Source organism: Sphingobium sp. WR1 (genome assembly GCF_059693745.1).
The window spans coordinates 1-55,103 of record NZ_JCATID010000026.1; the positions used below are offsets into that span (position 1 = coordinate 1).

Genomic DNA, 55,103 nt, shown 5'->3' on the forward strand with positions numbered 1-55,103 from the left:
ACCACCGAGATGAGGGGTTCCTTTTGGGCGCCGATCACCCCGCTAACGGGGTCCTTTTTCCACGCCGATCCACAACCACCTGCAATCGCTGAACGTGGTGGAGGCCGATGGCAGGGTCCACGTTGAGGACTATCGCTCGATCAAAGAGGAACGCCTCTGGATGGCCGGATACGGCGATTGGACGGGGCCTGGCTCCGCGACCCTGATGGGCGCTGCACGAACCGCACGCGATGTGTCCGCGCTGCTCACTTCGGCGCTGGCGGAGGCTGCCGACAGCTGAGGCACCGGCCGGCTTTTTATCGGGAATTTCCGATTCAATATTGACGATCGCAATCCAATCGGTAAATTACGATGAATGAACACCGAAGAAGCCCTCGCTCTGCTTTCAGCGCTCGCGCACCCTACGCGACTGGAGGCCTTCAGGCTGTTGATCCGGCATGAGCCCGGTGGGCTTTCCACGGGTGAATTGGTCGAGGCATCTGGGCTGAGCCAGAGCACATTTTCGACGCACCTCGCCGTCATGGTGAAGGCGGGTCTCGTCATCGCCGAAAAGCGCGGGCGACAGCAAATTCAGCGCGCCAACCTGGATTCCTTGCGCGGCGTGATGGTCTTTCTCGCCAAGGATTGCTGCCAGGGTCGAACCGAACTCTACGAGCCGCTGCTGGCTGAGCTGACCTGCATCTGACGGGACGCGAGTGAATCCCGTTCCTGTAAGTGCGCCCGCAGTGCAGCGAACCGGCCAGCGTTTGCCTGCCATGTTGAACCTTAAAAGCCCACTTGGAGTACGCCAGTGACGATCTCTGTTCGAAGCGTGACCGTCGATGACGCGGAAGCCATCGCTGCCATCTACGCCCATCACGTACTGCACGGCACGGCGACCTATGAGATCGTTCCGCCCACGGTTGCCGAGACCACCGTCAAGATTGAGACCATCACCGACCGGAATTGGCCTTTCCTCGTCGCCTGCGAGGGAACGGAAGTTGTCGGCTATGCATACGCGACGCAGTTCCGAGATCGTCCTGCCTACGCTTTTGCTTGCGAGAACAGCATCTACATCGCGCATGATCGACGGGGCTCCGGGATCGGCAAGCGACTTCTCACGGCTTTGCTTGATGCTGCGGAAACTTACGGCTTCCGGCAAATGGTCGCTGTGATCGGAGGCGGCGAACCTGCTTCCGTTGCGCTGCACGGATCCTGCGCCTTCGAACACGTCGGCCGACTGACAGGCATGGGCTGGAAGGCGGGCCGATGGCTCGACACCGTCTACATGCAGATCGCGCTTGGCGGCGGCACGGCTTCTGCGCCGACAGCGGATCGACCGGCCTAGAGCCCAAATACCTGTGCGGTCGGTCAGTGCCGCCCGGTTCTTCGACCGCGATGCCCTGCGATCGTCCCGCGAAGAAGTGGACCGCAGTCGTGCCGGGCGAGGTTCGAACAGACATTTTGCCGCCGAAATGAAGCGGCGTGCAGCCGACTTGAGAAAGGTATTCGAGAATGAGATTGCGTGAACTCGCAGCCCCCGACCATTTGCCGGCGTTGGACAAGGCGTTCGCATTCGAGCGTCCAGCCACCGGCCTCGGCTCAGACCAGCCTCCGCCCCGCATTCTGTTGCTTTATGGTTCGCTCAGGGAACGCTCGTTCTCGCGCCTCGCCGTGGAGGAGGCTGCTCGCCTGTTGCAGTTCTTCGGCGCCGAGACGCGGATCTTCGATCCCAGCGACCTGCCGCTGCCCGATCAGGTGGCCGGAGACGACCACCCGGCCGTGCATGAGCTGCGCGAGCACGCGCTCTGGTCCGAAGGCATGGTCTGGTGCAGCCCGGAGCGACACGGCCAGATCAGCGGCATCATGAAGATGCAGATCGACCACCTCCCGCTTCAGATGCGCGGGATGCGGCCGACGCAAGGACGGACACTTGCCGTCATGCAGGTGTCCGGCGGCTCGCAATCCTTCAATGCCGTCAATTCACTGCGCCTGTTGGGTCGGTGGATGCGGATGTTCACGATCCCCAACCAGTCGTCGGTAGCAATGGCGTACAAAGAGTTCGACGAAGACGGCCGGATGCGGGCGTCGAGCTATTACGATCGGATCATCGACGTCATGGAGGAGTTGGTCCGCTTCACCGTGCTGATGCGTCCGCATGCGGTGCAACTTGTCGACCGCTATTCCGAACGCAAGGAGGCGGGTGTTCCAGTCGATGCCTCCACAGACCATTCTGCGATCGCCATCGCGCCTCAAAGCTGAATCGAAGGTCCTCTTGGCCTGACTGTCAAATGGGAGTGTCGATGAAGCGGTACTCCCAACGCACCAAGTATCCGGAGGAATGGCAGGTTTCGGGGGCGGCACGGCTTGGCCCAAACGGCCGATTTGGGCGCGTACCAGACATTTCCCAATCTGTCGGCGCAATGATCAAGGCCGCATCAGCAACCCGACAGGCAATGGCAAGTTAGTTTCTTCCGCTCAGCAAAGTCATTCCGGATGCCCCCGCGACGAGTCGCGCCGCCTTCGGCGGTTGCGCTCGGGACAGTTGCAAAGTGCAGTAGCGCTTTGCAACTGTCCCGAGCGCTTCAATGGTCTCGAATCGTCTCAAACGGCGGTTAATTTTATAGCGCATAAATAAAGGGTTGTGATGAGACGAGACACCATCTGCAAACATAAGAAGAAGCACGAGCTTGGCGGCACCTCGAACCCGGCTTGTCGGATACGTTCGTTGCAGGCGTCGCGGCCCCAGCCCCATTCACGCAGCGGGTAGCGATAGGTGTAGAGGGTGCTGGAATATCCTTCGGCGTGGGCATAACGGCGGCTGTCACGCGGGCTGCTGTCGAAACCGATGAGCCGGATCACCTTCTGACCGGCAGCCCAAGCGTGCTGTGCCGGGGGCCAGGTTTTGGTCCAGGCATCCTGTGGGCTGACCTTCCAGCGGAGTGAACAGGTTCCCCGGCCGAAGGCGATCGATGGTAGAGCGCCGTTGACCAGGCAGGCTTCGAGAAGGTCAAAATAGGCCGGGGATGTGCCGAAGCGCCGCGGCCTGTTGACGACGATCTCATTTGGGATTTCGCGATCGTCCATCCAGCGACGGAACGCCGGAATGAAGGCCTGGGTCTCGGGTTTTTCTGGCATTTGCGCGATCAGCACCATGTCGATGCGTTCGCGCCGTGTGGCCATTTCGAGTACCATGGCGGTGGAGTCCACGCCGGCTCCCCAGGCGATGATGACCGGTGGACCGGCTGCGGCGGTCATTGCCATGCCTGCAATGGTGGCTCGGCAGAGCGATCCTTGATCGGTTTCCAACGAGAGAGATCGTCGCTTTCGGCTTCACACGCATGGCATGTGGTGGACTGGTAGATCGCGCTCAGCACCCATTGTTGGGTATCGCTATCCCAGGCCGCGAAGGCGTCGCGTGTCAGGTTGATGCTTCCGCAATCGCGGCAGGTGGGCTCAACCGGCTTGTTTTGCCGGTCTGCGGCCTGTTGCAGCTTCGAATAGGCGGCCTGAAACCGCGCGGCGTCTGTTGCGATGCCAACCGCTTTGAGCGCGACCGCAAAGCGGTCGCGCGCCGCATCGCAGTCGAAGATTGGCCCGGCGGCGTTGATGGTCTCATGATAGGCAAGGGCAAGCGTTTCAGGATCGCCGAGCACGATATCGGCGAGCGCCTGGAGATGGCTGATACTCATGTTGCGTCTCCGGATATGATCGGGATGTTGGAGAACGTGCCGCGTCAGGCGGCGAGATCGGCAGCGCCATCGAGGCGCAATTCATGCCGTATGCGGGTTGCCAGGGTGTCAGGATCGAGGAGCTCGTCGATCGAAGCCCAATGATTGGGGCCGCCGGTATAGTCGTTTCGGCCCTCGACACGCCGGAACATCACATCATGGCCACGACCCATCAGTCCGATGGAGAGCTGGACATAGATTTGATCGGAGTGAAGGATAATTTCACCGGCGACAGCGATGCCGCCCTGGCAGGAACGCACTTGGTGGCTTCCACGGGCAAGGCCGAGAGCAGCAGCGAGGCGTTTGATGGCCTTGCGTCCCTCCGCATGGAAGGTGGCTTTGGCATCAGCGTCGTAGGAGACTCCGCGTTTGGCCAGTGCAATCAGCATCGGGGTTTTCCCGAGGGCGGAGATGGCTTCCATACAGGCCGTGCGCAGCACGGCTTGTTCGGGCTTGCCTTCAAGGGCAAGGCAACCAATGTGGCGGGCAAGCAGAAGCACGGCGGGATCTTGATCGATCCGGTGCCGGGACTTTTCGCAATCCGCGACTGCGGCGTTGAGCATGGTGAGCGCTTCCGCGATCGTGGCAATAGAGCGGGCGGCTAGAGCCTTATGGTGACGGGCGGCGGGATCGAACATCGGGTGTCTCCTATGAATGGGAACACACCTGCTCCTCCCCCTCCCCTTGTTGTCGGCCGGGAGGCCGTCATACGCTTCGCCGTTTTTGTTGATGAAACGGATAGGGGGCGTTCATTCGAGCATGATCCGGCGCCGCTCGCTCGAATGGGCCCGTGCCAGGGTGTTTGCGTCGGCGCGCATCGGAGCATTGCCAACATAGGTATCGCAGAAACGGACGACGAAGCGGCGTTGGGCATATCCGCAGAATTCAAGCCGGATGCAGTAGCGGTGGTCTATCCGCCCATCAGTATGGCGTGGCGGACCGCTGTCGGAGATTGGCATAAGGGTGACCTCCTGGCTTAGGGTGCGGGTCCCTCCCCCCTTCCCCCTTTCCTCTGCCTCCAATCATCATGATCGCGGCATGTGCCGCGTGATGTGCAGCGGTTTGTGCCGCATTGGCGAGTGTTCATAGGTCGTCTCTGAGGGGCAAGCGGACTGTTCGCTGCATGGCGCGGGCCAGCCGTTCACCACTCATAGGAGTCCAGCCCATCGACGGCCGGTCCGTCGCAGTCGAGCAGCAGATGGTGGCAACCGCGAGTACGGGTGAAACGCATAACCGCCAGGAGATCGGCCGGCAGGCCTCCAAGTGTATCGGGGTCGGCGGAGGAAACTGGGATGAACCAGCCATAGGGTGTCTTGCCGATGGTCAGGGGGACGTCGAGCCTTCCGCGCGAATCCCAGTCGTCAAGCTTTTGCGCGGTTTCCTGGGTGATATGTCCGGTCGTGAGGACGAGACAGGTCTCGATATCGAGGGATTGGGGATCATCCTCGGCGGCGGCGGTGATCCTTACCAGTTCGACGCCGGGAATATCGTTGCGTGGATCGAAGCCAATGCGCAGACAAGCAGCAGGATCGGCATGGTCGCGTGGTCCACATAGCGCGGTGAACTTGTCGAGCAGGTCATCGGCGAGCCGGGTGGGCTCTGACGGGTCGAACACCTTGTAAGGTAGATGGTCGCTGATGAAGAGCTTGAACGTGTGATCCCAGAGGGCCTGGGGGTCATTGACGATTGTTTTGAGCGTCACTCTGTTTGTGTGAGTGATTGGGGGCTCTTTCAGCGCGTCGATCTGCCCGCGCATAAGCCAGCTTGTGCTGCCGCCGATGATATCGTCGTCGGTGATGATGTAGTAACCGCCCCCGAATTCGCTGGGCCCCAGGCGATCGCAGTCCTGTGACCACTCGAAACCGAAGGGCAGAACGCTGGGCGCGCATTTCTGGATCAGGCCGGCGATCGCATGGGGATCTGCCTGAGTTCCAGCGATCAGATAGCCGTTAACCTCCGCACTGCCGAAATACTCGCAATCGAAGGTTGGAAAATCGTGATCGCTGAACAGGTTTAGAAAGGATACGAACGGATTGGGAGGGGCCTGATCAGGCTTGTCCGATCGATCCGGCTGTGGCGGGAAAGCCGCCTTGAAGGCGTCCGACATCGCATCGTAGCGTACTGCCAAGTCGTCTTCATCGAGATCTGCAAATTCTTGCGACAGCGCGTGGCATTCGTCGAGCAATGCTTTTTCCTCACTCGTCGGCGTGAGGACGAAGGAGAGTTTGAGATAGTTGTTGGCCATGGTGCAGCCCTCCAGGGAAAATGGTAAAATCCGGTGGAATGACTGGCATTCCGGTCCCGGCTCCCATTCCTCGCCCCCTTCCCTCTCCCCCGCGGTTGCTTGTGCAGCGGAGTATCAGGTCAAGCCGACCAATGCCGGTGAGGTCGCCTGAAGCATCCAACGCTGGCCCTTCAGCCGTCGCAGGAAATCGGGTGCGGCGGGCATACGGCCCAGTATTGTCCGGACATGCTGCTCGGCAACCACACGCGTTGGGATTCCAGATGCACCATTGTCGATCGCCGGCCCGAAGCGGTGCTCGGCCTCGTATATTCCGAAAGCATGGTGACGAAATATGAGGTGGGCGGGTGTGTTCACCCATGATGCTGTTTCGAGAAACCAGCGATGGAGGGGAAGATAGTCGGTTTCCTCGCCGCCGAACCGCCGCGCGCTGGTTCGGGAGAGGTGTTCCGCATCGGGCATCGGGGTGTGAAGCCAGTCTGGCGCGTCGAAATCGTCGAGCCAATCCGCAGCGGAGGGAAGATAGCGGCAGTCCTCCTCGATATGCTGGATGCCGATCGAGCGGACCGCGATCGCAGCGCCATCAGCGTTGGTGATTGTATCGCCGAAGACGACCAATGCCTCGGCGATCCCTTCATGGTGGTGACGCAGAGCGCGGTGGGTGAAGTGACAATGTGCGGCTTTCGTGGCGTCGAACCAGGCATGGATGGGGTGGTAATCTTGCCAGCGGCCGCCGTGGATGCGCGCGGATGAGCGTGCGTGATCAAAAGGGTTCATAATAGAGTTCTCTCTGATCGGAAGTGCAGAGGGATCGCGCGAGCGCGCTGAGAATATCATCGAGCGCGGAGGTGAGTCCGGAATGTTCGCACCATTCGTCGTAAGTCTCCGGCGCACCGCGTGGAAGCAGCACGCGGTAGAGTGGCCAGGCGCCGCGGGCGTGGTCGAGGGTGAGCCTGTTACGGCGAAGATAGTATTCGTCGGCATCGGCTATGGCATCGCGATGCGCGGCGAGTTCCTTGGTAGCGACCGGGTGAAGTCCGTCGCGCAGGTCGGCGAGGAAGTCGCGCAGCACTGCGAAGGCTTGGGGGTCGGGCCTGGCATTTCCGCGGGCCTTGAACTGGCCGACGTTGATATTGAGGGAATTGCCCGGCAAGTCGGTAATCAGCAGTTCGAGGGTCGCCACATGGTTGGAGCCGGACCGCAGCGACAGGATCTGGGTGTCGCCCCGCCGGCATTGGGAATAATATCCGCCCACGCAGTGGTTGAGCGCATTGCCCTCCTCGACCAGTGCCTGCGCGCTGGTGAGCGGTATGAAGCTATGCAGCCCGCAGGGGGACTGCCAGGACAGGCATAGTGCGGGCCAGCCGGGTCGATCGGCGGTGTTCTCGTGCCGGAGCGCCGCGGCGCTGGCTGCGCGGCGGTGCCATTTTGCAATGGCCCTCTGGAACGATTGCGGTCCGCGCGGTCCGATGATCGCACTGTGCATGCTACGCAGGAACTGGCGATGGGCGGTCGTGTCGCAGAGCCTCAGTGGAACGCCCAGGGTTGTCACGAAATTGTCGAGGGCGTGGATCCGGCGAGACAGGCCCAGTGCTTCGAGACGTGCGCCGGCGAGTGGGTAGAGGAGATCCTCGCGGAGCGCCTGGAGCGTATCGCGGGTTTCGATCGAGCTATCGAGGTAGTCCGGCCGAATGAGGGGATCGCAGTTCTTCTGCTCCCAGAGACGGTGGCCCCATTCGCTGCCGTCCGGCCATTGTTCGAGGGGGATGTCATGGCGGACCAGCATGCGCACGGCGGGCATATGGTCATAGAGTGCGTTGTAAGCGGCGTCTTTGGGCGTTGCACGGTGCAAGCGGCGCAATTGCGCTTCGCTGATGCCGACAGCGGCGGCGAGCACTGGTTTGAGGGGGCGACCGGCATCGATCGCGGCGGTGATTTCAGGCTTGAGCATGCTCGTGGCGATGGCACCATAGACGGTGAGCGCCTGGCCGCGGTTGCGCAGCACGGTTTTGCGGCCTGGGGCACCCTCGAGGTCGGTGGTGAGCGCCCAGTGGATGATCCGCCCGAGCGAAAGAATCTTGTTACCAGTGCGATAGCCAAGGTCACGAAACAGGATGGCGCGCAAATGGGCCTGCATAAGTTCGACCAGCCGCTCACGCAGTTGCAGGATCGCCGTTCCGATCGTCTGCGTCATGTCCGTGATCCGGCGGTGGTCGGCGCCGGATAGAACGAGATTGGTGACGAGATCGAGATATCCGCTGTCGTTGACGGTCTGTTCGAGGCAGATCGAGAAATGGGTATTGGGATTGTAGATCGTCTCGAGGATGGCGGTGCTGAACTGGTCGATAAGCATCATCGCTTTGGGAGAGTGGGCTGGATCAGGATGGATTGAAATCGTGGGTGCGAGCGCGCCATCATGGCGGGTGAAGCGGATTTCGCAGCGGGATAGCGCGATCAGGGTCGCCGCGAGGTCGAGTGGGTCCGATCGCAGCTGCGCGGTTTGAGGAACCATGCGATGCAGGGTAGTTGCGGCGCGCGCGAGATAGCGCTCGAAGGATGGGTTGTTACGCCTCATGCCTGTGTCTCCCCGATGATGATTGCGGTCGGGCCTGAATCCGCATTTGCGGTATCGGGTTCGAGGACCAGGTCCTCGAAATCGTCATCCAGTTCGTCGTCGCCCCAGTCCCCATCCTGGCGATAGGTCATGTCGCAGTCGCAGGGGTATTCGGCGAAGGGTTCGATGGTGACGGTGCCGTAGCCGCCTTCGTTGTTGCACCAATCGCCTTCGGGAAGATCGGCGGCATATTCGCTGAGTGCGTAACAGAGCATGGCGGGTCGCCCGACCGCGTCGATCCCTACGGGAACTTCGGGAATCTCGGTCGCTTCGGTTCCATCGCGGTACCGCACGTGATCGAGGCTGGTTTCGCCCTGATCGCCGCCCCCGCTGAGCGAGTAGGATACTTCGCTGATCTGGAGGGCGCGGAGCAATGCCAGGATCTTGCTGAAGTGATTGGTGTCGGCGTTTGGATCCGCCGGCTGATCGAGTAGCTCAGGCATATGGCCCTCCCAAATGCAAAAAGCCCGCGAAAGCGCGGGCTGTGGTTGCGGTTGTCGGTGATGTGATCGTGCGGGTCAGAGGGCGGAGTTGTCGGGTGCGCCGAAGATCTGCATGATCAAATCGCACCATCCCTCTTCGCTTTGTGCGCCGCAGGTGCGCGGGATTGAAAGCGATCGGTCAGGCGGCGTCCTGAATCCACTCGTAGAGCAGGTGGTCATCGGGATCCTCGTCACGTCCGTTCGCGATGCGGATGAGCTTGCCGTCGCAGGCGAATGCGGATGCACGGGGGAAGGAGAGATAGGACCGGTCTTCGAGAATGAGGTCACCTGAGCGGACTGCTGTGACGGTGCGGATAGTCCCGAGGGCTCGGTGGCCGGCGCGAGCGGCAATCAGTTTCAGTTTGTGGCCCGGCCTGAGCTGGCGCTTGAACCGCGCGAGTGGGATGCGAGCCTCGACGGGATTCGCATGGCCGCGTCTGGCGGATAGCGCTGACCAATAGGCGGTGCCGATGCTCACGCGCAGGAAGAATGAGCAGATCATATAGTCCTGCGGGAGATTGCCATTCGCGACATTGAAGCGTTCCGCCTGGTCGCTGATCAGGGTTTCGAAGGCCCGGCGCGCGGCCTCGTCGGAAAGATCGTCGGGGGCATCGAGAAGCTCAACGCGCACACTGCGACCACCTGAGAAGCGCTCGCCGGTAACGGAGAAGTGTGTGCCCGCGATCGTCCGGGTCAGATGGAGATCGATCCTGCGGCACAGGTCGGGCAGGCTCTCGGCCGCGATGTAGAGGTCGCCGCTATAGTCGAAATTGCCCCGGTCGTCGCAGTGGGTCTGGCTCCACAAGTGAGGTTCGGCGCTGGAGGATGGCTGGGTCATCGGCAGTCCTTTCGGGAGACGAGTTGGGATGATTGGGCGTCGGTGCCGGTGGACATCACACGATCAGCCGACACTCCGCCCTTCTCCCCCCCCTCTCCTTGCGCCGGCGACGCGCCGGGTTGAGCGAGATCGCAGAGTCTGTGGTCGCATCCGTAGAAACGGGATTTCTCGAACTGCGGGTCGCCGGTCTCGTCGACCAGGTAGCCGCTGATTTCATCGGCGGGTTCAGCGTCGAGAACCTGTGGTCCACCGGGAACGAGGCGCACGGGATAGCTGGACTCCGTCATGATGCTGTCAGCGCGTTTCATCGCGTCGAAATGATCGGCCGCGGTCACGGCAAGCTTGATGCGCACGACTGCATAGACATGAACGTGGTGTGTGATGGTCACAGGCGGTTTCCTCATCGAAGGGAACGGTCGTGCCGGCGTGGCCTCACACCCGGTTGCCCGGATGTGAGGGCTTCGCCGCGTTCTGGCTGGCAACCTGCGTCAGATGCTGCGCGCGCAGGTTCGCCACATCGGTGCGCAGAGCGTCGATGTCGGCATCGAAAACCTCCCAGCTCTGCTCTTCCGGGCAATGGTCGAGCAGGTATGCGGAGAGGAGATCGTGGATCTGAACGAGAAGCCATATGCGCGCTTCGTCAGGAGGCTTGTTGCCCCCCGCCATCCTCATGCAGCCTGGCCGAGGGTTTCGGCGCTGGCTCGATGCTCTCCGACAACTTCGAGCCGCGCGCCGGTGTAGTGATTGCGGGAAAGCCAGTCTTCGGCGGCTACCATGTCCGGTGCGAGGTGGCGCAGTTCGTCTTCGCCCTGGAAGCTGGTGAGGATGCGGACCGAACCGGGCGCGGGTTCCTCGACAATCTCAAAGGTGAGCGTGCTGGTGACGGAAAAGCTCTTGTGAACGACCAGGACGATAACGCCATCGCTCCCGAAATTGCCTTCGTGCAGCGTGAAGCCGGCGGGGTGGGTGTAGGTGGGGCGTACTGCGGCATGCGTCTTACGAACGAGGCGGCCGGATCCGTTGCTGCTTTTCCACGCGGCGAGCTTCTTGCGGTGGCGTTCGGGCGGCATCGGCTGGCCATCGCTGTAACGGACAAGCGCTCCGAGCGGGGCGCGGGCATAGATCGACTGTGCGGACATAGCGTGTCTCCTTGATTGGCTTGGGTCCACTCCGCCTTCTCCCCCTCCGCTCTTCGAATTTGCGGGTCCGGGAACCGGATGGAGCGGCGTGGGATGGAGGCGGCTGGAGAGAGTGGTCTCAGGGCTGCGGGGACTCGCTCGGGCTCGGGAAGAGCGACAGCTGGATGGGGACTTGCAGCACGGGGGAGCCATCTGCCGGTGACAGGAAAGGAGGGTAGTTTTGGACTGGAGCCGTTGCTTCGCCATCCGCCGGTGCATTTGCAGCCTGCCGCCTCGCGCGCGCGGCGAGTTTTGCGTTCCAACCGCCTAGGATATGGGCGGGTGTGTACCAGAGCTCGCGTGTGGTTCCGGCAAGAGAGTCGCCGATGATGACGACTGCCGGGATATGGAGCAGCGCGAACTGGATATAGGCCATATGGACCGCGCGTGGGTCGATATCGATCGCGGTCACATGGAGGTGGCGCTGATAGTTGATTCCAGCCTCCCGCAGCGTTTCGCAGGCAGCGATCACCATGGCGCCTGCTCCGCAGGCAGGCTCGCAAAGGGTCAGAAATCCCTCCTTTGCGATTATATCCTCCGGGCAAGAGACCGCGGTCATCGCTGCCATCATCCGGCAGACGCTGTAGGGGGTGAAGAACTGGCCGCGCGCGGCGTTGGCGAGGCCGAGCTCGCCGAACACGCGGCCCAACACGTCACAGGTCCGGGCTTCCATCGCTAGGGTGACTTCGGCGAAGATGCGCGGGAAAGTGTCGATGACGTCACGATCGTATCGCCCGACAATCTCCATGTAACGCGCTTCGCGGGCTTGGTTCTGAGTGAGATCGACACTGTTGGACAAGCTGATTGCCGCGGCTTCGACGAAGTCCGAGAACAGCGTGTAGCGATCGTGGCGATACTGGCAGGCATCGAACAGCTTGCAGATCGCCTTGATGTGGCGGTCGGCGGAGCCCATTGCGAAGCTCCTTTCTATGAGTGATTGGGGGGTCCTCTGGGTGCCACAGCCGATGGACTGAAGCGGCGAGAAAGCTGCCTCAGGCGTCGGCCCGGGCTACTGGAACTCAGTAGTCTTCGGGCAACATGATGGTGAGGACGCGGGTAGTTTTTGCCGCGTCTGTGGGATCTTCGGAGCCGAATTCGAGATTCTCATCATAGTAATCGATCTTGAAAAGTATCCTGACCTCGCCGACGGTGACCGCGCCCATGTCGCGTTCCGGACTATCGCGATCGAAGCTCGCTCCGCGAACGGCCGCCATGATCGCCGCCTGTGCGAGCAGTTCGGCGACGAGGCCGCCGTCTCCGGTCAGACGGGCGAGGCAGTTTCGGGTGATGACGGTGCGTGAACCGCGGTCGAGGCCCTGCCGGCAGCGGTCGTTGAGGATGGCGATGCGCTCGGTGCGGGAACCTGCCTGAGGGGTTTGGTGCATATCTGTCTCCGGGATGGACGGGCAGACGGTGGGACTGCGATGCGCGATCCGCCTTGCCGCCCCTTCCCCTCCCCCTCCTCTCTCGACGCCCATCGGGCGAAAGGATCTCGGCGATAAAGAGCGAGAATCTATGTTTGGCAGCGGCGATCATCGGTTGGCAGGACCCCCGATGCCGCGCGAACGAGCTCAAAGCTGGCTTGTTGAGATGGGCCGCCTCCGGTCCTATCTAGGAGAAATAGGCAACGTCGCGATTTAGGCCCATGATGTTTGGGATTGAGATGCGAAAGGCGAAGTAGAGATGTCGCAAGCCGAGATCATGAATTGGACGGCACTATATGCGGCGACCGCGCTTGTTTGCATGCTGGCGCTCTTTCTATCGGGTACAATGGTGGCGGTGCAGCTATGGCGCGAGCGGTTCTGGCGCGACCTTGGATCGGTGCGTGCGGTTGTGATGTTCGTGCCGGGGACATGGTGGCGTTGGCAGAAGCTTTATCTGACCGGGACGCCCGTGATTCTTGCGATCGTCGGAGCATTTGCGTTGACTCTCGACTGGTAGTCGGGATGTTGAGGTCGCATCGGGAGGCACCATCCGACGCGGGCAGGCACACTAGCCGGTGGCAATATCCAGCACCAGCTCGTTGAGGGTGCTTTCCTTGCTGTCGTCTCCGTCCGGCAGCGCCTCATCGTCATTGTCGGCATCGAACTCACCCTTGGTCGCCGCCAGTTCGGCTTCGAGCTCGGCCAGCTCGCGCTGTTTCTCGTCGAGCAAAGCGGTTTCGGGGAAATCCTGACCAAGGCGGGCCTGGAACGAGGGGAGACGTCGTTCATTGGCTTCCAGTGTGCCCCTTACCTCGGCCAGATCGGCATCGAGATTGGCGAGCGAGGATTCCAGCCGACCCAGGGCTGTGCTTCCGCGGGTTTTCTCGCTGATCTCGAAAGCACGGTCCTGCCCGTGGTGCACCGGAGCGATCATAATCCGCAGATAGCGCCTGCCGTCGTCGCTCAGTGCAGGATGGCTGGTGACCTTGAGGTCGATCCCGCTCAGTGAACCGATGATCACACGGTCCGCACCGCTCTTGCGCAGGTCGAGGGCTTTGCGGATGATCCGCTCGCCGGCGGCCTTGCGATCGGAAACGATCTGGCCATCGCAGGCGAGGATGACCTCTTCCTCACGGGTCGGGATACGCTGGGCGATATCCTGTTCGAGCTTGACGATCCGCGCCCTGCCCTCGTCGATCGCATCGATCGTGCGCCTGATGGTCCTGCGGATATTGAACTGGTCATCGACATGGGCATCGCGCAACCGCTCGAGCCGGGCGACTTCGGCATCAAGCCCTGCTTTACGCATCAGGCGATCGTCACCGGACGCGAGGGCTTTGGCCAGGGCGAACTGGCTGACATTCGAGCCGACGTCCTCGATGCGGCGGATGGACCGGTCGCCAGACATGGCCATGGCGATGAACCGCGCCTTGCGTTCGAGCATCTGCCAGTTGGTCGCATCCATCGAACCGCTGGTGGCATAGCCATAGAGTTCGATTTCGTCATTCTGGTTGCCCTGGCGCTCAATCCGGCCTTCGCGCTGCTCGATATCCGATGGAATCCACGGCACATCGAGGTGATGCAGGGCTTTCAACCGCTGCTGCGCGTTGACGCCGGTACCCATGGTCGCTGTCGAACCCAGAACGATGCGCTTGCGACCCTGGTTGAGGTCGTTGAACAGGCGCTGCTTGGCGCTGTTCTTCTTGTAATGCTGCATGAAGGCGATCTGATCGGCGGGGATGCCCATCGCGATCAGCCGGTCGCGGATCCAGACATAGGCGGAGAAGCCGCGCGTCTCGATGGCCGCCTCGGTGCCGAGATCGGAGAAGATCATCTGCACCGCGCCGGGCAGCAGATAGGGCTTGCCGGATTCCGGGTCGGTGTAGTGGTGCTCGCTGGTCTCGCGCCAGATGCGGTAGACGTTCTCGATCAGCAGGTTGAGCTTGTTGCCCTCTTCATTGCCGATGCCGGCGTCGACGAAACGCAGGTCGATCGCCGAGTGCCGGCCATCGGTGATGACCGACAGGATGATGTCATCGCCTTTCTGCGGGCGGCCGCTGCGCGCTTCGATGGCCTTGATGCGTTTGGCGAGCACCCGCTGATAGGCTTTGAACGGCTCTCCGGATTGGGCCACGACGATCTGCCGCTTGCCGCCCCTGATGGTGGGAAGCTGGACATATTGGCGCAAGTCGTCCTTCAGCACCACATCGGCGACCGTGCGGTACATCGCCATGAGGTCGGCGACGTTGACGAATTCGCAGAAGCGGGTGACGGGCTTGTAGCTGCCGCTTGGCTGGAGTTCGAGTTCGGTGCGCGTGTCGCCGAAATTGGCCGCCCAGGCATCGAATTCGTGCAGGCCTTTGGCGTAAAGCTCGTCATGCTGCATGAAGCGCTGCAGCGTGTACATTTCGCCGAGCGTGTTGGTGATCGGCGTGCCGGAAGAGAGGATCAGTTCGCGTCCGGGGTTGATACCGGAGAGGTAGCGCGATTTGACGTAGAGATCCCAGGCGCGCTGCGATCCGGTGGGGTCGACGCCCTTGAGATCGCCGAGGTTGGTGGCGAAGGTGAGCTTGCGGAACTGCTGGGCCTCATCGACGATGATCTGGTCGATGCCGATCTCGCCGATATGGACGAGGTCATCCTTGCGCGAGCGCAGGTTTTCGAGGCGACGCTGGAGCCCCTCCTTGAGGCGCTCGACGCGCTTGCGGGAGACGCGGTCGTTGTTGTCGATATTATCGACTAGCGCCTCATAGCTGGCGAGCTGCTCTTCGATGAACTCCTTCTCGAACGTCGCCGGCGTCGGGATGAACTTGAAGGCGTCATGGGTGATGATGATCGCGTCCCAGTTGCCGGTGGCGGCGCGCGCCAGGAAGCGTTGACGCTTTTCCTTCACGAAGTTGGTGTCGTCGGCGACCAGGATCCGCGCGGTCGGGTAGAGCATCAGGAATTCGCGGGCGATCTGGGCGAGGCAATGGTTCGGCACCGAGATCATCGGTTTGTTGGCGAGACCGAGCCGGCGCTGTTCCATCACCGCAGCGCAGAGGCTGAAGGTTTTCCCGGCGCCGACCGAATGCGCGACATAGGTCGAGCCGGCCGCGACGATCCGCCAGACGACGCGCTTCTGGTGATCGCGCATCCGGATCGCGCTCGATGCGCCCGGCAGCTTCAGATGCTTGCCGTTGAAGGCGCGGGGTACGAGGTTGTTGTAGGCGTCGTTGTAGAGGCGAACGAGGCGGTCGGCGCGATCGCTCTCCTGCCAGACCCATGTCTCGAAGGTCGATTTGATGGCTGCCAGCTTTTCCTTGGCGGCCTCGGTATCGATTGTGTTGAGTTCTCGCCGTTCGGACCCGTCGGCCTCGCGGATGATGTCGTAGATCTTCGGGATATGGGAGTTGAGCGCGTCTTCGATCAGGTCGGCGGCGCTGCGGCGCGGGGTGCCCCAAGTCGATGTCGAGCTGACGTGGCCTTCGAAGGGGGTCTTGTCGACGGTCCAGCTGGCGATGTTGACGGTGTGGAAGATGCGGGTTTCGATCTCCATCGTTTCAGCGATGAAGGCCTCGATGACGTCGGTCGGAATCCAGGGTGCGCCGAGGCGCGCGGTGATCTCGCTGGGCTTGAGATCGACCGGCTGGACGTCCTCCAGCGCGGCGGCGGTGACGAGGAAGCGGGGGTCGAGATCGGCTTTTTCGCGCGCGAGGGCGAGCTTGGTGCGGACCGGGCCGGAAAGCGCCTCGTCCGCGGGAACCCAGTTGTTGAAATGCGGGGTGCTGCGGATGGGGTCGAGATAGACGTCGTCTGCAAGGTCGCTGAGTGCCTGTGCTTCGCTGGTGCCGAGCAGCTGCGCGATCAGGGTGATATCGACCCGGCCGCGTTCGTGGAGGGATAGCGCGAGCGCGTCCTGCGCGGAGTGGATTTCATGAGTAATGGGGGGCTTGACGACACGCTCGGTGAAGATCGGACCGGGGGCGCCGACGTCGTTCGCCTCGTCATAGGATTCGATCGAGGCGACCAGCCAGACGTCGGGATCGTCGAGGAAGGGCTGAAGATTGGGGCGCCGCTGATATTCTTTCTCCGCTCCCGTGTCCGGGTCGGTGCGGACCGTGGTGACGGTGCGGTTGATCGGGCCGTTCTTCTTGACGAAGGCGCGGTAGTGCGTGAGCAGCCGCTCTTGCAGGATGGCATAGGGTTCGTCGTTTAGCTGGGCGCGCAGGATGGCCCGGACGGTGTCGCGGATCGGGATGAGCGCGCGGATGTTGTTTGCGTGCTTGGCGAAGATGCCTTGATCGCCTCGCCCGGATTTGACCGCCACGGTCGTGGCGATGCCGTCGATGATCTGGTGCAGCGCGCCGCCGGAGACGAGATAGCTGCCTTCCTTGAAGTCGGCTTCTTCCGCCGCGGTGCCGATCGAGAGGTCTAGCGCGACGTCGACGCGGTCACGAAGTGAGGAGCCGCGCTCGATTGGATTGAATGAGCCCGCCTCCCCGCTCGCGATGCTGGACAGCGTCGCGCTGAGCATGGCGGGTATATCGGCGCCGGGGGCGGCGGCGCAGCCATACTCCATACCATATTGGCCGCTGCGCCATTCATGGGTGCCGAGGACATGGTCGGGATGGTCGAGGAAATACTGGTTGATCCGCAGCGGACCGCTGCCCTCGTCGCTGCCGGCTATGTCGGCAAGGTCGAGCCAGTCGCGCCGGGGGCGTGAGGCATCAGGCTGATGCTTCTGGAAGAGCAGGATATCAACGACGACGTCTGTGCCCGCCTCGTCGCGCATGGCTTTGCCGGGAAGGCGAACCGCGCCGAGGAAATCGGCCATCCCATCGATATGCTGGCGTGCCGCCGGATCGCTCTTGTCGAGCGAGTATCGCGAGGTGACGAACATGGCGATACCGCCTGCGCGCAGCTGCTCGATCGACCGGGCGATGAAGTAATCGTGGAGCGAGAGCCCCATCCGGCCGAGCGGCGTGCGGTTCTGCACGGTGACGTTCGAAAAGGGCGGATTGCCGATCGAGAGATCGAAGTCGCCTGGCAGTGACGCCTTGTCGAAGTCGATGCAGCGAATGATCTGGCCGGGATAGAGGGCGCTGGCGACGCGGGCGGTGACGGGATCGTTTTCGATGCCGACGAACAGCGTGTCGCTCGACAGATAATCGGGCCGCAGCCCCATGAACAGCCCGCTGCCGCAGCCAGGTTCGAGGATCTGGCCGCCGGTGAAGCCGAGGATGCGGGCGGCCTCCCACATGGCCCGGATGATATATTCAGGCGTATAGTGGGCATATTGGGTGGCGCGCTTGAGCGACGAAAGCTCGGCGTCGGTGGTTTCGGCGACAAGGGCTTGGCCCAATTCCTCCCAGCCCTGCCGGTATTCGTCGCCGCGGCGGGCGAAGATATTGTTGGCAAGTTCAGAGGCGCCGAAGCCGATGAATTTGGCGATGGCCTCCTGCTCGTGGGGCGATGCGCTGCGGCTTTCGCGATCGAGCACATTCAGGAGACGGATCGCCTTGATATTGTCGTGCGCACGGGCCTTCCATGACGGGGCGAGTACCCGGCCGCCAGCGAAGGAGAAGTCGACCGGCAGTGCGGCGGGCGGCTTTGCCGTGACGTCGAACAGGTCGGTGGGGACAACGCTCGGTTTGGTTGGTTCGGGCGCGGGTTTGATGGGCTGGTCGAAGTCCAGGCACAGCTGGAGCGCCAGCGCGGATGCACTGTTTCGCATGAGAGCCTCCTTTTCAGGGGATGGTGAGAAGGCGATGGGATCCAACAGGCGGTCCGAACCGCCCGATTGGCATCGCAAGGGTCGCGGTCAGGCCAGACGCCCGACCTGGCCGATCACTGGCTGGAGATCATGAGATCGAGGGCGTGTTCGAAGACATCGTCGGCCGCACCGTTGACGATGACGGCATCGGGATTGGTGGCGAGAACGGCGCGCGAAATGTTGGCGAGCGGACGCTTGCGCAGCGGATACTGGAAGATCTGGTTCTTCTCGATCGTGACGAGATTGGTGCGCAGCAGGCGTCTGAGCCGTCGCCCTTCGAGGGCATGGGTAAGCAGATCGCTGACTTCCCATTCGAGATCATGATCGATCGTGGTGTCGCCCAGCGCACGCGGCGGCCGATTAGCCTTGAGCCATGCCTGGACCTCGGACTCGTCCCAGCGACCGACCTTGTCGAAGAAGTCGGCGGAACCATGTCCCTGATTGTGGGCGTGGAAGGCCAGTTCGCCGTCAATCCAGATTTCCGCGCGATAGGCGGCGGTTTCCTGGGACAAGGCGGCGCTATGGGTGATGCGTCTGAGTTCGATTTTCATGGGGACTCCTGTGATGCTCCAATGGCAAGCTCCTGTTCCTCGCCCCCTCCCCTTACCTGTCAGCGCGGAGCTTGCTCCGCGTTGTCAGGGTGCAAGCTGGTGTGAATGGAGGAGGAGTTCCCGAATATGGGGTTGGCAGCGTCGCCCACCGGTTGGATCGGATGTCGTCGGCTCGGGGCGTCGCTAGATTGTCCGAACGCGCTGAAGCCGTTCGGCGATTTCGTTATCGCTCAGGTCGTTGAGGAGTTTGAGGACCGTCCCGCTTCCGGGCTCGTAGACCAATATGGTACGCTGGCCGCGTTGCTCGGCGGGCCAGGCTTCGGGATCGAACTGGCCTGCCAGCCCGCGGAAATCGGCATGGGTGCGCGACCAGATCAGTTCGAGCTTCTCGTCACGGGTCAGAGCCCGGAGGTTGGCTTGCTCATGGCCGATGATCGCCGCACGCATAGCATCGGGGCTCGCAGGGTCACCAAGGTTGCAATAGCCATGGAACCAGCGGTCGCGGTCATCGATCCTGATGTCGAAGAAGACCGAGCCGACGAAGCCGGCCTTGAGTTCGGACATGGCGAACATCCCGGCACGCATGAACAGAGGCGGCAGCACTTCGAGCATTATCTCGTAGGAACTGCGTTCTATCTCGAACCACTGGTTGACATAGGCGCGTCCCGATATCCGCTCCTCCGGATGGCAGTCGGGCATGCGATTGAACAATGCGAACATCTCTGCGTGCGTCGCGACGGCATCGAGGACTTTGGTGAACGGTGGGGTGGTGGCCATGTCGGTCTCCTGGGGATCGGCCAGCGCGGTGGCGGCCGGTAACAGGAGGATTGAGGCCGGAGAAGCTGGCTCGATACTCGGCCTCGCTCCATCACATCCCTCTGCCCTTTCCCGCGTGGGCGAAGCCTGTGGTTGGATTGATCGGGATCGCGCAACTTCCGTACGCGCTATGGATTTGCTTGCGTCACAAAGCGCGGGTGCCGTGAACGTCGCTTTGCCTGGTCAACCCAGCCGCAGGGCAGCGGCATATTGGCGCAACAACCCCGCCATTGCCGCTCGCAGGTGACTTTTGTTGCCGATCACCAGTTCGGGATGGAGTGCCCGGCCGTGGACTGTCCGATAGCCTGAAGCGGGCATGCCGTCGGCGTCCTCGACAATGATGCGGTGACCGCGTGGTCGCGCCGGCCCGGCGTAGCGGACGGTGAAATCGCCAAGGCGTCCTGACAGCCCAGCGGCCATCTTGCTCCAGCGAATATGGCCGGCCGCGAACTGCTCACCGGGAGAGCGGCCACGGGAAATCCAGAGACGAAACTGGGTCCGTTGCTGGAGCAAAGAGTTGCGCGTGCGCTCCATTGTCCGGGTAAGCGGGAGAACAGGCGCGGCGGAATCGAGCCGGGCGAATTCGGCTTCGCTGGCGATTGCGACGATGTCGGTATAGTCGCGCTGCCGCAGATATTCCCGCAAGGCGTCGTCGTCACCAGATGCTATGCTGTTTGCGTCGGAGAGGAGGTAAAGGCCTCTTTCTACGTCGATCAGGCAGATTGTGGTTTCCTCATGGCCTGACCGCTCATGGAGCATATTAAGGATGCCGATTGTACCGGCTCTATATTCGCTCGCGCCAAGGATGAGCAGGCGCCGATGCCAGGATGCGGGAGCGGGCAGATCGCCAGGGGACGGCCATTGGCTGGGAAGCGGACGTGAGGACGGCGGGCTGGCGACTTTGGCAGGTTCGGGGGTAACCGCGGTGAGGGACCGGCGGGCCGCGTCGAATATGTCATCGGGCCGCCCTCCCCCGTCGAGAAAGCCCTGATTGTAGGCGCCGCGTCGCAGGTCGGGTTCATCCAGGCGTGTGCGCGACGGTGGCCGTGCCTCCCAGCCTGCCCTTGCCGCATAATTGCCAGTGGCCCAGGCTACCGCCTCATCCCAGTCATAGCCGTGGACATCGCGGGCGCGGAGAATTCCGGCATCGCGGCTGTCGGTGCTGCCCTCGGCGACTTTACGCTCAACAAAGGCGAAATTTTTCGCCTGACGTTGCTGTTCGCCTTCCTGGGCTATCTGCTCATGGAGAGGCTTGAGCATTGCAGTGCGCTCGCGGGTGCGGGCCATGCGCACTTCGAGGGGAGTCCCGATCGGGAGGTCGGGAAAGGCGCGCCAGGCATCGGCTATGGCATGGGCGTGATGCGAAGGACGGCCACGCGCTATCCAGCAGGCCGGATTGGCGGGATCAAAGGTCTCGGTCATGTCGAATGGTCCTTGCGCGAGTGCTCACATAGCGTGCTGCAGCAGCGGCAATGCGGTCACATCGCCCTGCGTCGCGCTTCGATCGAGCACTGGGTAGGGCAGGTTTGGAACTTTGCGGGCCGCGATCCGGGCCGCCCTTGTGAGGGGAAAGAGATAGGTATGACATCCCGGATGACGCCGTCTGCGCAGGAAGCCGGTGCGCTCGAGATCGGCGAGCCAGTCCGCACGATCCTCGCCAAAATTGGGCGGGCGTGCGCCGGCAGTGAGGAGAGCCTCGATCGCATAGCGCTGTCCGCATTCTGCGTTGCGGATCTTGGACAGGGCGCGTGAGGAGATCGGCTGACCATCGGGTAGGATGAGGTCGGTGCGGGGGCTCGATCTGCCGGAATATTGGCTGTTTGCGGCGCGATAAATGAGGCCACAATGTCCAGGCAGTATTACCTGCCCATCGGGATCGACGCGCCGGACCGGATCGGCATAGGAGATCACGGAGAGGATTTCGGGCTTCTCGCGGCGCAGAAGCCGAAACGCGCGGGCGATCAGGAATGTCTCGGCATTTCCGCCCTGGGAATCGTCTATGACCAGGCGTCCCAGGTCGCATGCGGTGCGGGGATCGGTAAGACCGGCGCTCTTGGGAACGCTGGCGTTGTTGACCGGGTGCGAGAAGACGCAGACGCCGACCAGTGTCGCGCGGCCGCCTGCGCCATTAGCGAAAAGGCCGACCGATAGACGCGCGACCGGCATCGAGGCGGTGTAGTGATGCGCCCGCACGAACGGGGCCGCCTGATTCTTTGTGCTTATGATATCGACGGCGAGCTGCTTCGGATCAATTTCCGTCGCATCCGGTATCCAGTGGCAGCGCCGGTCGCGCCAACGCTGGCTGCGTGTGGTGAGCATGATGGTGATCTCCCTTGGATCACCATTGCCCCTCCCCCTACCCTCTCGCGGCCCGCTGGGCCTGAGGACGGTTCGAGTCGGCTGATGTGGATGTGTCGATCACCGCGGGTGCGGATGCCTACGCGTGAACACTGTAAGGATTCAGTCTCGGTCGATACCTGTCGCGTTGGCTTTGAGAGCAGAAATAACCGTATTGGTGAAGCCCGGAGGCATGCGACCGGCAATATAGGAAGGTTCCGGTGACACTGGCCGGATATCGAAGCCTATCCAGGTGAAGTGATTATACTGGTCGACGACGACTGATGTGCCGCGGGAGATCCCCGCAGCGTCCGCTACCTGATCGGGTATTGCCAGGGTTGAGGCTTGCCGGTCGGCCTTCGTGGTGATCGCGACTGTAAATACCCGTTGCCCCTGGGTAGCGATAACCATGACAGGGCGCGTTTTGACGCCTTCATCGCGACCAGCTTGCTGTTCGTGGGTGAAGAGGTAGACGTAGTGGAGTATGTCACCGACTTTAGGAAGCGGGGTCATCGTTCCAACGATCTACCGCGATTTCCTCACTCGTCGGACGGGCCGCTTCGAAGATGGCGCCGTGCTCACTGGTCATATCGGCGGCGTCGACGGCAACCAGATCCAGGACCGAGAGAATTTGACCTGCTGCAATTCGCTCTAGCCGCTCGAAGTAGGACGCTTCGGCCAAGGTGATGTCGGGCCTTCCATGCTTGGTGATGGTGACAGGTGTCCGGCGCCCGAGATCAAGATACTGTCCCGTGTGGTTGTGGAAGGTAGTCAGCGGAACCTTCTTTTTCGGCGGTGTGGCGATAACGGGATCGGCCATGGGACTCTCTTCAACCAGATGATGCCCCCAAAATAGCAAATATGGCAATTTTTACAAGTTTTGGCTGATGAGATTCGAACCGGCAGGTTGTGTCATCGCGGATCTGGTAATGGGATCTGTACGGACTGCCCGGTGCTGAGATTGATGAACCCGCCGGCGTGACCAATTGACCCGCGGCCGAGGAGGTCGAACAGAAGCGCGAGCGCGTGGCTTGCAACGACGCGGTTTACGAAAAGCGACTGCCGTTCGAGCGCTTCGGCGACCGAGCAGGACGGGGAATCGTCGTCGGGCAGGCTTTCGTCCCTGAGTTCCGGAAAAGCTTCGAGAACAGTCGGCAGGCGCGAGCCATCGTCGCCCCTCTCCGACGCTGGGCAGCCGATGATAAATTGCCCGTCATTCGCGCGGTTGCCGAGGTCCACCCAGTAGGTAGGTCTGTTGCGCTCATCCTCGATCGCGGCACCGATCGCGCGTCGAGCGGATGCTGTGTCGACACAGGTAATGAGCATCTCGGCGGCTTCCGGCCTGATGGCGCCAGGCGCGCGACCATGGACGGCCTTCCAGTCCAGCCCATGTGCCAGATTGATTCGCTCGGTAAGGGTGCGGGCCTTCGAATGCCCGATATCGCCGTGGTAGAAGGGCTGGCGGCCGAGATTGGCTTCGCTGACAATGTCATCGTCAACGGTCGTAACGTCGAGCGAGCGAGAGCTGATGGCGCGCAAGGCTATATCGAGGCCTGCCAGCCCCATGAGCATCTGCGAGCCTGACCCGCCGCAGCCGACAAGCAGGATCCTAATTGGTTGGTTGTTGAAGGCGGCGGGTATGTAGTGCCGACGCGGCAGGTCAGTTTGCATGGTGATCTCCTGTGAACGGACTGCGTGGCAGGGGGAGAAACATTCCGCCGGCGCACAGACGTGAGACCATTTCCGGTCCGGTCGGATCGTCGATCCTGCCAAAGACGAGCGCGAGCTTGGTTGCATCGGCGTCGTCGGCATCGTCGGTGGCGCTGAAGAACGCGCGCCCGCGCGCGTGGCTGTGTGCGTCGCAGATCATGTGGCAACCCGGCGGAAGAACCGGGGTGCGGTAGATGAGGCGCGAGGGCGTCGCTTCGTCGATTGTCGGAAAGATCAGTGAGAACTCCCGGGTTGCTTCATCCCAGACGATGAACGCAGCGGCCTCATTGGGTAAGGCGGCCCGGAAGTGATCGAGCATCGCCGCGCGATGCTCATGTGGGATGAGCCCGCAGAGCAGGTCGGCCCTCGGCGGTCCTGCAGCGCCATAGGGCAGATAGGCGGCGATCGACGCGGTGATCGGCACATCGAGCGCGAGCCAGGGGCGGCGCAGGATGAGCATGACATTGTCGCATCCGATGGCGATACCGTGACCGCCCCGCGCGGTGCGAAGGGCATCGATCGCGGGCGAGCGCCCGGACGGTGGAACCGGGTAGCAGGGCACGGCGGCGAGCACTGCCGCATCTGTCGGATCGTCGGTGAGCATATTCATCTCCGGGTGAGCGCGGCAATCAGCCGCCCGAGGGTCATTGCATCGCCAGCCGCCGGGCGCTGTTTCTGCGCAGCGGTCTTGCGGGCGCCTGCGATAAAAGGCTTGAGGCGGCTCACCGGGAACCGGCGTGCGCGCCGCGCCGCAAGGTCATCCCAGAGAGCGATCAGTCCGCCCTTCCCTTTTATCGTGAACTCCTGGCCGGGGTTAGGGTGCGTCGACCAGCTATCGAACACCGCGCTTTCGAATTGCGGGATGGAGGCAATGGTAAGCTCCTTGGGTCGTGCGATGCTGCCCCAGCAAAGATGCCCTTCGACAAAGACGTTGAGAATCGGGGAATGGAGCAGCCTGGTGTCCACGCCGGGTCGCTGATTTGCCGGAAGCGCGAAAATGCCGAGGCCGGAGCGGGTCGCGACGAACAGATGCGCCGGATAGGGGACGGGCACGATGATCCGCTCGCCGAGCAGGCGCAGGTCGTCCGGCGGGGATGACAAGGCGAAATAGGCGGGTCGCACCTGCTCGGGTATCCACCAGACGAGAAGATCGGGGTGTGCGACCAGCATGTTATCGGGCAGGAGCTGGGGGGTAGTCGTGCGGCCGAGCGCTTCGGACCACTGGCGCAGATGCGCGCGGGTCAGCGGCGTGCCTGCTTCGATGGTCGGGCGCTCCTCATCATCGAGCTTGACCGCGTGCATGCTGGCAAAGGCAAAGCTGTCATGGCCGGAGGAACGGGACATGCCGCGCGCATCGCTGCGATAGAGCAGGATCGCGTTCGCGAGGACGAGACTGCCGTCGACGGCTTCGAAATGGGTCGAATAATCGGGCATGACGGGCTCACTTTCTTGCCGGGTCGAACTGGAGCAGGGCCTGGGCGCAGGCGAGGAAGCGGGTGCCGGCGCGCAATGTGGCAAACCAGTCGTCGATGCGGTCGGCGTCGGGCAGCGGGCACAGGCCGCAAAAGTCCATGAAGCCCATTTCCATGCCGTGGCGGCCGACATCGTCGAGTTCACGCGCGAACTGGTCGAAGGGAACGAGGGTCAGCGGCGGCAGGGTCGCGCATTCCTCGATGCCGGGAACATATTCGAAGACCGTCTCGATATCGTAGTCCCAGGCATTCAATTCCCGCGGGCTCTGTGCGAGTGCGTCGTGGGCATCGTGCAGTTCGCTCAGCAGTTGGCGCAATCGGGCCGGGAGCCGCGAGGGACGCGCGGCATTGGCTGAGATCATCCATTCGGGACGCCGTGCGTTCATGGTCGACGGCAGGGTCATTTCGCTATTTTCGATCTCGTCCGGACCGTACATGTCGATCATGGACTGCCGGGCGGATTCGTCGTCGGTCTCGCCTTCCCAGTAGTACATCGACACTTCTTCGAAGAGGTCGTCGTATCCGAAGATCGGCAGGGCGCGGCGCAATGTCTCTCCCAGTGCCTTGTAGATCGCGGCGCGCCAGCGGATGGGTGCATCCCCGGTTTCGATCCAGCCAAGGTCGAGCTGGCCGAGACTATCGCAGATGATTGCGATTGCCGGCGGTCCGTGATCGTGCCCGTGGAGAACGACCGTGCGCAGGTCCACCATGTCGATTGCGCCGAGGACATCGTGAACCGCCTCGCTGAAGACCCGTTCGATATGGCGCCGCGCTTCTGGGCGGGTGAGGCTTTGTGAGCCCGGAGTGCGCGCCGCGACCCATTGACCGATCAGCTTGTGGTGGGGCGCCAGCGGACAATCGAACAGGACCGGAATGTCCCTCGAAACCGCGGGTGACCGCCCGGCAAGTTCAGCCGAGCGGCGGGAGTGCAAGGCCTCTCGGCGCGTGGATCGGTTCGGAGATACCAAGCCCCGCCAGGGTTGGATTTGTGCCGATCCGCGCGTGGAGCGCCTGGGCCTTGAGGCTGCAGGCGGGGAGCTGGGTTCCGGGAGTGTCGCCATCATCGCATTCGATCCATTCGAGCAGGGTTTTTCGGGGTGCGGGCGGTATGGGCGCGGACTTGCGGCGGCCCATGGTCAGCCCTTGGTGCCGACCGCGCGGCGATATTCGGTCACGTGCGCGCCGCCGATCACGCCGGCGTCGGCCATCTCGGCATTGAGGATCGCCGGGTAGAGGGTCGCATGGTAGGCGCGGAGCGCACGAGGATCGCCCGCGAGATGGGGCGGGACCGGCAAGTCGATGCCATCGTAGCGGTAGGTGCGTTCGAGCTGGTTGATCTGCATTGAAGGTCTCCTGTTGGCTGATCGTTGAGATGGGAGAATGACCGGGGTCAGAAGAGGCTGGCGGGCTCGTCCGCTTTGGCGTCCGCGGGGGGTGTGGCCGGAGCCGGGGTCTTTGCCGCGGTTGTCGATGCCGAGGGCCTGGGCGTTGAGGCCGACTTCGCTTTAGCGGCCTCGATCGCGGCCGTCCTGGCGGCTTCGGCGACCTCGCGCTGTCCGGCCAGTTGGTCGGCGAGCGTCTTGCGTGCGGCGATGAGTTGACCGAGCGCGCCTTCGGCTCCCCTGGCGAGTTCGGCATCGATCTCGGCGGCGCTTGCGGTGATGGCGATCGGGCGTGTCTCGCTTGTGTCGAGCGTAGCGGTAGCGCCCTCGGCTTTGCGCGGGATGATCGTCAGCGTGACCGTGTCGTCAGGTCCGGCGACAAGGTCGAAAGCAAGCGAATAGCGGGCGAGCAGCGGCAGCAGGCTTGTGACAAGCATGGTGTTCAGTCCTTTCGTGTGGGGAACGGGTGGGTAATCAGGCAACGAGTTCGGCGACGTTCGCGGGGGTTTCATCAGGAACTGGTGTCGGGTCCGGCGGCGGCTGGCCGTAGGTGCTGTCGAGGGTCATTGCGCCGGGCAGTCGTCCGGCCCAGTCGAACCCGATACGGTTGAGCATGCCGGTGATGAGTTCCGTCTTCTTGGAGGCGAGGAGGCGCGCGAAGGACTTGGCGCCGATATGGGCAACGAGGCCGCATTCCTGAGCGATGAAGCTGAGTTCGTCCTTGGTGTATCGCTCGAGAAACGCTTGATCGACCTGCCAGCTGTCGCGCAGATCGACCCCGAACACCCGCGCGAGATCCGCGACGTGGCTGAAGTTGAGGACGTCCTTGGCGTAAGCCGCGCCAATGACGGACAGGATGTTCGCCGAGCGCGCATCGGACAGCGCCTGGATTTGGACGATCCTGTTCGCATAATCGAGATCCCGGAAATTATCGCCGACAAGCAGACTGGCGCGCGACGTCAGCGTCTCGGCCTTGATCTGGGACAGCGAGCCGGACATCGCGGCAACCAGGATGGTCGTCCGGGCGTGATCTGCGTTGCCTGCGAGCGCACGGGCAAGCGCGGTCCGCCAGGTCGCTTCGCGAAGCTCCTTCGTGCGCGCGGCGAGCGACTTGGCCGTCACACCGGGTTTCGGGGCGCTTTGCGAGGCTTTTGCCGGGCTGACCGGAGCTGGCGCCGACGATGGATTTGCTTCGGATTGGATCGAAGGTGGCTCGCCCTCCCCTTCCCCATCCTGCGAGGCTGCGGGCGGCGCGGTATCAAGTTCGGTATCAGCGGTGTCTTCCCCCTCATCGTCTGCAGACGTCGCGAGAGCGGCTCTTGCCGCGGCTTCGGCCTGGGCCTCCTTTTCGAAACGGATGACCTCGGCAGCTTCGGTCTTGATCTGGAAGCATCCGGCGTTGGTGCAGTATCCGTCGTCGACATGGGTCTCAAAGAGCGCGCGCTGGGTGGCGGAATTATAGGGGCACTTGGTACATTCGCTCTTGTCGAAACAGGCAGACGCAAGGTCCTGTGTCACCCGCTTGAGAAGCTCCTGTGTCTTGGCGACGTCGAGCTGCGCGGTGAGAATGGTTTCGAGCGCCTTGTCCTGCTTGTCTTTCGGCACCGCGGCGAGCAGTTCGGCATGACCGACTTTGATACGGCGTTCGTCCAGGGCCGTTTTGACCGGTTCGGATAGTTCAGCGAGGGCGAGCCGGCGATCGAACATGGTGCGGGACCATCCGAGACGCTTTGCGGCTTCCGCGCGGTCACCCTGGCATGCCGCGAGCACCCGCACTGCTGCATCGGCCTGTTCGGTCTCCGATGCGTTGTCGCGATCGTGGTTCTCTGCGATTGCGGCTTCGAGGGCTTCCCGATCGGTCATCTCGCGAATGACGACCGGGATTTCGCCTTCCGGGCCATAGACCTCGAGCGAGGCGCGATAACGACGTTCGCCCGCGACGATTGCGAAGAATCCGTCCTTTGGTCTAAGCAGGATCGGTTGCAAGACGCCGCGCCGACGGATGGACGCTACGAGTTCTTCATGCTTCGCGCGGTCGAAATAGCGGCGCGGATTATCTCCTTTGATGATTTTGGAAAGCGGCAGAGTGATTTCGGGAACGGGTTCTGGTGCGTCCAAGGCACGTCTCCTTGCGGAATGTCGCGGACCCGTCCTTCGCGGCCGTGCAGCTTCAATCCGGCGAGTCCAATCCGCTCCCCTCCCCCTTGCCTCTCGTGGCCCATCGGGCCTCAGAGCGGGTTGGTCGATTTCCGGCGTTTGGCAAAAAGGGAGCCCGCATCCGCGGCTTCAGGCGCTGGTGATCAAGTCCAGCAGACGCGCTTGCAGTGCGCCGTCGCGTAGGTCGGTATCATTGATGTCGATGACCGGAGCGATCTTTTCCATGCGCGGATGGGTGATCGCCTTGGCGTCGTGATAGGCGTCCGTGTCGAAGCCCATCGCCTCGACTATGGCGATGCGGTTCTCGCCTGTTTCACGAGAATATGTTTCGATGATGAAGTCGGGCCGGCAGTTCCCGGCGGGCGTCTGGATGTCGAACAGGGGCTTAGTGATCGCGCTGTCGTAACGATGTTCGTCAAGCCGGTGTTGAATCCGCAACAGATCGCGCAGGACGGTGCGTTCGAAATCGGAATCGACGGGTATGAAGCGCTGTCCCGAATAGATGGGCTGAGCATAGGCCCGCAGCGGCGCATAGCCCTTCACTTGCGGCAGCTCGCCGATGACGATCAGCGCCAGATAGGGGCCGGCGACGGGCGTGCCATGAATCGATGGGTGCTGGATGCGGGTCGCGACTTCGATGGGATCGCAGCCGGCGGCATGGATAACATTGCCCTCAATGCCGTTGGCAAACAGCAGGAGAAATCCTTGCGGGGCGTGTCCGCGGGGCCAGCGGGAAGCAAGCGCGCGAATACCGGCATAGACGCGCCGATGCCGGAAGGCTGAACCGTGCGTCCATAACACTCTCGCCAACTCGACGCCGGGCGCAACTTCGATATGACCGGCGGCTTGCTGGATTGCTGCGAATTCGCTGGCGATGCCGCGTTCGCCACTGGGCGACAGCATGGCCTGGTTGCGACCGGCGAGATCGATCAGCCGCCACATCAATCGGGCAAGCCGCGGGATATGCGGTTGGCGCACACGACCGCCTGCGCTGTCTTCGGGCGCGCGGGCAAGGCGAACCGGAGCGCTCTTAAGTACCGAAAAATAGCCCTCGGGGCGGTCGACTGGTCGAACCGGATCGGCGGCCGCCATGTGTCCGGGCGCGGCCTGGGCATGGAAGAATGGACAATCGAGGCGATGCTCGGGTCGTCCCGGACCCGTCAGGCGTCTGAGGTAGAAGGTTTCCGCTTCGCTGAGATAGGCCGGCGTCATCAACGGCGGAGCGACTTGGGCGCCCAGGCAGTCACAAGCGATCCACATGTCGCCGAGCCTGGCCTGTTGCACCAAGACGACGCCCGCTTCCTCGTCGTGGTGGTTTCCCTTCCCGATGTACCATCGCACGAGCGCGTCGCGAACGAGCGGATCGATCGGGATTCGTTGGTGGCCCCTGCCCCCGCGATCAACCAGCCACACGGAACGATCCAGGGCGACATCGGGGGCATGCCGCTGATGCTCTCAGCATGCGCATTCTCCTGTCCACTGGCGTTCGGTGGGGAGCATAACACATGGTGTTTCGCTTGATAAACAGTCTGGAGGAAGTTGCTCTGGTCGATTGGCCTTGTTCGTGCTATGTTCCGATAATTGCTTGTCTAGGAGATGTCACATGAGCAGCCCGAAGAAACTGCCTGGCCGGATCGATATCGACATCACGCTTGTCGATGCGTCGCTGGATCATGTGCAGCGTCCGGAACGCCGGGCAATCGCGGCGCTGTCGATCGGTGTCGAAGCGAACGACGCTTATTATTCGGTGGTGGAGCTGCTCGAGGCTGTGCATCTTGTCGGCACCCGCCATCCAGACGGTCGGCGAAAGCTGGGCCGGATTCTGGGAGAGCGCGGCGATGATTATCAGCGCTCGATCTACTACGCGCTCGCGGGACGCGGTGCGTCTCATATGCTCGACGATCTCGAATGGCTTGCCGCGATCCTGAAGGCACGGGGCAGCGTAGCGCGCCACCATGCCGTGAACGATCCGATCTCGCCCTATATTTCGCCGGAACCGGACGGCCCGGTCGGCGCGTTCGCGCCGTCGTTTCCGCTTGGTCGGTCGTGGCGGACGTTCCGGGCTCCAGCCGGTTAAGAGAATGGCAGGTTGCCGGGTGGGGTATTCCGTCACGGCATAACCTGCGCAGCAATCTCAGCGTCGTCGTCTGGCGTTGTGGTGACCAGGAAGGGCTGTTCGACAAGCCCTGTTCGTACGATGGTCTGGGGATAGCCGGCCCGCTCGCTCCGACGGCAGGCATATTCCCAGGCCCGCTGGAAGCTGTTGAGTTTGCGCTCGGCGGTCGATCCCGCAGTAGTCGGCATAGCAGGGGCCTTTCATCAGAATAAGGGTGAGGGACAATTGCAAACCCTGCATTGGGCAGTGAGCCGCCCTCCCCCCTCCCCTTATTCGGACCTTGAAGTCGCTCGAAGCGCGTCATGGGAGGAATGTCGTGGCGGACAGCGCCAGTTGATAGCCCTGATAGCCGCGTTGCGTCGCAAACCGAGGTGGAGGCGATGTACGCTGCGATGGTCGACAGTTTGCTGCCTCTAGCGTAATCAGAGTGCTAGCGCCGTTGCTTGATGCGCTGTGGGTTACAGCGTTCGATTGGGCAGGCCGGTGGTTCGGGAGCCAACCTCGCGGTTGCATCTCCCTTAAAGAATCATCTTATAAAAACGCCCAAGCGGAGCGCGGGAGCTTCTATAGATTCATGATTCTAAGATTCAGGACCATTTAGTCGTTGAAACTCAATGCGTTGATATGCCTCTATATGAGCCGGTGGGGGCTTTAGCGTGAGCGCAAGGGGGCATTAATGCGAGCGCAAGGGGGCAACTGGATGAGCGCCCGGGGGTTTATGTGAGCGATTGGGGGTGGCCGGGATTCGATATGAAGTGGCCTCTGGAAGGGTTTGATTCAGCCCAATGAATCGTTTCGTTCGCCGACTGCGCTGGATTTGGGGTCGATTTTGAGGGCGATGGTGGCGGTCGGGATTGGCTGACGCCGGTCGTGCGGTTCTTTATATGAGCGATCGGGGGCGTCTGGGCTTGCAGTGGTAAGCGGTCAGTCCTTTCGATCGGCGTTTATATGAGTGGACGGGGGTGCCCCGAAAAACCGATTCGGATCAGCAGCTTGGCGCGGCGTTATTGTGAGTCGCTGGGGGGCGCACTGTCTCGTCTTGCGGCAACTGATCTGGGCCAATCGATCGTGTTTATGTGAGGAATCGGGGGCGCTCCTAAACCCGTGTATTTCTGCGGGTTTCGCGGCGCGTTTATGTGAGGACCAGGGGGCTGGCGACAGAGTGCCCTGCCCTCTTCTCATGAGTCGGCGGGGGTTTGTCTATGTGAGTAAATGGGGGTGGGTTCTCTTTATGACACGTTGATGGTATGCAACTCATATGAAGCTCGATTCGGACATATCGGAAATCGAGGTAACATCAGGGCTGGAGAGTCTGAGCCGGACGCTGCGCGTTGCGGATGTGATTCGCCGCCGTGATCTCGATTTTGTAAGCAAACCCGGCGAATTGGTCGAGTCTGAGTTCGAGACCGGCTCGCTTGGCGCTGCTGCGCGCAAAGCTTTCGCGTTGATGCTGCGCAAGGCTGGTCCGGAAGCCTATGAAGACAAGACGTTCGTTATTACGAAGAAGGAGCTTCGAGGCTCCCACAAGGGTAATGAGCGTATTCAGACCGTGATGGATGAATTGCTTCGGGTCATTGTTCGTATCCGAACGACGACGTCGAAGGGTAAACCTGCGGTGATGTCGCAGTCGTTGCTAGCGAGCTGTGTCGAGGAAATTTCCGAAGACGGGATGAGCGTCGTCGAATTTCAGTTCTCGGATAATTTCAAGCGCGTGTTGCAGCGCTCGGACTATTATGCGCGCGTGAATCTCGGTGTGATGCTTGCGCTGCAGTCTCGCTACGCTCTCTCCCTTTACGATCTGGGGTGTCTGATCATCAATCGGCAGAACCGGGTGTACAAAATGAAAGTCGATGAATTGCGGCGGAAGCTTGGAGTTCCTGACGGCAGCTTCAAGAACTTTGCCGAGTTCCGGCGCGATGTGCTGGCGAAGTCGAAGGCGGAGATCGATCAGCTGGCGGATTTTACGGTTGAATGGGAGGAAATCCGGGGATCGGGCCGCGGTCGGCCGGTCGAGGCCGTGAAACTGATGTTTCACCCCAAGGATCTTGAGGATCAGGAGGAAACCGCGCGCGAGTTGGATCGTCCCAGGGTTGGTCGGCGCGCGCGGCGTGAGGGCACGGTGGAGACGATGGCGATCGCGGATCGGCCGAAGATTATCGAGCGTAAGCCGTTTCCCCGCGATTCTCTGCACTTCTGCCCCGACACGCGTTTGTTGACGATCGTTGCGGATTATGGCGGCGGTTGGGACAAGGATCTCATTGCGAGCGGGTATCGCAAGACGATGGGTTCTCGACTGGATAACCTGGTTGGGGATGCACTTTACAAGTCGTGGGAGGGGTTTTGTAAATCCTTCGTGCAGCAACGTGGGCGTGCATAGGGGACCCCTGCCCCCGATCACTCATATAAACGGACCCCGAGCCTCAGACCGGCCCCGGTCCAGGAGCGCCCTCCCCTTCGGCGAGATCGAGCAAGGCGATGATCCCATCGGGGAGGCTGAGATTTCTGGCTTCGCACCAGATGACGAGCCTGTCCCGTTCAGGTTGCGAGAGACGCATGGTGATGTGCTTGGTCCGCGCCGGACCGCGCATTGGTTTGCGCTTGGGAATTGCGGCGGTGTCTGCCTGTACTTGCGGGAAGTAATTTGCGGGGGGAGTTGGTCGGACTGGTTCCCGGATCGGCGTTTGATCGACTGCTGCGCCCGCTGGCGGTGTGGACGCGATCAGGCTCTTCAGGCGTTCGGTTGGATCGTCGTGCGTTTCGAGCCGTTGCCGGGTTTTGCCGATGATGTCACCCATGGCCGGGGCTGCGGGTTTGGGTTCAGCCATTGGACGCCTCCTTGTTCTGAATTTCGCCGAGGACGTCGGCGAGGATGCTCTGGGCTATTCGCCGGGCTTTTTCGGTTTTGGCGAGACCGGCTTGCTCCACTTCCGCGAGGGTCATGCGGAAATTCGACATGGCGCGGAACGCATCGAGCGTGTGCATTTGTTCCTTGAATATCGGCAATGCACTGCCGATTTGGGCATCGATTTCCCACTCGGCGCGCGAGCGCGCGACCTGCCCGGTTTGGGTAATGAGCACTCGGTATGGCACTCCGCCACCCATCTTTTGCAGCATTTCGCTAGTTTCGACGGTCCTTTCTAGGTCGAGGCGCGAGGAGCGGGTCGGTATCACGACAAAGTCAGAGTCCATCGCGGCATATGCGGTCTTGAAGTTGGACGTGCCTTCAGAATCCACGATCACCAGTTGTGCGTTTTCCCTTGCTCTTTTGATTGCGGCGCCGATCTCGCCGTCACGGATCTGGGAGGCATCCTCGACGGTTATGAGGGAGTCCCCTCCCCTCCCCTCTTCGCGGCGATCGCGGTGCCAGTTTAACAGGCTATTCTGGCGGTCGGCATCGAGCATGAATACGGAGCCGCCAAGCGCCTCAAATTCGGATGCGAGCGCGAGCGCGAGCGTGGTTTTGCCCGCACCTCCTTTGCTCTGTGCGATGGTGATGACCGGCATTCGTTAAACTCCTCCAATACAAGGTCGCGCGTTCGCCCGCGCGGCAGTAGCCGACCGCGCATAAGGATGCGCGGCACCATCCGTATGCGACGGTGATAGCGCGTGTATGTGCGCGGTGCAAGCATGCCGCGCGCCCACATACGAGTGCGCCTGCTGCGGCGCGTGTACATATACATCACCGTCACATGGTAGCAGCGCAGGCGACAGCGCGGTGGGACGGGCAGACGCAAGCGCGGGCAAGGGCGCATACGCAGACACCGGCGCAGCACACAGCGCGTTACATCGTGCCCTACAAAACGCGGTGGTATATGCAGCACATGACGCGGCACAAACCTAAATAGTTGATAAACTGCCAGTTTCTCCGAATGCCGAAGTGCAGGGTGCCGCAAATTGGGCTAGCGCACACCGGTGAGGAGATTGTCTATTGCTGCCATTTCCCTGTCGAACGCATCGAAGACAGAAGCAAGATCGCGATCGAGGGGAAGGGGAGGGCGCTCTTTGGTAGGCCGCCCCCGCTTCGCCGGTAGATAGCCAAAATCCGCAGCGAGGTCGGGAGTCAGATATTGACGCCAGCTCCGCCGCTGGGTGATCTCTACGAGAAGGCCTGCCATAGAAGCGCGCTCGATCAGCTTGCTCGCTCCGGCGATGCTCATGGAGAGCAGCTCTGCAACTGATTGCGGGGAGATGAGCGGCCGATACTGGATAAGCGCCAGTAACGCAGGGAGTGCGCCAGGTCGATACTCGGCCGCAATCGCCCGCTGGGCATCGCGATAATGACGCTCAAGGCCGTGCAGCCTTTCAAGGCCGATCCGGGCCGCGCTTTCGAGCGCGCGCAGCACCGCCAACCAATCATCGGCATCCGGCCTCCGCTTCATCCGGAACGCCTTGGCGCCGCCCGCGAGGCAGGGCAGGGGGCTGGCGGCGAGGCCGTGGTCGCGCAGCGCGAATGCCAGGCCGAGCCAGGCCATGATGCTGTGGTCGATCCGTGCGAGCTGGCGCACGGTGTCGAGCGCGCGAACCAGGGGAGGGTGGTCCTTGGCCTCGCCCGGCTCGCCGATAGCGGTAGGGAGCGCGTCGCGCCAGGAGAGCGCATCTGCATCGAGAGACGCGCGCCATTCGGCGAAGCGGTCGAACAGGTCAAGGTGGCTGGGGAGAGGAGGGCGACCGGGGAGGGGGAGCCCACATCCCCACGAAAATACATCAATTTCCTCAATCTCGGCCGACTGTAGTTGCAGTGCCTTCGCGTAGCCGGTCCAGGCCGCCCGCATCGCCCACGGCTTTGCCACCGGACTGACGATAAACCGCGCATCGAGCCGACCGATCGCCAGCGAACACGATGCTATCGCCGCGACCATTTTCGGGGTATAGTCGGGGCCGTAGCGGGCCGGGGCAGGGCGCCTTTCCATAACCAATAGTGAACTGAAATGACCTTTGGGTAAAGTGTGCCCTGATACATAGTGTTGATAATGGATCGTTATCAACACTCTATACAATAAAATGTCGTCGCGCTAAGCCTCGGCACTGTCGGTTTCCCCATACGACCGGACTCTGGCTTACCGCGCGACGTAGCGCGCCAGATTGTCCCCAAACCGCCGGATTCTGGGTAGCAAACCCCCGGACTGGTGCGGCCTCTGCCGAGAAAACCCCGCAGACTGCCCGCATTTTCGAGCTCGCCAGGATGTGAAAGCCGACGCTGCCTGTCCGCGCGGGAGAGCCGGGCTGACAGCGGGTTCTGTGGCCGTCGAGATGGGCCGATCGAACTCGACCACCTCAATCAAAGCTGGCCATAAGGTCCTCGAATTCATATCATATGGGGGCAACCGGTCGTTTGACCCCGTTATATGGAATGTGACAAATGGCTTTGATCGGCTACGCGCGGGTCTCGACCGACGAGCAGGACACGGCCATCCAGCTCAGTGCGCTGCGCGCCGAAGGCTGCACGGTGATCCTCGAGGACAAGGCGAGCGGGGGCAGCCGCGATCGTCCGAACCTCGCGCGTGCGCTCGCACGCGTCGGGCATGGCGATACGTTGCTGGTGGTTCGGATCGACCGTTTGGCACGATCGCTTTCGCATCTGCTCGAGATCGTGGAGACCCTGAGGGGGAAGGGCGCCTATTTTCGCTCGATCAACGATCCGATCGATACATCGAGCGCGCAGGGCATGCTGATGACGCAAATGCTCGGCGCCTTCGCGGAGTTCGAGCGTGCGCTGATCCGCGAGCGGACCCGCGCCGGTCTTAAGGCGGCCGTTGCACGAGGAGCTAAACCTGGAAACCCGAAGATGCGCGCACGCGATCCGGCGGCGATCGCCGATATCCGCTACAGCCTCAAGGAACGCTATCTCAATGAGTTGATCGACGATCGGCACCGCTGGTTGCCGACGGTTGCCAGATTGCGGCCGCATCTGCCTTGGGCACTAGTCCTACGGCAAATCCGCGCCATCACGCCACCCGTGCGCTCGTTCAGCGAGCGAACTCTGGTGAAAGCGTGCCGAGCCCTGGTAAAGGCCGGCTATGCCGATGCAATCATCCTTGACCAGGCACCGCGCCTGCCGCCTGATACGCGGGTCGCGCGGCTTGTCGCCGATCGCCTGAAAACGCATCCGGATTCCTCGTTACGGGACATTGCGTCCTGGCTGACCCGAGATCTGCGTGAGCCAACGCCGCGCGGCGGATTGGCATGGTCGCCCGAGGGCGTGCGGCGGGTGATTGGGCAAGCGCAGAAGCTGCAATTGCTCCAGGATTGATCCAGAGCTTCCTTTTTGCGAATAATTCGCAGATAAGCGCGGTCAGGAATTGCGAAGTTCGCAGGATTCGGGCTTAAGAACACTTTGGAAGGAAAGGCCTCTCGACCTTGCTATGTTGATCGTCCGGCTACTTTCCTTGCTGTTCGTGCTGACGCTGGCTTTCTCCCACGGCGGTCCGATCGCGTCGATCAGCCACGATCACGCGCTCACGGCCGAACATCATCATGCCGGGCATGGCCATAGCCCTAGCGATGCGCCCGATACCGATCATGAATCGGATGGGACCAGCGCCCATGTTCATCTGCTCGTCGACCGGCTCGCGTATGCGGCGCCGGTCCCGGCGACGAGGCTTGACCGAGCGCCCCGACACTGGCCGCACAACCAACCGCAACTGCCATCGGCCGTTCTCGCGCCGCTGCTCGAGCCACCCGCCGCCTGAGCCTGATGCGGCAGCCGCCGCGTGAACGCGGTGCGGGTTTGTTTCGCGCCGTTTCTCCAGGCATGTGCCTGGCGGGCCGCTTGCCCGTCCGGCGCTCAGGAAAGTCATGTCATGAATTCCTTACGGGCCAGACCTCCGGCGATTTGCCGCACGGTCCTCCTTGCCCTGATGGCCTTTTCCTTCGCTGGCGCGGCTTTCGCGCACGGCGTCGCCGAGGGCGATCAGGGCTATATCGAACAGACGAGCGGGCCACAGATCGGCGCGTTCCTCTATCTCGGCGCCAAGCATATGGTGACGGGCTACGACCATCTGCTGTTCCTGTTCGGCGTGATCTTCTTCCTCTACCGGATGAAGGACATCGCCGCCTATGTGACGCTGTTCGCGATCGGTCACTCGACGACGCTGATCGCGGGCGTCCTCATGGGCACGAATGTCAGCGCCTATCTGGTCGATGCGATCATCGGCCTGTCGGTCGTTTACAAGGCGCTCGACAACCTCGGCGCGTTCCAGCGATGGTTCGGCGTCCAGCCCAATACCAAGGCGGCGGTGCTGATCTTCGGCCTGTTCCACGGCTTCGGCCTTGCGACCAAGCTACAAGACTTCTCGCTGTCCCCGGATGGGCTGATCGTCAATCTCCTCTCGTTCAATGTCGGCGTCGAGATCGGGCAGATCCTCGCGCTCGCCGCCATCCTTATCGTCATGGGCTACTGGCGGCGCACGCGCAGCTTTTCGGCCCATGCCTTCACCGCCAACGTCGTGCTGATGACCGCGGGCTTCGTGCTCACCGGCTATCAGCTCGCGGGCTTTGCTCTGGAAGGAGCCGCATCATGAACCAAGTTCCGCAACCCGGCATCGGGGAGTTGCCGAGCCTGCGCCAGCTCAACCGCGCGACCCTGATCGCTCTCGGAGCCGCCGCCGTCATTCTCGTGACGACCGTGCTTCCGGCCGAATATGGCGTCGATCCCACCGGCGTCGGCCGCTTGCTCGGGCTGACCGAGATGGGCAAGGTCAAGCGGGCGGAAGCCGCAAGCCATGCCGTCCCGGCGACGCCCGTGGCCGCAGCGCCCGCCGCATCCCCGGCGCCCGCGCTGAAGGCCGGGGAACCCGTCGAGGTGAAGCTGACGCTCGCTCCCAATGAAGGCCGTGAGGTCAAGGCGACCATGAAGGCGGGCGGCGAGTTCGACTATCGCTGGGCCACGGATGGCGCGGAGGTCCGTTTCGAGCTGCACGGCGAGCCGGCAGGCGCTGCGAGCGACGACTATACGAGCTATGAGAAAGGCAGCTCGGCTGGCGCATCGGGCAAGTTCCGCGCGCCCTTCGACGGCACGCATGGCTGGTATTGGAAGAACCGCACCGACCAGCCCGTCACCATCACCGTGACCGCAACCGGCGACTTCGAGAAGTTCGCCGCGCTTCCCTGAACCTCATTTCCAATCTGAAAAGGATATTTCCATGCGTATTGCTCTTATCGCTCTTGCCGCCTTCGCGCTCCATGCTGCCCCGGCGCTCGCCCATCCCGACCATGACGACGAGGAGCATGAGGCGCGCACCCCCCAGCAGACCGCCCGCGACAATGTGGTGCGGCTCATCAGCCAGGCGAAGCTGCCGGCGAGCTGGTCGAAGGCGACCGTTGCCGGCACGCGCGAGCGCACCAGCCAGGGTCAGCGCCAGACGATCGTGACCTTTCGCAACGAAGCCGAACCGAATGCGGCGCGCAAGCTGTTCCATGTCGTGCTGACGGCAGGCGGCCAGTTCGTCTTGGGCGACTTCCGCCAGCCTTGACCCTGCAAGGACGCCGGGGCCATCCCCCGGCGTCCGCTTTTCCGACTCCGCGATCCTATCGGATCGGCCAGTGCGGATGCAGTTCGTCGATCACGAATATATGGGCCGCGCGACCCTGCGGATGGCCTTCGGCGAGATGGGGATGGTCGGGCGGAAGGGCGGCGTGATCGTGCTCCACCACGTCGGCATCCTCCTTTGGCCAGATCAGGAACGCTAGTCCCACGCCGATCAGCGACAGCGCGGCGGCGACCGCGAACGCCAGGCCCATGCCACCCTGCGCGCCGGTCTGGCCAGCCAGCGGATAGGCGACGAGCCAGCACACATGGCTGAGCGCGAACTGCGCGGCGAACAGGGCGGGCCGATCCGCTTCGCCCGACGATCGTCGTAACAGGCGGCCGCCCGGCGTGATGCTCGCCGAATAGGCAATGCCGAGCACCGCCCACCCCGCGAGAATGACGCTCCAATAGCCGGGCGAGGCATGACCGCGCCATGAGAGAGCCAGCGCGGCCAGCGCGATGGTCATTGCCGAGGCCGCCGCAAGCATCACCGTGCGGTCGGGCAGCTTGTCGAGCAGGCGCGGCAGCAGCAGCGCGGCCAACATCGAGCCGCCGCCGAACGCGGCGAGCGTGATCGCCACCTCCCGTTGCCCCAACCCGAGCGCCGCCTGCACCAGCACCGGCGTATTGACGATCACCATCGCGCTCGCGGCGGCGGCGGCGAGCGTCACCGCCAGCAGCCCGCGCAGCCGGGGCGTCTTGAGATAGAGCCGGGCGCCGCGCGTGGTGTTGTCGTAGATGCCGCCTTTTGGCTTGGCGGCGGCAGCACGCGGCAGAACCGTCGTCAGGACCAGCAGCGCCGAGCAGGCAAAGCCGATCGCGGTGCCCGAAAACAGCCAGTGGAAGTTCATCACCGTCAGCAGCGCGGCGGCGAGCATCGGGCTGGTCAGGCTTTCCATGTCGTAAGCGAGGCGCGAGAGCGACAATGCGCTAGTATAGTCCTTCTCGTCGGGCAGCACGTCAGGAATGGTGGCCTGGAAGGTGGGCGTGAATCCGGCCGAGGCTGATTGCAGCACGAAGATCAGGAAATAGACCTGCCAGACCTGATCGACGAACGGCAGCGCCAGCGCGACCAGCCCACGGATCACGTCCATCGCGACAAGGAAGCTGCGGCGCGGCAAGCGGCTCGCATAGGCGCCGACGGCCGGGGCGACGCCGATATAGGCGATCATCTTGATCGCCATCGCCGTGCCGAGCACGGCCCCCGCATCGGCCCCGGCGATGTCATAGGCGAGCAGGCCGAGCGCGACCGTGGCGAGGCCGGTGCCGACCAGCGCGATTATCTGCGCCAGGAACAGGTGGCGGTAGGTGCGATTGGCGAGAACCGAGAGCATGGGCAATTCCTCAGACTGTCCGCTCCCATGCGCGATCGACGCATGGGAGCGGCATGGGTCAGTTTATGGCGGGCGCCATGTCCGGCGGCGTTCGCGTTTCGGGTTCGGCCCTGCGGCCATGCACGAGGCGATAGAGCGCGGGCAGGACCAGCAGCGTCAGCAGTGTCGAGGAGATGATGCCGCCGATCACAACTGTTGCGAGCGGCCGCTGCACTTCCGCGCCCGCGCCGACGTTGAACGCCATCGGCACGAACCCGAGGCTTGCCACCAGCGCGGTCATCAGCACGGGTCTCAGCCTGGTGAGGGCGCCTTCGCGGATCGCATCCTCAAGGCCGTTGCCACTGGCGCGGAGCTGCCGGATGAAGCTTAGCATCACCACGCCGTTCAGGACCGCCACGCCCGAGAGCGCGATGAACCCGACACCCGCCGAGATCGAGAGCGGCATACCCCGGATCAGCAGCGCCGCCACGCCGCCGGTCAGCGCCAGCGGCACGCCGGAGAAGACGATGGCGGAATCCCTGGCGGATCGGAACAGGCCGTAGAGCAAGCCGAAGATCAGCAGCAGCGCGGCGGGCACCACCAGGCGCAGCCGCTCGGCCGCCGAGATCAATTGCTCGAACGTACCGCCATAGCTCACCCAATAGCCGGAGGGGACTTCGACCTCGGCGTCCACCTTTTGCTGAAGCTCCTCGATGAACGAGCCGAGATCGCGCCCGCGCACGTTGGCGGTCACGACGACGCGGCGCTTGCCGTCCTCGCGGCTGATCTGGTTGGGTCCGATCACCACCTCGACCTTGGCGACATCGGCGAGCGGCACGAACCCGCGCGGGTTGGCGCCATTGCCTGCCAGCGGAATCCGCAAGCGCCCGATCTCGTCGGCCTTGCTCCTGATGTCCTCGGGCAATCGCACGATCACCGGGAAGCGCCGGTCGCCCTCGAATATCCGCCCGGCCTCCCGGCCGCCGATCGAGACCGCCACCACCTCCTGGATATCACCGATGTTGAGGCCGAGCCGCGCCAGCGCCGCCCGGTCGGGCGTGATCTGGAGGACGGGCAGCCCCGTAACCTGCTCGACGCTCACATCCTGCGCGCCCTCGATGCCGCTCACCACGCCTTCGACGGCCTGACCGATCTCCAACAACTGATCGAGATCGTCGCCGAACACCTTGATCGCGACATCGGCCCGGACGCCCGACAGCAGTTCGTTGAATCGCATCTGGATCGGCTGGGTGAACTCGTAATTGTTGCCGGGAATGGTCGCGGCGGCTTCCTGCATCTCGCGGACCAGCTCGGCCTTGGGCTTGCGCGGGTCCGACCATTCGCTGCGATCCTTGAGCATTATAAAGGTATCGGCGACCGAAGGGGGCATCGGATCGGTCGCCACTTCGGCGGTGCCGATCTTGGCGACGATCCGCTCGACCTCGGGGAACCGCTTCAATCGCGCTTCGAGCGTGGTCTGCATCTGGATCGCCTGGCTGAGACTTGTGCCGGGGATGCGCAGGGCGTGGAGCGCGATGTCGCCCTCGTCGAGATTGGGAACGAACTCCGATCCCATGCGCGTCGCGGCAAAGCCCGCGATGGCGACCAGCGCCACCGCGCCCGCGACGAACGCAACCCGGAGCCGCAGGGCGGCATCGAGCGCGGGCGCATAGACCTTGCGCGCCCAGCCCATCAGACGGCTTTCCTTCTCCTCAACCTTGCCGGTGACGAACAGCGCGACTGCCGCCGGCACGAAGCTCAGCGACAGGATCAGCGCGAAGGTCAGCGCCATGACGACGGTGATCGCCATCGGGTGGAACATTTTCCCCTCGACGCCGGTGAGCGCGAAGATCGGCACATAGACCAGAGCGATGATGAGCATCCCGAACAGCGACGGCCGGATGACCTCCGACGTCGCCGACGCGGCGAGCGCGAAGCGTTCCTCGCGTTTCAGCAGCCGCCCTAGCTGGTGCTGTGCCTCGCCGAACCGGCGCAGGCAGTTCTCGACGATGATGACCGCGCCATCGACGATCAGCCCGAAGTCGAGCGCGCCCAGGCTCATGAGATTGCCCGAGACGCCCGCGCGCACCATGCCGGTGATGGTCATCAGCATGGTAATCGGGATCACCGCCGCCGTGATGAGCGCCGCGCGGATATTGCCGAGCAGCAGGAACAGGACGACGATCACCAGCAGCGCACCTTCGAGCAGGTTCTTCTCGACGGTCCAGATCGCCCGTTCGACGAGATCGGTGCGATCGTAGATCGGCACGGCCTTCACGCCCGCCGGGAGCGCCCTGGCCGCTTCCTCGAGCCGCGCGGCGGCCGCGCGCGCGACGATCCGGCTGTTCTCACCAGCCAGCATGAACACGGTGCCGAGCACGACTTCCTGGCCGTTCTCGGTCGCCGCGCCGGTGCGCAGTTCTTCGCCCATGCCGACATCGGCGACATCGGCCACGCGGATCGGTATCCCGCCCCGATTGGTTACGATGATCGACTTGAGATCGTCGATGCCCGACGCCTGGCCCGGCACGCGGACCAGATATTGCTCGCCGTAGCGCTCGACATAGCCCGCGCCGACATTGGCGTTGTTGCGCCCCAATGCCTCGACAACATCGTTGAGAGTAAGCCCATAGGCCGAGAGCCGGTCAGGCAGCGGCGTCACATGATACTGTCGCTCATAGCCGCCGATGCTGTTGACCTCGGTGACGCCGGGGGTGTTCCTGAGCTGGGGCCGGATCACCCAATCCTGAAGCGTGCGCAGATCTTCGGGTGTATAGCGGCTCCCATCCGGCTTGCGGGCATTCGGCGCCGCTTCCAGCGTATACATGAAGATCTCGCCCAGCCCGGTGGCGATCGGCCCCATCTCGGGCGCGACGCCATCGGGAAGCTGGTCGCGCGCCGTCTGGAGCCGTTCGTTGATGAGCTGGCGCGCAAAGTAGATATTGGTGCCGTCCTCGAACACGGCCGTTACCTGGGAAAGACCGTAGCGCGAGATCGAGCGGGTATATTGCAGGCCCGGCAAACCGGCGATCGCGGTCTCGACCGGGAAGGTGACGCGCTGCTCGGCTTCGAGCGGCGAGAAGCCGGTCGCTTCGCTGTTGATCTGCACCTGGACGTTGGTGATGTCCGGCGTCGCGTCGATCGGCAGGCGCTGGAAGGCCCAGACGCCGATGCCGCAGAGCAGCGCGACAACGACCAGCACGGCCCAGCGGAAGCGGATCGCGGAGGCGACAATCTTTTCCAGAAGAGGTGGGCGTTCAAGCAAGGGCGTATGCTTGTGGGTGGCGGTCTCAGTGGTCATGGCTGGCCCCCGACTTGTCGATGTCGGCGCGGATCAGGAAAGCGCCGTCGGTCACATATTCGGTGCCGGGTTCGAGGCCGCCGAGCACTTCGGTCCATTCAGGCGTGCGCCGCCCGATCTCCAGCATCCGCACCTCGTAGGTGTTGCCGACCCTGGCATAGACCACCTCGAAATCGCGGAACCGCTGGATGGCCTTGGTCCTGACCGCGAGCGGCACTTGCGCTTCGGCCACGGCGAACGATCCCTCGACGCCCATGCCGGGGCGGAAGGTTCGCGACGCTTCGGGCGGCAGATGGACATGCGCCATCATCGTCTGGCTGGCGACGTCCGCGGTCGGCAGCACGGCTTCCACGGGCGCGTCGAGCTTCGCTTCGCCCGACAGGCTTCGCACGCTCACCCGCTGGCCCACGCGCACGCGCTCGGCGTCGCGGGGATAGACGAAGAACTCGGCATGGAGCTTCGTGGGATCGGCAACCACGAACAGCGCCCGGTCGCCGGTGGTGTCGCCGACATTGGCGTTCTTCTCGATGATGGTGCCGCTGATCGGCGCCGGCACCGCGTAGGTCTGGAGCGAATGGCTGGACTCGACGCGCAGGAGTGTCTGCCCCCGGCTGACCCGATCGCCCAGCTTGCCGGTCATCCAGACGATCTGGCCGGGAAGCCGGGCGCGGACATCGGCCTTGCCTTCGGGCGTGATCTCGATCCGCCCGCCCATGTCGATCAGCTCGGCAACGGTCGCGGAACCCGCGCGCTCGGTCTTGACGCCTCCGGCCCGCGCCGCCTCGGCCGAAATCGTCGTCCGGCCCTCATAGGAGGCGTAGGTCCAGTTGTGCGTGCGGCCGCCTTCGACCGCGCGCACCTTCACGTCGAACGAATGAGGCTCGATCACCACACCGCCGCCGCGCAGATAGTCCTCCTGCGGGGTGAAGGCAAAACGATCGACCTTGCCGCCAAGGCGCGACAGCTCGATCGCAAGCTGGACTTCGCCTGGCGGAATGGGCTTGTCTTTCCGGTAGGCATAGACGTGGAACTCGGGATCTACGCCATCCTCGAAGATGGTGATCTCGACCGCGAAATCGCCGTCGCGCAGCATTCGCCCGCGATGCGGCCCGCGTTCATAGTCGTCGGCGGCAGCGGCCGCCTTGGGTTCGGCCGCCTCCTTGGTGGCAGGGGACTCGCCGCATCCGGCGAGCAGGGAAAGAGCGAGCAGCGAGCCCGCGAAAAGGAAGGATCGTGTCATCAGCGGTTCTCCGCGCTGGCAAGGAGGGAGGCATGGCGACCGGTCAGCCGGTCGAGCCGGGCGCCATCGAGATGGAAGCGGCGCAGCAGCTCGACCCGGCGGGACCGGGCATCGACGACGGCCTGCTGGGCCTGGTTGACTTCGAGGAAGGTGAAGGCGGTGCCGCCGCGCGCGAAACCATCGCGCACCAGCACCACCGCGCGCTCCGCGCTCGGCAGAACCTCGCGTTCGATCCGGACGATCTCGGCGGCAAGGCTCGCCCGTTCGGCTGTCAGCCGGTCGATTTCACGCCGCACCTGCACCCGCGCGACGGCGATCTCGGCTTCGGCGGCCTGAGCTTCGGCATTGGCGCGCGCGACATTGCCGCGATTGGCGGCGCGGTTGCCGAGCGGGATCGAGCCGCCAACTATAATCGCCACGTCATTGCCTTGCCCGAAATGGCGAACGCCAACCCGCGCGGTCGGGTCGCCGGCATTGCCGGTCTCCGCAAGCCGCACGCGGGCACCGGCAGCGTCGCGCTCGGCGGCGAGCAGGGCGAGGTCGGGACTGTCCTCGGCCGCCGTCGCGCCGGGGGTAGCGATCCCGAACGGCGAGGGATCGAGACTGTAATCGGCCGTGCCGCCCCAGAAGGCAGCGAGACTGGCGCGGGCGATCCGCGCAGTCTCCCGCGCCTGATCGAGCGCGATGCGGGCTTGCGCCACGGCGGTCCTCGCCCGTTCGCCCGCGAACAGCGGATCGAGCGCGCGCCCGACACGGCGGCCGGTCTCCGCTTCCACGCGCTGGGCGGCGGCGAGGCGCTGTTCGGCAATAGAGATCACTGCTTCGGCTGCCAGCGCATCGACCCAGGCGGCTTGCACCTGGGCCAAGAGGTCGAGCATCCGTAGGCGGTTGCGCTCGACAGCGATGCCCAGGTCCGAGCGGGCCGCACCGATGCGGGCTTCGCGCTTGCCGCCGCGTTCCCACGTTCGCTCATACCAGGCGGTGGTCTGCGATCGTTCGAGCGGGGAATAGGGGCCGGTGCCCGCGAAATCCTCGACATCGACGCCGACGACATCGCGTGGCCGCACATCGGCTTGGGTAATGGCGGCATCGGCCGCACGGAGCCGCGCGGCGTTCGCTGCGACGGAAGGATCGCCGGATGCGACGCGCGACAGCGCATCCGACAGGCTGAGGGACTGCGCCGCGCCGATTGAAGGCGCGGACAGGGCGGCCAGCGCTGCGCCTATCGCAAGCGCGCGCCGCAAACGCGCCGGTCGGCGCGCAACGAGGATGGAAAGCATGACAAGAACGGCCTCACGAGCAGGCGTGGCAGATGCCGCGCCTCACATGACGCGGCGGCTCAGCTTGGGATCGCGAGGCTCTTGGGAGGTCGTTCGGGGCCGGGAATGCGCAGGCCTGGTGTCTGGTTATCCGGCGCAAGCCCGAGCAGTTCGCTGGACAAAGCGACTTGGACGGAATCCGCCGAGGCCGTCACCGGCACAGCCGAGCCGCCATCGCCATGATGGTGATGGCTGCCGGGTAGATGGTCGGACGGATCGTTGTCGCCGGGTTGGGGCACGTGATGATCGTCGGCATGGTCTTGTATGATGGAAGCATCGCTGAATAAGGAATGGTCGTGTTCGAACGAAACACCCGGCGCATGCTGGATCTTGTCGATAGACGTGGAAAGCGAGGCGCCAGCAAAGACGACGGCCAAGGCGATACAAAACATCGCCCAAAACCGGTTCGCCAGGAAGAGCCTCGAAATGCGCATGGATGGGGTTCTAGCCGGTGAAGGGCGGGGGCTCAATCAGTAACCGCTTCCAACGACATGGAATCAGCTTTGGCCAGCGAGATCGCGAGGTTCGGTTTGTTCGTTTGTCGATGCATGGGCGAATACGTTGCGTATCGCTCGATGCGCCGCTTCCAGCTTCGAGATCGTGAACCGGCGGGCCATTCGCTCTCGTGCGGCTTTGATCTGAGAGATAAAGGCGGAAGACCAGTGTCCGTCTGTCATCAGCAAGCGATCGAGCACGCCACGATCTGCTCTGGCAATGAACCGTTCGATCGCTGACGGTGCGTCAGGACCAAAAAGCGCGGCGCCTATCTCGGGATTGGTCTCGATGATGCCGCAAGCGGCGGCAAGCAGGCGCCGGCGCAGGAGCGGCGATGCGGCGGCGAGCGGGTTGAGAGTGTCGCTCGAATAGAATTGGAGGCCCATGTAACCGGGCGTCATCGCGTCGCACGCGAAATCGTTCAGCGGGATGTTCCGTGTCCTGCACCACCAATATTCGTCGTTTGGCGGCTTCCTGGTCAGGAGGCGGCAAATGCCTCGAACCTCGTTGAGGAGTTGGTCGGCCGACGTGAAGTTGAAGCGGAACTGGTCGGGGGTCCTACCCTTTATCGCGCCTATGCATTGCTGCTCGAACGCAATAACATGATCCCAGCAGAGCAGGGCGTCCTTCCCGGCATAAATGGCCGGGGCCGAGGTTCTTTCCATCGGTTGCCAGCAGGCATCGCAAATCATCCGCAGCGGACCGCGCGCGGGCATCGCAAATCGCCATGTCCGCGATCCGCAACCATTACAACGATCCTCCAGCGGCCAGCGGTGCCGATGGCAATAGCCCACAGCGGCCAGTACCCACTGACGCCGGACGTGCGCTGGCCGGTCGGATGCGAAATCTTCCGCGAGGCACCGGCTGCACCAACTGACGTGCAGCCGCGGCACCGGGATCAGCCCGGTAGAACCGGCTGAGCCCGGCGGGTGTTCCCAAGCCAGAAAATCGACCGGTAAGTAGGGATAGTGCTTCGCAAGACTATGTTCGACTAAGCGCGTCGCCGGCACGTTGAGGTCGTCGGCAGTCCCATTGAGCCAGGCTCTTGTCGGGCGAATATCCGGGTGGCGCCAGTCGCCCTTGCGATTTCGGACAGCCTTTGGCTCCGGTAGCGCTCGCCCTCGGCGGGAATGGCGCTGACGCGCGTGCCAGGACGTCAGCAGTTCGTCAGCGAAAGGATTTTCATGCCGCACGGCGCCGCAATGCCCGCTTGGCACTGGCGATGACCTGCATCGAGACGAGCGGGAGCAATAGCTGCTCATCATCGAAGCTGTCGGCGTCGATCATCTCGCGGCCGCTTCGGATCGCCGCGATCGCGACAGCCTCCATCAACCGGAAGATTCGGCCTGTCACGCCCTCACTCAATGCGATGACGCGCTGGCGGACCTCAGCTTCATCGAGCAGGGAAGGGCGGCGCAAGGGGAGCAGACCGGCGAAGCTCGCCATGAGCTGGCGCAGGGCGTGATCGTTGCGCCAGGGTGAAAGCTCGAATGCGGCGAAGCGGTCGGCGAGATTGGGATCGGTGAGGATCGCGATACGCGCATCTTCCGTGCCCGCGCACACGATCGGAATTCTGAGGTCGTTGGTCAGAAAGCGAATGGTGTTGAGAAAAATCCGCTGCTGGCGCGGCGAGCCCGCCAGCATCTTGTCGATTTCGTCCAGAACCAGCACCTTGGTCCCGAATTCCCCGAGGGTGCGACGGGCCAGAGAGCGCAGTGATCGCAGGGAGATATGGTCGAACTCGGAGTAGTTCATAGCCAGCATAAGCTCGGTGTAGAACTCTTCCTCGGTAGGCTGTGGCGGCATCTGGACCATGACGACCGGCATAATCGTAAGGCCGGCATTCTTATCGTACCGGGTTGCGTGCAGCTCTGCGAAGCGATTGAGGATCTCGCTCTTGCCCATGCCAGTGGAACCGAAAAGCAGGAGGCAGGGCATGCGGCCGCGCGGGGGATAGGTCAGCAGATCTTCGAGCCTGCCGAGCGCGGCTTCGGATTGTGGCAGCGATAGCCATCGATCGCGTCTCAGCCAGTCGATGCGTTCGTCGTCGGATAACCCTGCCTGCTCGCGATATGCCGGAAACAGATGATCGTAGAGGTCGGTCATAGTCGCTCCTCGATCTGGAATGGAACGATAGGCGCGCTATCCTCCGGCTCGGACGATACCGGCAAAGCCATTGAAGGAACTGCGGTGGCAGGAGGGAGGCCAGCCTCCAGCGCATAGGCGATGCGCTGGGCGGATTTTCGCGCAGCCTTGGTCTTGTGGGCCGCTTCGAGGACGATGCGCCGCTGCTCGTTCACCATGTCAAACAGCGATTGCTCGTCGACGGCCTGACGCCCGCGTTCGCGCAGTGCTCGCACCGCGAGGTCGTGCTCGAACTTCGTGATGGCAGGCCGCCGCCGATCACGGAGCGGAACCGTCAAATGCTCGGTATCGGACAGCTCGACGTAGACAGCCGAGAGGTTGAGCGGATTATACTTGATCGGGAGCTTGTGATCGCAGTTCGCGAGGAGGCCGGACAAACTGCCATGCCAGTAAAATGCATGGAACAGCTCGATACCCTCACGCCTGACCTTCCGCATCTCGAACGGGAGAAAGTTGAAGAGGAAGCGAGCGGGATCAGCCGGGAGCCGGAGCGGGTCAGCGCGGCTCCCGAGCCCGTCAGCCCAGGCCGTGAGCGGAGGAACGCCAAGCTCGCTGTGAATCGAGCCATGATAGACGCCGACCTCGAGTGTAAACCAGCGCTCGAACTCGCGCAGCGTCATGCAGGCTTGGCCCTCCGCGTCGTAGTCGCCTTTGGCCTGGATGTTTGAGAAGGTCGTACCCGGTAGGAGATGCACGGCGCCGACCGCGGTTCCGATCAAGCGTTCGATGTGGCCACCGTAGTGCGGCGTGCGCCGGGGGCGGTGCTTGAGGTCGATGCCATGCTGCTCACAGCCACGCTCGAGCGCCCTGGACCTAAACTCTGCGGCATTGTCGAGATGCAGAGTTTCGGGGATGCCAAAGACGGGATAGTCGAGATTGATCTCGCGTTCTTGAAGCCAGGCTGCCTTTGGCAGGACCGCATGGCGGATCGCCATGCCTACAGACGTAGCTGAGGGTTTCTCGAGCGAGATGTAGAAGCCCGGAATGACTCGGGTCGCTATGTCGATCTGGAGGGTGAGCGTTGGTCGGCCAAGCGGTTTGCGGAAATGCTCGTCGACGATGATGATATCGGCGGGTGTGTGGTCTATTTGTACGATCTGCAGCGGGTAGTCGGCAGTGTAAGATCGAATCACGGGTCGGTATCGATCAGACGCTGCCTTCGCGCCTTCGCGCGTTCTGGTGAGGCGTTCTCGGTCAATCGCGGCAACGCGCGCGGCGATGGTCTTGCGAGTGGGCGCGCGAAGGCCGCGTTCATAACAGGCATGCCGGATGTCGCGCTGCAATCTCGCGAGGGTCGGTTTGGGGCGCGTCAAGTAGAACCGTTCGATTTCGGAGGCGATCACTTGGTCGATCTCCGGCGCCAGTCGGCGACGCCCTTTGGGAAAACCTTCGGGCCGATCGACGAGGGAGCTGGTAACGGGCTCAGCGCGATAGCGGGCGACAAGCTCAAAGACGCGCGACCTGCTCAGGCCCAGCTCCGCGCTCGCGTTCAACATCGCAGCGCGGGTAATCTTGGGCAGGCTGGCGAGTGCACGAATAGCCGGCTCGCGATTGCAAGCAATGCTCCAGGCTGTAGAATCCGCTCTCGTAAGAGCTGTGCCCGTTTCGGCCATGACCTATCCCCGATCTTGCCAGGGACTCGTGTTGCCGGGTCCACCGGTATTGTATCAGAAACGGGATGGACGGGCGAGAGTCCGGAGGTATTTGGGATAGATGAAGATTGAAAAGCCTGGCAATTTCGGTCTGTCCGTTTGGTCAAACTGACAAGCGCGGCTGAGGAGCGAGGCGCGTCGTGAGCACCGAAACCGCCCGGGAAGGGCCAGAAATCCCCGTAGCGCCGCCTGAGGCTGTCCTGCCGGCCGTCAGGGCGCCGGCCGACCTTGCGTGGACGATCGTGCAGATGCGCGCCGGCGAGCGCATCACCGTCAACGAGGGCCTGATCGCCGCCTATCAGGCCGCTTCATCGCCCCATAGCATCCGTGCGCTCAAGTCCGACGTCGAGGCGTTCGATGCGTGGTGTAGGCGCAACAACCGGATCGCGCTGCCGGCCACGCCCGAGACCGTGGCCGATTATCTCGACGCGCGGGCCGGGAAGGGGAGCCGGCCGGCCTCGCTATCCCGCTACAAGGCGTCGATCGCCAAGATCCACCAGCTGCTCGAGCTCAAGGATCCGACGCCGGCGCCGCTGGTGAAGCTGCGGCTCCAGACGGTGCGCCGCGAGAAGGGGGCTGCGCAGAAGCAGGCGCGGCCGCTGCGGTTCAAGGGCCCGGTGCGCGACGTCGAGCGCGACAAGGCGCGGGGGCTCAACATCCGCGCGCTGCTCGAGAGTTGTGGCGAGGATCTGCCGGGGCTGCGTGATCGGGCGCTGCTATCGGCCGCTTATGACACCGGGCTGCGCGCCTCCGAACTGGTGGCGGTCGCCATTGAGCATATTGAGGAGGCGATCGATCCCGAAGCGCGGCTGCTGCAGATTCTGCGTCATAAGGGCGATCAAGACGGGGAGGGGGCGACCGCCTACCTCAGCCCGCGCACCGTCGCGGCGATCGCGGCGTGGACCGAAGCGGCGGGGATCACGACAGGGCCGCTGTTCCGGCGGGTGCAGGTGCGGCGCTACAAGGCGCGGGCAGCCGTGCGCGGTCGGCCGATCGACAGCATCTCGGGCCGGGAGACGTGGGATCTGCGCAAGACGCTGTCCAAGCCGGCGGTGAAGGCGCGCGTCGAATATGACATCGGCACCGTGGCGCTGCACCCGGGCTCGATCGGACCAATCTTTCGGTCGATCATCGGCCGCGCGTTCGACCGTGGCGCGCTGCCCGATTTGACGGCGGACGATCTGGCGCGGTTGCTGAAGGGGATCAGTGCGCACTCGACGCGGATCGGGCTCAATCAGGACCTGTTCGCCAGCGGGGAGGATTTGGCCGGCATCATGGACGCGCTGCGGTGGAAGTCGCCGCGGATGCCGCTCGCTTATAATCGCAATCTCGCGGCAGAGCAGGGGGCGGCGGGGCGCCTTATGGCGAAGATTGGCTAGTCATGACGGCCTAAATAGGTCTTTGGATGATGCCGTGCGACCACACGACGGCGGCAGGTAGATCGAGGGATTTGCGCAGCGGCAAGAACCGGAGAAGGGAGGCTGAGCCCCCGGGGTCTTGAGCTACAACGTTAAGCCTAAGAAACGGGCAGGGGCCTGGTAGCGCGTAGTGTATGAGCGAAGCCACCATCGCTCAAACTCATCAGCACAGTCCAATTTCGAAGAGGAAACAAGAAAGTGGTTCCGGAAACGGTATGGATCTTATCCTGTGTAAACGCTCGCGCTAAATGGCGGCGTTCTGATCGCGCTATTTGTCAGTTGCCGGGTCCGATGACGAGGCAATCGCGCGCGGCCTGAACGATGTCAGCGGTGACCTCCTCGACGCGGTTGAGGGTCATGATCCGCCGCATCTGCGCGAACAGGCGCTCCATGAGCCGGAAGTTGCCGCGCGTGATGCGGATCACGGCTGCCTGCGCTTCGATCGCGTCGAGTTGGGCCGGGTCGAAGCTGATCCCGAAATCGCCGGCGTGGGTCGCGAGCAGCAGCCGCATTTCGGTTTCGGTAAGCGGTTTGAACTCGTGGACGAAGCCGATCCGCGAGTAGAGCTGGGCATAGCGGGCGAGGCGCTTCTCCAAGCCCGGCATACCCATCAGGATCAGCCCGAAGCCGTGGCGATCGGCCATGTCGCGGAGATGTTCGAGCGACTTTATGGTCAGGCGGTCGGCCTCGTCGACGATGACGAGGGGGCAGGCGATGCGGGCGGCGTCATGGGTGATTTCGTCCTGCGAGCCGCCCGCGACCGTCAGCCGGGCATAGCCCAGCTTAATGAGGTTGAGGCCCAACACCGCGTCGATCGTCTTGGGCGTGTTGCTGACCGACACGGTGTAGAAGACGGCGCGGCAGCGAGCGACCTTTTCGCCAAGGAGCGCGGCAATGGGACGGAGCGCGGCATATTCCCCCAGGTCGGGGAAGCTGGAAAACTCGCGCGCCGATCGCGTCTTTCCGACGCCCGGCCGGCCATGACACACGCCGATATAGCGGTAGTGCGCGCAGGCTTCGGCAAACTCGACGAACCGGGCATGTTCGCGGGTCGCCAGGAACGGCTGCTCGACCAGGAACTCAATCGTCAGCGGCGTAGAGCCGGAGCCCTCGGTAGGTGGTGGGCCGGGAAGCCGTATCCTCTTGGTCGCCATCGAAGGTCTCCGTGGGGGCAGGCACCTGCTTGTCGCGCTCCTTCGCGCCGCGCCGGGCGCGCTGGATCGCGCGCAACGACGGGTGCCCAGCGTGCTCGGAGCTGAGCGCACGGCAGACGAACCGGCCCTGGTGGTAGACGTGGATCTCGGTCAGGTCGCGGGGGTCATAGACCGCCTCGACCTGCTCGCCGACGAAGGCCGCGAGCGTGGGTTCGACATAGCGCCTGCCCATCAGACGGATGCCGTCGCGCAGCACTTTACGGGGCTTGGGCACGTGCACGAGCAGCATGTCGAGCTGTTCAAGGCTGTCGGGCATTGCGGGCAGGAACCCGCCCTTCTGCCAGCGCGTGATCGGCGGTTCGCCGGTGCTGCCATGCGGGCGACGATGATAGACGCCGCACACGAACGCCTCGAAGCGGGCGCGCAGCTCGTCGAGCGTGAGCACTGGCGCCGACAGCGGCTTGCCCGCGATCAGGTGGCCGGGCAGGTCGGGCAGGAACATGTCGTTGATGGTGCGGAACAGCCGCTCGATCTTGCCGCGCCCGCGAGGACGCCCCGGCAGCGAATGGATGAGGCGGATTTTGAGGGCGATGCACGCCTGCTCGATATGCTCGGAGATGAAATCCGAGCCGTTGTCGACGTAAAGCTGTTCGGGAATGCCGCTGACGATCCATTCGGGATTGGGCTTGCGCCAGATCGCCTGCCGCAAGGCGAGCGCCGTGTTGAGGGCACTGGGGGCATCGAGGCTGAGGAAGTAACCGGCGATGGCTCGGCTGTGATCGTCAACGATGACGGTCAGCCAAGGACGCACCGGGGTTCCGGCATCATCGAGCACGAGAATGTCGAGAACGGTATGATCGGCCTGCCACATCTCGTTCGAGGTCGCGGCTTCGCGCCGATGCACTAGCTCGTGCTGGTCGCGGTAGACGGCCGGATCGGAGGCTGCGGCGATCTGGCTTGCCGGTATCGCCCTGACGACACGCGCGACGGCCGCATAGCTGGGGGTTCGGTGTCCATGCGCGATGGCGAGTTCCTGCACCTTTCGGTGAATGGCGGCGACCGGGGGTCGCGGGCGCTTGGTGGCGAGAGTGCGGGTCAGTTCGACCAGATGTTCCGGCAGGTGCAGCCTGCCCCGATCGTTGCGCGGCAGACGCGCGAGACCGGCAAGTCCTTCGGCACGGTAGCGCCCGAGCCAGCGCTGCAACGTCCGCTCGCTCAGCGTGCCGGTGCGGGCGAGGTCCGCGAGCGGGATGCCATCGGCGAGGTGCGGTTCAAGGACGCGGTAGCGCTCGATCGCCAGCGGCGGGACAAGCGCCGGATGCGTCACCGCCGACGGTCCGTGTCGCAGGTAAGGAAAACGGAGATTTGCCTGCCCATCGCCATGCGAGTCCGCTCGCGTTGCCAAACCGGCCTGTTCGACGTAAATCTACCCGGTAAAGAAAACTAGGGCAACATAGACCTGCCGATGACGACTTTCTTCCCAAACCGCGCCCGATCGGGGCGCCACCGGCCCTACGCATGAAAATCGGTTACGCCCGCGTATCGACCGCCGAGCAGAACCTGGACCTCCAGCGTGATGCGCTGAAGGCTGCCGGCTGCGAGAAGGTCATCACCGACAAGGCCTCCGGGGCGACTGCCGCTCGCCCTGGATTGGAAAAGGTGAAGGAGCTGCTTCGCGCCGGCGACACACTGGTGGTCTGGCGCCTCGACAGGCTCGGCCGCTCGCTCCGTGATCTGATCGGATGGATGACCTAC

General features: G+C 63.2%; 57 protein-coding genes (1 of these 57 running past the window's edge). 13 read left to right on the top strand and 44 right to left on the bottom strand.

The features are described from left to right. Window positions 1–355: 355 nt before the first annotated feature. The 3 genes from AC58EF_RS23025 to arsH all read left to right on the top strand — a co-directional run bounded on the left by AC58EF_RS23025 (window position 356) and on the right by arsH (window position 2,241). Entirely contained in the window at window positions 356–685 is a 330-nt protein-coding gene (locus tag AC58EF_RS23025) for an ArsR/SmtB family transcription factor (RefSeq protein ID WP_037509301.1), read from the top strand. Between the two features lie 105 nt (window positions 686–790). Further along, complete coding sequence (locus tag AC58EF_RS23030; protein WP_037509299.1) at window positions 791–1,327, top strand: GNAT family N-acetyltransferase; 537 nt, start codon at window positions 791–793, stop codon at window positions 1,325–1,327. Between the two features lie 167 nt (window positions 1,328–1,494). Further along, a complete protein-coding gene (gene arsH, locus AC58EF_RS23035; protein WP_062069117.1) occupies window positions 1,495–2,241 on the top strand; it encodes an arsenical resistance protein ArsH in 747 nt (248 codons plus the stop codon). A gap of 342 nt (window positions 2,242–2,583) precedes the next feature. Here arsH and AC58EF_RS23040 read toward each other — a convergent pair whose 3' ends face one another. From AC58EF_RS23040 to AC58EF_RS23105, 14 genes are all read right to left on the bottom strand, one after another. Beyond that, complete coding sequence (locus AC58EF_RS23040) at window positions 2,584–3,243, bottom strand: hypothetical protein (protein ID WP_497278827.1); 660 nt, start codon at window positions 3,241–3,243, stop codon at window positions 2,584–2,586. After that, complete coding sequence (locus tag AC58EF_RS23045; protein ID WP_497278828.1) at window positions 3,234–3,671, bottom strand: hypothetical protein; 438 nt, start codon at window positions 3,669–3,671, stop codon at window positions 3,234–3,236. The genes AC58EF_RS23040 and AC58EF_RS23045 overlap by 10 nt, the downstream gene beginning before the upstream one ends. 44 nt (window positions 3,672–3,715) lie before the next feature. Continuing rightward, a complete protein-coding gene (locus tag AC58EF_RS23050) occupies window positions 3,716–4,348 on the bottom strand; it encodes a hypothetical protein (RefSeq protein ID WP_497278829.1) in 633 nt (210 codons plus the stop codon). Between the two features lie 111 nt (window positions 4,349–4,459). After that, window positions 4,460–4,669 carry a hypothetical protein gene (locus AC58EF_RS23055; RefSeq protein WP_497278830.1) on the bottom strand — a complete coding sequence of 70 codons (210 nt, stop codon included), beginning with the start codon at window positions 4,667–4,669 and terminating at the stop codon, window positions 4,460–4,462. Between the two features lie 182 nt (window positions 4,670–4,851). Beyond that, window positions 4,852–5,955 carry a DUF5983 family protein gene (locus tag AC58EF_RS23060; RefSeq protein WP_497278831.1) on the bottom strand — a complete coding sequence of 368 codons (1,104 nt, stop codon included), beginning with the start codon at window positions 5,953–5,955 and terminating at the stop codon, window positions 4,852–4,854. A gap of 114 nt (window positions 5,956–6,069) precedes the next feature. Beyond that, entirely contained in the window at window positions 6,070–6,789 is a 720-nt protein-coding gene (locus tag AC58EF_RS23065; protein WP_497278832.1) for a DUF6915 family protein, read from the bottom strand. Then, window positions 6,716–8,305: a PcfJ domain-containing protein gene (locus AC58EF_RS23070; RefSeq protein WP_497278833.1), complete on the bottom strand. Its 1,590-nt coding sequence runs from the start codon at window positions 8,303–8,305 to the stop codon at window positions 6,716–6,718. The genes AC58EF_RS23065 and AC58EF_RS23070 overlap by 74 nt, the downstream gene beginning before the upstream one ends. A gap of 218 nt (window positions 8,306–8,523) precedes the next feature. Beyond that, window positions 8,524–9,009, bottom strand: a complete 486-nt coding sequence (locus tag AC58EF_RS23075; protein ID WP_208634448.1) for a hypothetical protein — start codon at window positions 9,007–9,009, stop codon at window positions 8,524–8,526. A gap of 178 nt (window positions 9,010–9,187) precedes the next feature. Next, a complete protein-coding gene (locus AC58EF_RS23080) occupies window positions 9,188–9,886 on the bottom strand; it encodes a hypothetical protein (RefSeq protein ID WP_497278834.1) in 699 nt (232 codons plus the stop codon). Then, entirely contained in the window at window positions 9,883–10,275 is a 393-nt protein-coding gene (locus tag AC58EF_RS23085; RefSeq protein WP_208634446.1) for a hypothetical protein, read from the bottom strand. The genes AC58EF_RS23080 and AC58EF_RS23085 overlap by 4 nt, the downstream gene beginning before the upstream one ends. A 43-nt stretch (window positions 10,276–10,318) precedes the next feature. Continuing rightward, window positions 10,319–10,552 (bottom strand): hypothetical protein, encoded by a 234-nt coding sequence (locus tag AC58EF_RS23090; protein ID WP_497278836.1) that lies wholly within the window; start codon window positions 10,550–10,552, stop codon window positions 10,319–10,321. Between the two features lie 2 nt (window positions 10,553–10,554). Beyond that, window positions 10,555–11,025, bottom strand: coding sequence for a UCP036055 family protein (locus tag AC58EF_RS23095; RefSeq protein ID WP_497278837.1), 471 nt, complete (start codon window positions 11,023–11,025; stop codon window positions 10,555–10,557). Window positions 11,026–11,143: 118 nt separating this feature from the next. Further along, on the bottom strand, window positions 11,144–11,977 hold the full coding sequence (locus AC58EF_RS23100; RefSeq protein ID WP_497278838.1) for an N-6 DNA methylase: 834 nt from the start codon (window positions 11,975–11,977) through the stop codon (window positions 11,144–11,146). A 106-nt stretch (window positions 11,978–12,083) separates the two neighbouring features. Further along, window positions 12,084–12,449: a DUF3768 domain-containing protein gene (locus AC58EF_RS23105; RefSeq protein WP_497278839.1), complete on the bottom strand. Its 366-nt coding sequence runs from the start codon at window positions 12,447–12,449 to the stop codon at window positions 12,084–12,086. A 298-nt stretch (window positions 12,450–12,747) separates the two neighbouring features. Between AC58EF_RS23105 and AC58EF_RS23110 the strand changes: the two genes are divergently transcribed. Further along, on the top strand, window positions 12,748–13,005 hold the full coding sequence (locus AC58EF_RS23110) for a hypothetical protein (RefSeq protein ID WP_006954054.1): 258 nt from the start codon (window positions 12,748–12,750) through the stop codon (window positions 13,003–13,005). Window positions 13,006–13,056: 51 nt separating this feature from the next. On the opposite strand, the gene AC58EF_RS23115 is transcribed toward AC58EF_RS23110, so the two are convergent. The 16 genes from AC58EF_RS23115 to AC58EF_RS23190 all read right to left on the bottom strand — a co-directional run bounded on the left by AC58EF_RS23115 (window position 13,057) and on the right by AC58EF_RS23190 (window position 30,081). Beyond that, window positions 13,057–18,204: a helicase-like domain-containing protein gene (locus AC58EF_RS23115; RefSeq protein ID WP_497278840.1), complete on the bottom strand. Its 5,148-nt coding sequence runs from the start codon at window positions 18,202–18,204 to the stop codon at window positions 13,057–13,059. A gap of 113 nt (window positions 18,205–18,317) precedes the next feature. Further along, the gene (locus tag AC58EF_RS23120; protein WP_497278842.1) at window positions 18,318–18,794 is read right to left on the bottom strand and encodes a hypothetical protein; all 477 of its coding nucleotides are present in this window, start codon (window positions 18,792–18,794) and stop codon (window positions 18,318–18,320) included. A 183-nt stretch (window positions 18,795–18,977) separates the two neighbouring features. After that, window positions 18,978–19,571 (bottom strand): DUF1419 domain-containing protein, encoded by a 594-nt coding sequence (locus AC58EF_RS23125; protein ID WP_497278843.1) that lies wholly within the window; start codon window positions 19,569–19,571, stop codon window positions 18,978–18,980. 222 nt (window positions 19,572–19,793) lie between these two features. Continuing rightward, the gene (locus tag AC58EF_RS23130; RefSeq protein ID WP_497278844.1) at window positions 19,794–21,032 is read right to left on the bottom strand and encodes a hypothetical protein; all 1,239 of its coding nucleotides are present in this window, start codon (window positions 21,030–21,032) and stop codon (window positions 19,794–19,796) included. Window positions 21,033–21,056: 24 nt separating this feature from the next. Continuing rightward, the gene (locus AC58EF_RS23135; RefSeq protein ID WP_497278845.1) at window positions 21,057–21,929 is read right to left on the bottom strand and encodes a Mom family adenine methylcarbamoylation protein; all 873 of its coding nucleotides are present in this window, start codon (window positions 21,927–21,929) and stop codon (window positions 21,057–21,059) included. 141 nt (window positions 21,930–22,070) lie between these two features. Next, window positions 22,071–22,460 carry a hypothetical protein gene (locus AC58EF_RS23140; protein WP_497278846.1) on the bottom strand — a complete coding sequence of 130 codons (390 nt, stop codon included), beginning with the start codon at window positions 22,458–22,460 and terminating at the stop codon, window positions 22,071–22,073. Continuing rightward, window positions 22,444–22,767 (bottom strand): type II toxin-antitoxin system prevent-host-death family antitoxin, encoded by a 324-nt coding sequence (locus tag AC58EF_RS23145; protein WP_497278847.1) that lies wholly within the window; start codon window positions 22,765–22,767, stop codon window positions 22,444–22,446. Before AC58EF_RS23145 ends, AC58EF_RS23140 begins: the two co-directional genes overlap by 17 nt. A gap of 92 nt (window positions 22,768–22,859) precedes the next feature. Then, window positions 22,860–23,618 carry a PRTRC system ThiF family protein gene (locus tag AC58EF_RS23150; protein ID WP_497278848.1) on the bottom strand — a complete coding sequence of 253 codons (759 nt, stop codon included), beginning with the start codon at window positions 23,616–23,618 and terminating at the stop codon, window positions 22,860–22,862. Continuing rightward, window positions 23,608–24,267, bottom strand: a complete 660-nt coding sequence (locus AC58EF_RS23155) for a PRTRC system protein A (protein WP_497278849.1) — start codon at window positions 24,265–24,267, stop codon at window positions 23,608–23,610. The genes AC58EF_RS23150 and AC58EF_RS23155 overlap by 11 nt, the downstream gene beginning before the upstream one ends. Beyond that, window positions 24,264–25,091, bottom strand: a complete 828-nt coding sequence (locus tag AC58EF_RS23160; RefSeq protein WP_142639608.1) for a PRTRC system protein B — start codon at window positions 25,089–25,091, stop codon at window positions 24,264–24,266. Before AC58EF_RS23160 ends, AC58EF_RS23155 begins: the two co-directional genes overlap by 4 nt. Window positions 25,092–25,098: 7 nt before the next feature. Continuing rightward, the gene (locus tag AC58EF_RS23165) at window positions 25,099–26,061 is read right to left on the bottom strand and encodes a hypothetical protein (protein ID WP_497278851.1); all 963 of its coding nucleotides are present in this window, start codon (window positions 26,059–26,061) and stop codon (window positions 25,099–25,101) included. Next, on the bottom strand, window positions 26,039–26,263 hold the full coding sequence (locus tag AC58EF_RS23170; RefSeq protein WP_497278852.1) for a hypothetical protein: 225 nt from the start codon (window positions 26,261–26,263) through the stop codon (window positions 26,039–26,041). Before AC58EF_RS23170 ends, AC58EF_RS23165 begins: the two co-directional genes overlap by 23 nt. A gap of 2 nt (window positions 26,264–26,265) precedes the next feature. Then, window positions 26,266–26,472 carry a PRTRC system protein C gene (locus AC58EF_RS23175; RefSeq protein ID WP_006954024.1) on the bottom strand — a complete coding sequence of 69 codons (207 nt, stop codon included), beginning with the start codon at window positions 26,470–26,472 and terminating at the stop codon, window positions 26,266–26,268. Between the two features lie 47 nt (window positions 26,473–26,519). After that, complete coding sequence (locus AC58EF_RS23180; protein WP_497278853.1) at window positions 26,520–26,948, bottom strand: PRTRC system protein E; 429 nt, start codon at window positions 26,946–26,948, stop codon at window positions 26,520–26,522. 37 nt (window positions 26,949–26,985) lie between these two features. Beyond that, the gene (locus tag AC58EF_RS23185; RefSeq protein WP_497278854.1) at window positions 26,986–28,629 is read right to left on the bottom strand and encodes a PRTRC system ParB family protein; all 1,644 of its coding nucleotides are present in this window, start codon (window positions 28,627–28,629) and stop codon (window positions 26,986–26,988) included. Between the two features lie 168 nt (window positions 28,630–28,797). Beyond that, complete coding sequence (locus AC58EF_RS23190; protein ID WP_497278855.1) at window positions 28,798–30,081, bottom strand: DUF8535 domain-containing protein; 1,284 nt, start codon at window positions 30,079–30,081, stop codon at window positions 28,798–28,800. 190 nt (window positions 30,082–30,271) lie between these two features. On the opposite strand from AC58EF_RS23190, the gene AC58EF_RS23195 reads away from it, so the two are divergent. Further along, the gene (locus AC58EF_RS23195) at window positions 30,272–30,745 is read left to right on the top strand and encodes a hypothetical protein (RefSeq protein WP_208634583.1); all 474 of its coding nucleotides are present in this window, start codon (window positions 30,272–30,274) and stop codon (window positions 30,743–30,745) included. A gap of 32 nt (window positions 30,746–30,777) precedes the next feature. Here AC58EF_RS23195 and AC58EF_RS23200 read toward each other — a convergent pair whose 3' ends face one another. After that, window positions 30,778–30,972 (bottom strand): hypothetical protein, encoded by a 195-nt coding sequence (locus AC58EF_RS23200; protein ID WP_212599167.1) that lies wholly within the window; start codon window positions 30,970–30,972, stop codon window positions 30,778–30,780. Window positions 30,973–32,042: 1,070 nt separating this feature from the next. Between AC58EF_RS23200 and AC58EF_RS23205 the strand changes: the two genes are divergently transcribed. Continuing rightward, complete coding sequence (locus AC58EF_RS23205) at window positions 32,043–33,161, top strand: replication initiation protein (RefSeq protein ID WP_497278856.1); 1,119 nt, start codon at window positions 32,043–32,045, stop codon at window positions 33,159–33,161. A gap of 43 nt (window positions 33,162–33,204) precedes the next feature. Here the strand turns inward: AC58EF_RS23205 and AC58EF_RS23210 are convergent, their stop codons facing one another. The 3 genes from AC58EF_RS23210 to AC58EF_RS23220 all read right to left on the bottom strand — a co-directional run bounded on the left by AC58EF_RS23210 (window position 33,205) and on the right by AC58EF_RS23220 (window position 35,643). Then, complete coding sequence (locus AC58EF_RS23210; RefSeq protein ID WP_208634581.1) at window positions 33,205–33,609, bottom strand: hypothetical protein; 405 nt, start codon at window positions 33,607–33,609, stop codon at window positions 33,205–33,207. Then, window positions 33,602–34,288 (bottom strand): AAA family ATPase, encoded by a 687-nt coding sequence (locus tag AC58EF_RS23215; protein WP_497278857.1) that lies wholly within the window; start codon window positions 34,286–34,288, stop codon window positions 33,602–33,604. The genes AC58EF_RS23210 and AC58EF_RS23215 overlap by 8 nt, the downstream gene beginning before the upstream one ends. 395 nt (window positions 34,289–34,683) lie before the next feature. Then, complete coding sequence (locus AC58EF_RS23220) at window positions 34,684–35,643, bottom strand: hypothetical protein (RefSeq protein WP_497278858.1); 960 nt, start codon at window positions 35,641–35,643, stop codon at window positions 34,684–34,686. Window positions 35,644–36,143: 500 nt separating this feature from the next. Between AC58EF_RS23220 and AC58EF_RS23225 the strand changes: the two genes are divergently transcribed. The 5 genes from AC58EF_RS23225 to AC58EF_RS23245 all read left to right on the top strand — a co-directional run bounded on the left by AC58EF_RS23225 (window position 36,144) and on the right by AC58EF_RS23245 (window position 39,255). Then, window positions 36,144–37,034 (top strand): recombinase family protein, encoded by an 891-nt coding sequence (locus AC58EF_RS23225; protein ID WP_016744730.1) that lies wholly within the window; start codon window positions 36,144–36,146, stop codon window positions 37,032–37,034. Window positions 37,035–37,146: 112 nt separating this feature from the next. Beyond that, a complete protein-coding gene (locus tag AC58EF_RS23230; protein WP_046765592.1) occupies window positions 37,147–37,473 on the top strand; it encodes a hypothetical protein in 327 nt (108 codons plus the stop codon). 168 nt (window positions 37,474–37,641) lie between these two features. Next, complete coding sequence (locus AC58EF_RS23235) at window positions 37,642–38,304, top strand: HupE/UreJ family protein (protein WP_016744732.1); 663 nt, start codon at window positions 37,642–37,644, stop codon at window positions 38,302–38,304. Next, window positions 38,301–38,894, top strand: coding sequence for a hypothetical protein (locus AC58EF_RS23240; RefSeq protein WP_029548568.1), 594 nt, complete (start codon window positions 38,301–38,303; stop codon window positions 38,892–38,894). The genes AC58EF_RS23235 and AC58EF_RS23240 overlap by 4 nt, the downstream gene beginning before the upstream one ends. Before the next feature lie 31 nt (window positions 38,895–38,925). After that, window positions 38,926–39,255 (top strand): DUF6488 family protein, encoded by a 330-nt coding sequence (locus AC58EF_RS23245; RefSeq protein ID WP_016744734.1) that lies wholly within the window; start codon window positions 38,926–38,928, stop codon window positions 39,253–39,255. 55 nt (window positions 39,256–39,310) lie between these two features. On the opposite strand, the gene AC58EF_RS23250 is transcribed toward AC58EF_RS23245, so the two are convergent. The 8 genes from AC58EF_RS23250 to AC58EF_RS23285 form a co-directional block, all read right to left on the bottom strand. After that, on the bottom strand, window positions 39,311–40,645 hold the full coding sequence (locus AC58EF_RS23250; RefSeq protein ID WP_016744735.1) for an MFS transporter: 1,335 nt from the start codon (window positions 40,643–40,645) through the stop codon (window positions 39,311–39,313). Between the two features lie 58 nt (window positions 40,646–40,703). Beyond that, entirely contained in the window at window positions 40,704–43,925 is a 3,222-nt protein-coding gene (locus tag AC58EF_RS23255; protein WP_497278859.1) for an efflux RND transporter permease subunit, read from the bottom strand. Beyond that, on the bottom strand, window positions 43,915–45,165 hold the full coding sequence (locus AC58EF_RS23260) for an efflux RND transporter periplasmic adaptor subunit (protein ID WP_016744737.1): 1,251 nt from the start codon (window positions 45,163–45,165) through the stop codon (window positions 43,915–43,917). The genes AC58EF_RS23255 and AC58EF_RS23260 overlap by 11 nt, the downstream gene beginning before the upstream one ends. After that, entirely contained in the window at window positions 45,165–46,445 is a 1,281-nt protein-coding gene (locus AC58EF_RS23265; protein WP_029548569.1) for a TolC family protein, read from the bottom strand. The genes AC58EF_RS23260 and AC58EF_RS23265 overlap by 1 nt, the downstream gene beginning before the upstream one ends. A gap of 59 nt (window positions 46,446–46,504) precedes the next feature. Then, entirely contained in the window at window positions 46,505–46,918 is a 414-nt protein-coding gene (locus AC58EF_RS23270; RefSeq protein ID WP_020372088.1) for a hypothetical protein, read from the bottom strand. 63 nt (window positions 46,919–46,981) lie between these two features. Next, window positions 46,982–48,244: a TniQ family protein gene (locus AC58EF_RS23275; RefSeq protein WP_081492175.1), complete on the bottom strand. Its 1,263-nt coding sequence runs from the start codon at window positions 48,242–48,244 to the stop codon at window positions 46,982–46,984. Continuing rightward, complete coding sequence (locus tag AC58EF_RS23280; RefSeq protein ID WP_016744740.1) at window positions 48,162–49,085, bottom strand: TniB family NTP-binding protein; 924 nt, start codon at window positions 49,083–49,085, stop codon at window positions 48,162–48,164. The genes AC58EF_RS23275 and AC58EF_RS23280 overlap by 83 nt, the downstream gene beginning before the upstream one ends. Further along, the gene (locus AC58EF_RS23285) at window positions 49,082–50,737 is read right to left on the bottom strand and encodes a TnsB C-terminal domain-containing protein (protein WP_046765589.1); all 1,656 of its coding nucleotides are present in this window, start codon (window positions 50,735–50,737) and stop codon (window positions 49,082–49,084) included. The genes AC58EF_RS23280 and AC58EF_RS23285 overlap by 4 nt, the downstream gene beginning before the upstream one ends. Before the next feature lie 179 nt (window positions 50,738–50,916). Here AC58EF_RS23285 and AC58EF_RS23290 point away from each other — a divergent pair, with 179 nt between their 5' ends. After that, window positions 50,917–52,155: a site-specific integrase gene (locus AC58EF_RS23290; RefSeq protein WP_013039113.1), complete on the top strand. Its 1,239-nt coding sequence runs from the start codon at window positions 50,917–50,919 to the stop codon at window positions 52,153–52,155. Window positions 52,156–52,469: 314 nt separating this feature from the next. Here AC58EF_RS23290 and AC58EF_RS23295 read toward each other — a convergent pair whose 3' ends face one another. Then, window positions 52,470–53,348, bottom strand: coding sequence for an AAA family ATPase (locus tag AC58EF_RS23295; protein WP_009824028.1), 879 nt, complete (start codon window positions 53,346–53,348; stop codon window positions 52,470–52,472). Then, window positions 53,275–54,675: a TnsB C-terminal domain-containing protein gene (locus tag AC58EF_RS23300; RefSeq protein WP_004212864.1), complete on the bottom strand. Its 1,401-nt coding sequence runs from the start codon at window positions 54,673–54,675 to the stop codon at window positions 53,275–53,277. The genes AC58EF_RS23295 and AC58EF_RS23300 overlap by 74 nt, the downstream gene beginning before the upstream one ends. Window positions 54,676–54,866: 191 nt before the next feature. On the opposite strand from AC58EF_RS23300, the gene AC58EF_RS23305 reads away from it, so the two are divergent. After that, on the top strand, window positions 54,867–55,103 hold the beginning of the coding sequence (locus AC58EF_RS23305) for a recombinase family protein (RefSeq protein ID WP_009824027.1). It continues 336 nt past the right edge of the window; only the first 237 of its 573 coding nucleotides appear in the window; the start codon lies at window positions 54,867–54,869; its stop codon lies beyond the right edge, outside the window.

What these genes read in the sequence shown, in the direction of transcription:
- AC58EF_RS23025 (WP_037509301.1), top strand. Translation starts at nt 356, where the DNA reads ATGAACACCGAAGAAGCCCTCGCTCTGCTTTCAGCGCTCGCGCACCCT.
- arsH (WP_062069117.1), top strand. Translation starts at nt 1,495, where the DNA reads ATGAGATTGCGTGAACTCGCAGCCCCCGACCATTTGCCGGCGTTGGAC.
- AC58EF_RS23040 (WP_497278827.1), bottom strand. Translation starts at nt 3,243, where the DNA reads ATGGCAATGACCGCCGCAGCCGGTCCACCGGTCATCATCGCCTGGGGA.
- AC58EF_RS23045 (WP_497278828.1), bottom strand. Translation starts at nt 3,671, where the DNA reads ATGAGTATCAGCCATCTCCAGGCGCTCGCCGATATCGTGCTCGGCGAT.
- AC58EF_RS23050 (WP_497278829.1), bottom strand. Translation starts at nt 4,348, where the DNA reads ATGTTCGATCCCGCCGCCCGTCACCATAAGGCTCTAGCCGCCCGCTCT.
- AC58EF_RS23055 (WP_497278830.1), bottom strand. Translation starts at nt 4,669, where the DNA reads ATGCCAATCTCCGACAGCGGTCCGCCACGCCATACTGATGGGCGGATA.
- AC58EF_RS23060 (WP_497278831.1), bottom strand. Translation starts at nt 5,955, where the DNA reads ATGGCCAACAACTATCTCAAACTCTCCTTCGTCCTCACGCCGACGAGT.
- AC58EF_RS23065 (WP_497278832.1), bottom strand. Translation starts at nt 6,789, where the DNA reads ATGATATTCTCAGCGCGCTCGCGCGATCCCTCTGCACTTCCGATCAGA.
- AC58EF_RS23070 (WP_497278833.1), bottom strand. Translation starts at nt 8,305, where the DNA reads ATGCTTATCGACCAGTTCAGCACCGCCATCCTCGAGACGATCTACAAT.
- AC58EF_RS23075 (WP_208634448.1), bottom strand. Translation starts at nt 9,009, where the DNA reads ATGCCTGAGCTACTCGATCAGCCGGCGGATCCAAACGCCGACACCAAT.
- AC58EF_RS23080 (WP_497278834.1), bottom strand. Translation starts at nt 9,886, where the DNA reads ATGACCCAGCCATCCTCCAGCGCCGAACCTCACTTGTGGAGCCAGACC.
- AC58EF_RS23090 (WP_497278836.1), bottom strand. Translation starts at nt 10,552, where the DNA reads ATGGCGGGGGGCAACAAGCCTCCTGACGAAGCGCGCATATGGCTTCTC.
- AC58EF_RS23095 (WP_497278837.1), bottom strand. Translation starts at nt 11,025, where the DNA reads ATGTCCGCACAGTCGATCTATGCCCGCGCCCCGCTCGGAGCGCTTGTC.
- AC58EF_RS23100 (WP_497278838.1), bottom strand. Translation starts at nt 11,977, where the DNA reads ATGGGCTCCGCCGACCGCCACATCAAGGCGATCTGCAAGCTGTTCGAT.
- AC58EF_RS23105 (WP_497278839.1), bottom strand. Translation starts at nt 12,449, where the DNA reads ATGCACCAAACCCCTCAGGCAGGTTCCCGCACCGAGCGCATCGCCATC.
- AC58EF_RS23110 (WP_006954054.1), top strand. Translation starts at nt 12,748, where the DNA reads ATGTCGCAAGCCGAGATCATGAATTGGACGGCACTATATGCGGCGACC.
- AC58EF_RS23115 (WP_497278840.1), bottom strand. Translation starts at nt 18,204, where the DNA reads ATGCGAAACAGTGCATCCGCGCTGGCGCTCCAGCTGTGCCTGGACTTC.
- AC58EF_RS23120 (WP_497278842.1), bottom strand. Translation starts at nt 18,794, where the DNA reads ATGAAAATCGAACTCAGACGCATCACCCATAGCGCCGCCTTGTCCCAG.
- AC58EF_RS23125 (WP_497278843.1), bottom strand. Translation starts at nt 19,571, where the DNA reads ATGGCCACCACCCCACCGTTCACCAAAGTCCTCGATGCCGTCGCGACG.
- AC58EF_RS23130 (WP_497278844.1), bottom strand. Translation starts at nt 21,032, where the DNA reads ATGACCGAGACCTTTGATCCCGCCAATCCGGCCTGCTGGATAGCGCGT.
- AC58EF_RS23135 (WP_497278845.1), bottom strand. Translation starts at nt 21,929, where the DNA reads ATGCTCACCACACGCAGCCAGCGTTGGCGCGACCGGCGCTGCCACTGG.
- AC58EF_RS23140 (WP_497278846.1), bottom strand. Translation starts at nt 22,460, where the DNA reads ATGACCCCGCTTCCTAAAGTCGGTGACATACTCCACTACGTCTACCTC.
- AC58EF_RS23145 (WP_497278847.1), bottom strand. Translation starts at nt 22,767, where the DNA reads ATGGCCGATCCCGTTATCGCCACACCGCCGAAAAAGAAGGTTCCGCTG.
- AC58EF_RS23150 (WP_497278848.1), bottom strand. Translation starts at nt 23,618, where the DNA reads ATGCAAACTGACCTGCCGCGTCGGCACTACATACCCGCCGCCTTCAAC.
- AC58EF_RS23155 (WP_497278849.1), bottom strand. Translation starts at nt 24,267, where the DNA reads ATGAATATGCTCACCGACGATCCGACAGATGCGGCAGTGCTCGCCGCC.
- AC58EF_RS23160 (WP_142639608.1), bottom strand. Translation starts at nt 25,091, where the DNA reads ATGCCCGATTATTCGACCCATTTCGAAGCCGTCGACGGCAGTCTCGTC.
- AC58EF_RS23170 (WP_497278852.1), bottom strand. Translation starts at nt 26,263, where the DNA reads ATGGGCCGCCGCAAGTCCGCGCCCATACCGCCCGCACCCCGAAAAACC.
- AC58EF_RS23175 (WP_006954024.1), bottom strand. Translation starts at nt 26,472, where the DNA reads ATGCAGATCAACCAGCTCGAACGCACCTACCGCTACGATGGCATCGAC.
- AC58EF_RS23180 (WP_497278853.1), bottom strand. Translation starts at nt 26,948, where the DNA reads ATGCTTGTCACAAGCCTGCTGCCGCTGCTCGCCCGCTATTCGCTTGCT.
- AC58EF_RS23195 (WP_208634583.1), top strand. Translation starts at nt 30,272, where the DNA reads ATGAGCAGCCCGAAGAAACTGCCTGGCCGGATCGATATCGACATCACG.
- AC58EF_RS23200 (WP_212599167.1), bottom strand. Translation starts at nt 30,972, where the DNA reads ATGCCGACTACTGCGGGATCGACCGCCGAGCGCAAACTCAACAGCTTC.
- AC58EF_RS23205 (WP_497278856.1), top strand. Translation starts at nt 32,043, where the DNA reads ATGAAGCTCGATTCGGACATATCGGAAATCGAGGTAACATCAGGGCTG.
- AC58EF_RS23210 (WP_208634581.1), bottom strand. Translation starts at nt 33,609, where the DNA reads ATGGCTGAACCCAAACCCGCAGCCCCGGCCATGGGTGACATCATCGGC.
- AC58EF_RS23215 (WP_497278857.1), bottom strand. Translation starts at nt 34,288, where the DNA reads ATGCCGGTCATCACCATCGCACAGAGCAAAGGAGGTGCGGGCAAAACC.
- AC58EF_RS23220 (WP_497278858.1), bottom strand. Translation starts at nt 35,643, where the DNA reads ATGGTCGCGGCGATAGCATCGTGTTCGCTGGCGATCGGTCGGCTCGAT.
- AC58EF_RS23225 (WP_016744730.1), top strand. Translation starts at nt 36,144, where the DNA reads ATGGCTTTGATCGGCTACGCGCGGGTCTCGACCGACGAGCAGGACACG.
- AC58EF_RS23230 (WP_046765592.1), top strand. Translation starts at nt 37,147, where the DNA reads ATGTTGATCGTCCGGCTACTTTCCTTGCTGTTCGTGCTGACGCTGGCT.
- AC58EF_RS23235 (WP_016744732.1), top strand. Translation starts at nt 37,642, where the DNA reads ATGGCCTTTTCCTTCGCTGGCGCGGCTTTCGCGCACGGCGTCGCCGAG.
- AC58EF_RS23240 (WP_029548568.1), top strand. Translation starts at nt 38,301, where the DNA reads ATGAACCAAGTTCCGCAACCCGGCATCGGGGAGTTGCCGAGCCTGCGC.
- AC58EF_RS23245 (WP_016744734.1), top strand. Translation starts at nt 38,926, where the DNA reads ATGCGTATTGCTCTTATCGCTCTTGCCGCCTTCGCGCTCCATGCTGCC.
- AC58EF_RS23250 (WP_016744735.1), bottom strand. Translation starts at nt 40,645, where the DNA reads ATGCTCTCGGTTCTCGCCAATCGCACCTACCGCCACCTGTTCCTGGCG.
- AC58EF_RS23255 (WP_497278859.1), bottom strand. Translation starts at nt 43,925, where the DNA reads ATGACCACTGAGACCGCCACCCACAAGCATACGCCCTTGCTTGAACGC.
- AC58EF_RS23260 (WP_016744737.1), bottom strand. Translation starts at nt 45,165, where the DNA reads ATGACACGATCCTTCCTTTTCGCGGGCTCGCTGCTCGCTCTTTCCCTG.
- AC58EF_RS23265 (WP_029548569.1), bottom strand. Translation starts at nt 46,445, where the DNA reads ATGCTTTCCATCCTCGTTGCGCGCCGACCGGCGCGTTTGCGGCGCGCG.
- AC58EF_RS23270 (WP_020372088.1), bottom strand. Translation starts at nt 46,918, where the DNA reads ATGCGCATTTCGAGGCTCTTCCTGGCGAACCGGTTTTGGGCGATGTTT.
- AC58EF_RS23275 (WP_081492175.1), bottom strand. Translation starts at nt 48,244, where the DNA reads ATGATGAGCAGCTATTGCTCCCGCTCGTCTCGATGCAGGTCATCGCCA.
- AC58EF_RS23280 (WP_016744740.1), bottom strand. Translation starts at nt 49,085, where the DNA reads ATGACCGACCTCTACGATCATCTGTTTCCGGCATATCGCGAGCAGGCA.
- AC58EF_RS23285 (WP_046765589.1), bottom strand. Translation starts at nt 50,737, where the DNA reads ATGGCCGAAACGGGCACAGCTCTTACGAGAGCGGATTCTACAGCCTGG.
- AC58EF_RS23295 (WP_009824028.1), bottom strand. Translation starts at nt 53,348, where the DNA reads ATGGCGACCAAGAGGATACGGCTTCCCGGCCCACCACCTACCGAGGGC.